This is a genomic window from Pseudomonas sp. T8 (assembly GCF_024610635.1).
Taxonomy (GTDB): Bacteria; Pseudomonadota; Gammaproteobacteria; order Pseudomonadales; family Pseudomonadaceae; genus Aquipseudomonas; species Aquipseudomonas chlororaphis_I.
In genome coordinates, this window is record NZ_CP102374.1 from 1820327 (window position 1) to 1877997 (window position 57671).

Below are 57671 nucleotides of genomic sequence, written 5' to 3' on the forward strand. Positions count from 1 at the left end.
GCCGAGGCACGATCCAGGTTGATGACCTGGTCATTGAGCACGTCAGCGCCCGAGCCTTCGGCGCCGGTGTAGCTCTCCAGGGCCCTGGCGACACCCCGCTGGTTGGGGGTGGCCGCCACTTCGACGAAGGTGGTCTGGTTGCGGCTGACCGCCAGGCCGACCTGGTTGGGGCCATACACCAGCGCGGTGTCGAGGAAGGCCAGGGACGGCAGGCGGGTGCTGCTGAAAGTACCGTTGACCCCGCCGCCGGCGGTGATCAGCGAGTAGGTGGTGTTGCCGGTGTAAGGCGCCAGCGAGCGCACTTGCAGACCGCCGCCGAGGGTAGCGGTCCCGCCCACGGCAAGCACGGTGCCGGTAGGCGACGTCACGGTCAGGTCCAGCACACCGTCCGCGGCGTTGCTGAGGTTGCCCGCCACGCTCAGGGTCCCGGCGGCGCCACCGGACTGGGTCAGGCCGTGGTTGTCCAGCGAACCGACGCTGCCGTTGCCACTCAGGGCGGCGCCATTGGCCACCGTGACCTGCCCGGCGAACACGCTCGGCGTACTGCGATCACCGACCTGCAACTCGCCCTGCTCCACCGCGACGGTGCCGCTGAACGGCTGGGCGCCGGTGAGCAGCAACAGGCCGCTGCCCTGCTTGACCAGGCTGCCGGTGCCACTGAGCACGCCATTGAAACGACCGTTTCTGTTCTGCACGAACAGCAGGCGCGCGTTGTTGAGGATGCGTCCTTGCAGGCTGGTGGTAGTACCGGCCAGGGTGCCGCCACTGACGGTGGTACCGCCGGTGTAGGTATTGGCACCGGTCAGCAGCAAGGTGCCGGCGTCGAGCTTGTTGATCCCGCCACTGCCCACCAGCGGCGCATCGATCTGCGCCGTCACATCGGCGTTGACCCGCACCGCGGCCAGGGTGCCATCGGCGGCATTGGTCGGGCTCAGGCTGCCGCCCTCCCCGGCGACCAGGCTGTAGCCGGCGTCGAGGAATTGCAGGCCGGTGAAGCCCTGGTTGCCGACCACGGTGACCGTGCCGCCCTGCCCGCCGAAGACCGCGAACTGATTGTTGGAATCCAGGCTCTGGGTGCCGTTCGGGTCGGTCCAGTTGGTGCCCGGGCCCCAGGTACCGCTGCCGCCGGTGATGCTACCGTCGGCGGTGGTCTTGCCACCGTTCCAGAACTGCACTTCACCCGGTGTGCCCTGCACCAGCAGGTTGACCTGGTTGGCCAGCGCGGTCTGTAACGTCAGGCTCTCAGGCAGCACGCCCGTTGGCAGCACGCCGTAGACCAGGCCGTTGTCGGTCAGGCTGCCGCCGTAGCGGAACAACTGGTAGATACCAACGCCGAAGCCGCCGCCATTGGTGACATTGAGGGTGCCGTCGAGGGTCAGGTTGCCCGCCACATCGACCACCGTGGTCGAACTGCCGACTTGCCCCAGGGTGAAGTCCAGCGTCGTCCCGGAGGCCAGGTTCAAGGCGCCCACCGACAACGGCGTGGCGGCGCCGCCGGCGCTCAGGGTGGCGCCGCTGGCCAGTTGCAGCGTCCCGCCGATTTCCCCACTGCCACCAATGGCCGCGCCGGAGACGACATTCACCGTGGCGCTGCTCAAGGTGCCGTCGACCCGCAGCGAGCCGGCTTGCACGCTGGTGGTGCCGGTGAAGCCGTTGCTGCCGGTCAGCAACAATTCGCCCGTGCCGCTTTTGGTCAGGGTGCCGCTACCGCTGAGGTTGCCGCTGTAGGTGCCGTCGCTGTTCTGGGCGAAGGTCAGCGCTGCGTTATTGAGGATCGCGCCTTTGAGGCTGGAGGTATCGCCGGTGGTGCTGCCGCCATTGAGGGTGGTGCCGCCGGTGTAGCTATTGGCGCCACTGAGCAGCAAGGCGCCGCTGCCATTCTTGACCAGGCTGCCGCTACCGCCGATGGCGCCGCTGAGGGTAGTGTCCTGGGTGCCAGCCAGGGTCAGCTGGGCGCTCAGGTTGATGGCGTTGGCCAGCTGCAAGGCCCCGCTGCTGTCGAGCTGGGCATTGCCGCCGACGCTCAAGGCGCCGCTGCCGATGGCCGCGTTATTGCCCAGGGTCAGCTCGCCGCCGTTGAGCTGGGTGCCGCCCTGATAGCTGTTGCTGCCGTCGAGGGTCAGGTTCGCCGCGCCGTTCTTGATCAGGCTGCCGCTGCCGCTGCCGCTGACCACGCCCGCCAGGGTCAGGTCGTTGGAGCCGGCCACCTTCAACCCGCCATTCAGCACTACCGCGTTGCCCAGGCTGACCGCGCCGTTGCTGTCCAGGGTGGTGCCGTTGGCCGCGGTCAGCACGCCGCTGCCCAGGGCGCTGTTGCTGCCCACCACCAGGGTGCCGCCGTTGAGGGCGGTGCCGCCGGTGTAGCCATTGCTGCCATTGAGCACCAGGGTGCCGCTGTCGAGCTTGGCCAGGGTACCGGCGCCGTTGATGGCCACACCGAGGGTGGCGGTGACGTTCGGGTCGACGCGGATCGCCGTATTGCCGGTGGCGCCATTGACCGCGTTCAGCGTGCCGGATGTGCCATCGATCAGGCTGTAGCCGTCGGTGACGAACTGCATGCCGGTGATGCTTTGCGTGCCGTTGAGCGTGACGTTGCCGGCCGCGCCCTGGAACACGGCGAAGCTGTTACCCCAGGCCTGATTGAGGGTGCCATCGACATTGGTCCAGTTACTGGTGCCGCTGGCCCAGGTGCCGCTGCCGCCGTCGATGGCGCCGTTGCCGGTCAGCTGGCCACCGTCCCAGAACTGCACGAGGGTGTTGGGCGCGGTCACCAGCAGGTTGACCTGGCTGCCCACCGCGGTCTGCAACTGCAGGTCGCCCGGCACCACGCTGCCCGGCACGCTGCCGACCACCAGGCCGTTGTCGGTCAGGCTGCCGGTGTAGTTGATCAGGCGATACACGCCGCTGCCGAAGCCACCGATATCGCTGACGTTGAGCGTGCCGTCGAGGGTCAGGTTGCCGCCGACGTTGAGCAACGAAGTCCCGCCCCCCGCCACCGGCGTGCCCAGGCCGACATCCAGGTTGGCATTCGGCGCCAGCACCAGCGAGCCCAGCGTCAGGCTGTTGCCGCTGCCTAGGCTCAGATGGCCGCCGTCGGCCACCGTCACCGCGCCGCTCAGGCTGCCGGTGCCGGTCAGGGTGCCGCTGTTGTTGACCACCACATTGGCGCTGGCCAGGGAGCCGCTGACGTTCAGGGTGCCGGCATTGACGCTGGTGTCGCCGGTCAGGGCGTTGCTGCCGCCCAGGGTCAGGGTGCCGCTGCCAAGTTTGCTCAACAGGCCGCTGCCACTCAGGCTACCGTCGAAGGTGCTGCTCAGGTTAGTGCCGCCGATGCTCAGGGTGCTGCCCGCGCCCACCAGCGCCGTGCCGCTGCCGGTCAGGCTGGCGAGGCTGGCCGAACCACCGAGGTTGAGCTGGGTGCCGCTGGCCAGGTTGACCCCGGCATTGTTGCCCAGCGCCGAACCGCCCAGGGTGCTCAGGCTGCCGGCTGCCACATTGAACTGGCCGCCAAAGGTGTTGCTGCCGCTGAGGGTCAGGTCGGCCGCGCCGTTCTTGGTCAGGGTGCCGCTGCCGGCCAGGGTGCCGGCCAGGGTCAGGTCGGCGCTGCCCGCCAGCGTCAGCCCGGCATTCAGGTTGAGATCGTTGCCCAGGATCAGTGGCGCGCTGTTGTCCAGGGTCGCGCTGCCCGCCACCGTCAAGGCCCCGCTGCCCAGGGCCGCCGCATTGCCCAGGGTCAGGCCGCCAGCGTTCAGGGTGGTGCCGCCCTGGTAGGTGTTGACGCCGTTGAGGGTCAGGTTGGCCGTGCCGTCCTTGACCAGTTCCCCGCTGCCACTGACCAGCCCGCCCAGGGTCAGGGCCTGGCTGCCGCCGAGGGTCAGGTCGGCGTTCAATGCCAGGTTGTTGCCCAGGGTCAGGCCGGTATTGCTGTCCAGGGTGGAGGCGCCGGCCACCGTCAGGTTGCCCAGGCCCAAGGCCGCGGCATTGCCCAGGGTCAGGGTCCCGGCATTGAGGGTGGTGCCGCCGAGGAAACCGTTGGCGCCGTTGAGGGTCAGGTTGGCGCTGCCGTCCTTGCTCAGGCTGCCGGTGCCGTTGATCGACCCGGCGAGGGTCAGGTCGGCGCTGCCGCCGATGCCCAGGTTGCCGGCCAGGTTCACCGCGTTACTCACGCTGACTGGGCTGCTGGCATCCAGGGTGGTGCCGGCAGCGGCGTTCAGCGCGCCACTGCCCAGCGCCGTGTTGGACGCCAGGATCAGGCCGCCGGCGTTCAACGCGGTCGGGCCCAGGTAGCTGTTGTTGCCGCCCAGGGTCAGGTCGGCAGTACCGCTCTTGATCAGGCCACCGGTGCCGCCGATGGCGCCGTTCAGGGCCAGGTCGTTGCTGCCGGCCACCGTCAGGTTACCGTTGAGGGTGACCGCGTTGGCCAGGCTGACCGCGGCGTTGCTGTCCAGGGTCGTGCCGGCGGCAGCGGTCAACTGGCCGCTGCCCAGTGCCGAGTTGTTGCCGACCACCAGGGTCCCGCCATTCAGCGAGGTGCCACCGCTGTAGGTGTTGGCGCCATTGAGCACCAGGGTGCCGGCGTCGAGCTTGGCCAGGGTGCCGCTGCCGTTGATATCCACGCCAATAGTCGCGGTGACGCCCGGGTCGACCCGCAGCGCGGTGTTGCCACCGGTGCCGTTGACCGCGGTCAGCGCGCCGGCGGTGCCCGCCACCAGGTTGTAGCCACTGGTGGTGAATTGCAGGCCGGTGAAGGTCTGGGCGCCATCGACGGTGACGGTACCCGCGGTGCCCTGGAAGATCCCGAAATCGCCAGCCCAGGCCTGGTTGAGCAAGCCGTTGGCCGACGTCCAGTTGCTGCCGGCGCTGGTCCAGGTACCGCTGCCGCCATCGACGCTGCCGTTGGCGACGGTCTGGCTGCCGTCCCAGAAGCGGATATTGACGTTCGGCGCGGCCACCAGCACGTTGACCTGGTTGCCCACCGAGGTCTGCACCTGCAGGTCGCCGAGGCTGAACCCGACCGGCACGCTGTTGATGTCCAGCCCGAGGTCGACCAGGCTGCCGGTGTAGTTGATCAAGCGGTACACGCCCACGCCGAAGCCACCGGCGTCGGTGACATTCAGCTTGCCGTCGAGGATCAGGTTGCCGCCGACATCGAGCAGCGAGGTGGTGGACGGTGCGCCGAGGCTGGCGTCGAGGTTGGCGTTGCCACCGAGGACCAGCCCGCCCGTCGCAAGGGTGGTGCCCGAGCTCAAGGCCAGGTGACCGCCATCGGCGACGTTCAGCGTGCCCAGCAACGAGCCGCTGCCGGTCAGGGTCGCGCCGCTGGCGACGCCAACGTTGGCGCTGCCCAGGGAGCCGCTGACACTCAGGGTGCCGCCGTTGACCTGGGTATTGCCGGTGATGCCGTTGATCCCGGTGAGGTCGAGGGTGCCGCTGCCGACCTTGGTCAGGCCGCCGCTGCCGCTCAGGCTGCCGTCGAAGGCGCTGCTGGAACTGACGCCGCCGACGCTCAGGGTGGCGCCCGCGCCGATCTGCACCCCGCCGCTGCCGGTCAGGCTCGCCAGGCTGCTGTCGGCCCCCAGGTTGAGGCTGGCCCCGGCGCTGACGTTGGCCCCCGAGGTGTTGCCCAGGGCGCCGCTGCTCAGGGTGCTGACGCTACCGGCATTGATGTCCAGGGCGCCGGTAAAGCTGTTGTTGCCCGACAGGGCGAGGTCGCCCAGGCCGTTCTTGATCAGGGCCCCACCGCCGCTGACCACGCCGCCCAGGGTCAGGTTGTTGTTGCCGGCGATGCTCAGGTCGGCGTTGAGCGCAATGTCGTTGCCCAGGGTCAAGGCCGCGCTGTTGTCCAGGGTGGCCGCGCCGCCCACGGTCAGGGCGCCGCTGCCCAATGCCGCGGCATTGCCCAGGGTCAGGGTGCCGGCATTCAGGCTGGTGCCACCGGCGAAGAGGTTGACCCCGTTGAGCGCAAGCTCACCTGCGCCGTTCTTGATCAGCGCGCCGGTGCCGCTGACCACGCCGTCCAGGGTCAGGCCGTTGCTGCCGCCGAGGGTCAGGTTGGCATTCAGCGTCACGCCATTGTTCAAGGTCACCGAGGCATTGCTGTCCAGGGTCGCCGCGCCGCCGACGGTCAAGCCGCCGAGGCCCAGCGCCGCGTCGGCGCCGACCGTCAGGGTGCCGGCATTCAACGTGGTGCCGCCAAGGAAGCCATTGCTGCCATTGAGCACCAGGTTGGCGCTGCCGTCCTTGACCAGGCTGCCCGCGCCGTTGACTGCGCCGGACAGCGTCAGGTCGGCGCTGCCACCAATATTCAAGGCACCGGCCAGGTTCACCTGGTTGCCCAGGGTGACGGCGGTATTGGCATCCAGCGTGGTGCCCGCGGCCGCGTTCAGTGCGCCAGCGCCAAGGGCGCCGTTGGCCCCGACGATCAGCGTGCCGGCATTGAGCGCGGTGTTGCCCAGATAACCGTTGGCGCCATTGAGGGTCAGGTCGGCCGCGCCGTTCTTGATCAGCCCGCCGACGCCGTTGATCACCCCGCCCAGGGTCAGGTCCTGAGTGCCGCCGAGGGTCAGGTTGCCGCCCAGGTTCAGGTTATTGCCGAGGCTGACCGCGGCACTGGCATCGAGGGTGGTGCCGGCGGCGGCATTCAGCGCTCCGCTGCCCAGGGCGGTATTGGAACCGACGATCAGCGAGCCTGCATTCAGTGCGGTGGTGCCCTGGTAGCTGTTGCCGCCGCTCAGGGTCAGGCTTGAGGTGCCGTTCTTGATCAGGCCGCTGGTACCGTCGATGACCCCGCCCAGCACCAGGGCGTTGCTGGCGTCCAGCGTCAGGTTGGCGTTGAGGTGCACAGCATTGTTCAGGGTCAGCGCGCCGCTGCCGCTCAAGGTACTGGCGCCGCCTACGGTCAGGGCACCGCTGCCCAGCGCCGTGCCGCTGCCCAGGATCAGCCCCCCGGCATTGAGGGTGGTACCACCCTGGAAGGTGTTGGCGCCGTTGAGCGTGAGGTCGGCCGTACCGTTCTTGATCAGCCCGCTGGTGCCGCTGACCAGACCGTCCAGGGTCAGGGCATTGCTGCCGGCCAGGGTCAGGTCGGCATTGAGCGTGACGTCGTTGGCCAGGCTGATGCCGGCCGTATTGTCCAGGGTCGCCGCGCCGCCCACGGTCAGGGCGCCGCTACCCAGCGCGCCGGCGTTGCCCAGGGTCAGGGTGCCGCCATTGAGGGTGGTGCCGGCGAGGAAGGTGTTGGCGCCGTTGAGAATCAGGCTGGCCGTGCCGTTCTTGGTCAGGCCGCCGCTGCCGCCGACCACGCCGTTCAGGGTCAGGTCAGCGCTGCCGCCGAGGTTCAGGTTGCCGGCCAGGTTCAGGCTGTTACCCAGGGTCACCGCGGTATTGGCATCCAGGGTGGTGCCGGCGGCGGCGTTCAGGGCGCCGAGGCCCAGCGCGGTGTTCGAGCCGAGAATCAGCGAGCCGCTGTTGAGGGCGGTATCGCCCAGGTAGCCGTTGACACCGTTCAGGGTCAGGGCCGCGGCCCCGTCCTTGATCAGCCCGCCGGCGCCGTTGATCACCCCGCCCAGGGTCAGGGCCTGGGTGCCGCCCAGGGTCAGGTTGCCGATGAGGTTGATGGCGTTGTCCAGGCTCAGCGCCGTGGTGGCATCCAGGGTGGTGCCCGCGCCGGCGTTGAGGGCGCCGCTGCCCAGGGCGGTGCCGGAGCCCACCAGCAGCTTGCCGCCATTGAGCGAGGTGCCGCCCGAGTAGGTGTTGGCGCTGCTCAGGGTCAGGTCCGCGCTACCGTTCTTGATCAACCCGCCGGTGCCGGACAGCCCCCCGCCCAGGGTCAGGGCATTGCTGCCGAGGGTGGTCAGGTTGGCGTTCAGGGTCACCGCGTTGCTCAGGTTCACCGCGGCGCTGCTGTCCAGGCTGGCGCTGCCACTCACGGTCAGTCCGCCGCTGCCCAGGGCATTGTCGTTGCTCACGCTGAGGGTACCGGCGCTCAGGGTGGTGGTGCCGGAATAACCGCTGTTGATGCCGTTGAGGGCCAGGCTGCCAGTGCCGCTCTTGGTGAGCCCGCCGCTGCCGCTGATCAGCCCCGCCAGGGTCAGGCTGCCGGCGCCGGTGGCGATCATGCTGTTGTTGAGGCTGACCAGGTTGTTCAGGGTGATGGTGCCGGGCGTCGACAGCGTGGCCGCGCCATCGATGCTCAGCGTGCCGCTGCCGAAGGCCAGGTTGTTGCCCAGTTGCACGGAGCCGGCGCTGATGCTGGTGTTGCCGCTGTAGGTGTTGGCCCCGTCGAGGCTCAACTGGCCGGCTCCGCTCTTGGTCAGGCCGCCAGTGCCGGATATCACCCCGGCCAGGCTCAGGTCGTTGCCGCCCTGCACGGTCAGGCCGCCGGCGCCCAGGGTCACCAGGTTGCTCAGGGTCAGGCCGCCGGTACTGGCCTGCAGAATCCCGCCATTGCTGGTCAGCACCCCGCTGCCGAAGGTGCCGCTGTTATCGAACTGGGCGATGCCGCCGTTGAGGGTGGTGCTGCCGCTGACCAGCGCCCCCTGCAGGGTCCAGGTACCGCTGTTGAGCGTGAGGTTGTTGAAGTTGATGTAGTTGTCGCTCGACAGCGTACCGCTGCCGCTGGTGCCGCCGCCCGGGCCGAGGGTGTTCTGCAGGATCAGGGTGTTGGTGCCGCCCGCGCCGCCGTCGACCTTGCCGGTGGGGGCGAATGTCAGGTCGATCCCCGGCAGGCCACCGAGGCCGAGGCTGATGTTGATCCCATCGCCGACGCTGACGCTGGAACCGGTGACCGCGGTGAAGGTGTTGGTGCTGTTCACCCCCATCGACACCCCGCCCTGGATGGTGCCGGTGTTGAGGAAGGTGTTGCCGCCGCTGGAACTCTCGAAGGCGACCCGGCCTTGCAGCGTGCCGTTGTTGGTCATGTTCACCTGGGAACCGCCATACACCGCCACCACCGGCGTGTCCGCCAGGGTCACGCTGAGCAGCGACAGGCCGGTCGAGGTGATGGTGCCGTCGTTGACGATGGTGGTGGTGCCGCCGGCACCGTTGTTGATGTTCAGCGCGGCGCCGTCCAGGCTGCTCAGGTTCAGGCCGAGCAATTGCCCGGTACCGCGCATGATCCCGGTGACGGTGTTGGTGACGTTGACCACACCCGCCGCGCCGTTGCCAATAAAGGCCCCGCCGCTCAACACCGAGACCAGCCCCAGCAGCGCCGGGTCGATGGTCCCGGCGTTGTTCAGGGTGATGGTGCTGCCGGTCAGGTTCAGCACCTTGCCGCCCAGGGTCGCGTTCATCTGCGCGCCGCTGTTGACGTTGACCGTCAGGCCGTCGGTGGCGCTGGAAAAGTCGTTGAGAAACAGCGGCAGGCCCGGCACCCCGGTACAGGTCACCACGCTGCCGACGGTGGAACAGGTGGCCATGGCCGAGGGGCTGACCAGGCTGAGCAACAACCCGGTAAGACCCAGGCGAACTGCCAAAGAGAGGGGGGAAAGATGATTGACGGCGTCCCTGACCTGAACTTTGTCCACGCTCAACTCCTTGCTAAGGGGCCAAGCCGTTCATCCATGAATGCGTGTACTGCTCGCTCAGCAACGTCCTGAATCGATACGCACTGACTTCGAATACCTGACCGTGGCGAAAATTGCTCCGTGCCAGAAACGTAGACGAGCTTCGCGGGGGCAGAGACGAAACCGCGGGATTAAATAGCATTAATACTATGGTAAGAATTGACCGATAAAACTTCGGAAAAACTTATCAAATCCTTATTTATCAATTAGTTAAAAAACAGCTTTTTTGTCAGATCAGATACGTTCCCTCACAAATGCCCCGCCTTCCGCTCCACCCTCCTTACCACCCAGCGATTTCAGAAGTATCGATTTAATTTTCCGGATATTTCCTAACAAGACAGTCAGTTTCTGCACCGATTCTTCATTTGTTTCAAACACCTGATCGAAGTTGGTACAGCATATGCAAACGTTTGCGCGAACCCGTTAAACCGATAATGAGTACAGGTTCGCTTCAACCCGGCCAGCCATGGCTTTCCTACCGCATGAACAGGGATTTTCAATGCATCGACCTCTTACACCTTCGGCCTCCTGTCGCACCCTGGCTGTTTCCCTGCTACTGACTGCCGTTACGGGAGTACTCAGTAGTGCCGCCCAGGCCCAGGAAAAAACCGTCGACGTCCAACAAAGCGCTGATGACTCGGCCCAGGGCGAAACCCTCAGCCCGGACGCCAATCCGCCCAAAAAAGGTGCATACCTGTCGGACTGGTACAACCAGGACCTGACCCTGATCGGCAGCAAGGACATCAGTTTCGGCCCGCAGCCGGCCGACGATATCTACCTGGAATACGAGTACTTCGGCCGCAAGGGGCCGTTCGAGCTGTACGGCTACATCGACATCCCGAAGATCTTCAACATCGGCAACAGCCATGACAAAGGCGTGTGGGACCACGGCTCGCCGGTGTTCATGGAGCACGAGCCGCGGATCTCCATCGACTACCTGGCCGGACGCAGCCTGGCCATCGGCCCGTTCAAGGAGTGGTACGTGGCCTTCGACTGGATCTACGACCACGGCAGCAACAGCGCCAACCGCGCCAATACCCTGTACAGCGGCCTGGGCACCGACATCGACACCCATTCGCGGGTCAACCTGTCGGCCAACTTCTATGGGCGCTACCAGTGGGAAAACTACGGCGCCAGCAATGAATACTCGTGGGACGGCTACCGGGCCCAGCTCAAGTACATCGTGCCCATCGACAAGTTCAGCAACGGCGCCTCGCTGACCTATATAGGCTTCACCAACTTCGATTTCGGCTCGGACCTGCACAAGGACAACCCGGCCCGCACGGCCAACGCCACGGTGTCCACCAACGTGCTGCTGTATTCCTTCACCCACCTGCGGTTCACCCTGGTCGGCCGTTACTTCCACAACGGCGGCAACTGGCAGGATGGCAGCGAGCTGAATTTCGGCGATGGCGATTTCCGCGCCCGGTCCAATGGCTGGGGTTACTACGCCGGCATCGGTTACCAGTTTTAAGAACAGCGGCGAGCCTTGAGCGGCAAGCTGCAAGTCAAGAGCCATGGAGGTTTTATGAATGTGATGACCCGTCTTTCCCTGTCGGTTGGTCTGGCTGCCGGCACTCTGCTGTCCTGCGGCGCCTGGGCGAGCGAAACGGCTGCGGCACCGATCAAACCCAAGGTGATGCTGATCACCATGTTCGCCCCCGAGGCCCAGCACTGGATCGAGCGCCTGGAACTGAAACAGGAAGTGCGCGTCCCGGGGCTATCGGCGGAGTACCCGGCGATACGTTGCAATACCAAGGACGTCTGCCTGCTGGTCACCGGCATGGGCCAGACCAACGCCGCGGCCTCGACCCTGGCCCTGGCGCTGTCGCCGAAATTCGACCTGCGCAAAAGCTATTTCCTGGTCGCCGGGATCGCCGGCATCAGCCCCAAATACGGCACCATCGGCACCACAGCCTGGGCCCATTACCTGGTGGAATTCGGCACCCAGTGGGAACTGGATTCGCGGGACGCGCCCAAGGACTGGCCGACCGGCTACCTGGGCATCAACACCAAGGGCCCGAACGAGAAACCGCCGCTGGACTACAAGACCGAAGTCTTCGAACTCAACCCGAAACTGCAGGCCAAGGCCTTCGCCCTGTCGCGTCGGGTAAGCCTGAGCGAAAGCAAGGAATCGGCAGCCTGGCGCCTCAAGTACCCGGCGGCCCCGGCCAACCAGCCGCCGGTGGTGACCCAGTGCGACACCCTGGCGGGCAACACCTGGTTCTCCGGCACCCGCCTGAGCGAGCGGGCCGAGGTCTGGACCCGCCTGCTGACCGACAACAAGGGCGAGTACTGCACCACGCAGCAGGAAGACAACTCGACCTACGAAGCCCTGCTGCGCGCCAGCCGCGAAGGCCGGGTGGACGTGCAGCGGCTGGCGGTGGTCCGCGCCGGCTCCGATTTCGACCGCCCCGAGCCGGGCGGCAGCGAAGTCGACAACCTGCTCAAGTACGCCGACCAGGGCGGTTTTGTCCCGGCCCTGGAAAACCTCTATCGCACCGGTAATCCGCTGGTGCAGGACATCCTGAAGAACTGGTCGGCGTGGGAGAAAGGTGTGCCGGGAGTGTGATCGAAAAAGCGCTGCAACCTTTGTTGCCAGGTTGTCTGGGCTGACGTCATCGCGAGCAAGGCCCCAGGCACGACACAGGCCCCAACCTGTAGCCGCTGCCGCAGGCTGCGATAGGTCCGAAGGAGCTCAATATAAGCTCCGAATGGGCGTGGCGAACGCAAGATCGCCGCGCCCCTTCGGGGCGATCGCAGCCTTCGGCAGCGGCTACACAAAGCCGGGCCAGCCTGCCGATTCAGGCGGGTTGGCCACCCTTACGGCAACAGGATCACCTTCTCGCCGCTGCCCCGATTGACCTCGTGGTAGCGCTCGACGCCCTGCTCCAGCGGCGATTCGAACAGCCCCTGCGGCAATGGCAACAGCCCTTCATCGAAGAACCGGCCGAACTGCTCGAGCATGGCCGCGCAGGCCTGCACGCCGTACAGCAGCGAGTTGATCCCGACCACCGAGCCGCCCTTGCGGTACAGGCCCAGGGCCGGCAACTGCACATGGCCGTCCACCGGCGCGGCGATGATGGCGATGCGGCCGAACGGCGCCAGGGCCGCGACCGAGGCCGGCAGCCAGAAGCCGGTGGTGTCGAAGATCACCTCGGCGCCGCCGGCGAACACGGCGTTGACCTGGGCCCCGAGGTTTTCCGGCTGGTCCAGCTGCACGGTCTCGAACCCTTGCGCCTGCAACGCCTTGACCTGCTCCGGGCGCCGTGCGGCGGCCAGCAGCCGGGCTCCGCGAATCTTCGCCAGGGCCAGGGCGGCGCTGCCCACCGCCCCGCCGCCAATCACCAGCAAGGTGGTGCCGGCGCCCACTCCGCTGCGCTCCAGGGCATCCCAGGCGGTGGTGTAAGGCACGCCCAGGCTGGCGGCCTGGGCAAAGCTCAGGTGCGCCGGCTTGTGCGCCACGCCCTTGGCCGACAGCGCCACGTACTGGGCATGGGAGCCGTCCGCGTAGAACCCCAGCTCTTTGCCGGTGCCCCAGACCTCCTGCCCCACCAGCTCCCGGGGCCCGTCCACCACCACCCCGGCGAAATCCCGCCCGGGAATGCGCGGCACGGTGGTGTAGGGAAAACGCCCGAGCACGTTCTTCACATCGCTGGGGTTGAGGCCGGCGGCCTTGATCTGCACCAGTACCTGATCGGCGGCCGGCACCGGGGTCGGCACCTCGACGTAGTGCAGCGACGACAGATCGCCGGTCTTGGAAAATTGCAGGGCGTGCATAAGCGCCTCCATGAACAGGAATAAATAAAAGGATCGAAAAGCCTCAGGACAACCAGTTGCTCACCAGCTGCCGACCCATGGGCCACAGCTGTTCGCCGGCGAGCATGCCGAGCAGCCCGACCAGGGCGATGGCCGGCGGCGCCGGCGAGCGAAAGTTCAGGGCGCCATAAAGCAGGCCGACGCCGAGGCCAATAGCGAGAGAGATGAGGTAATGCATGACGAACTCCGGGCAGTGCGCCGCGCCTGGGCGGCGGCGATTGGGCATGCCGGGAGTGTAGGGAGCGAAAACCTGCGCAACCGGCCAAGCACTTCAGGATTTCGGCCAATCTGTGGGTATGAACGTGTAAGAGCGAGGCTTGGCTGCGATGGCCCCGACGCGGAATGTCTGGCGGACCGCGTTACCGTTCATCGCGAGCAAGCTTCGCTCCTACGGGTATTGCGGCGCCCACACAATGGATGCCTGTGCGCAAAGCCCCGTAGCCGCTGCCAAGCCGCGCGAGGCTGCGGAGGCTTGCCCGCAATAGCCCCGGCGCGGAATGTCTGGCGGACCGCGTTACCGTTCATCGCGAGCAAGCTTCGCTCCTACGGGATTGCAGCGCCCACACAATGGATGCCTGTGCGCAAAGTCCCGTAGCCGCTGCCGAGCCCCGCGAGGCTGCGGAGGCTTGCCCGCAATAGCCCCGGCGCGGAATGTCTGGCGGACCGCGTTACCGTTCATCGCGAGCAAGCTTCGCTCCTACGGGATTGCAGCGCCCACACAATGGATGCCTGTGCGCAAAGCCCCGTAGCCGCTGCCAAGCCGCGTGAGGCTGCGGAGGCTTGCCCGCAATAGCCCCGACGCGGAATGTCTGGCGGACCGCGTTATCGTTCATCGCGAGCAAGCTTCGCTCCTACGGGATTGCAGCGCCCACACAATGGATGCCTGTGCGCAAAACCCCGTAGCCGCTGCCGAGCCGCGCGAGGCTGCGATCGACTGCGCAGCAGGCGCAAAGCCTGAGAATGCAGTGGGTCTGGATAAACGCGGTGGCCCGGTCGCAGCCTCGCGCGGCTCGGCAGCGGCTACAGGGATGGCAGGCACTCAGGCGCGGGCTTCTCCGGCCGCGTATTGCGACGGCGCCAGCCCCAGCTCGCGGCGGAACATATCGCTGAAGCTGCCGGGGGAATACCCCAGCTCGCGGGCGATGGTGCTGACCGGCACGCCCTGGATCAGCTCGGCCGCGGCCGTGGCCAGTTGCACCTGGCGGCGCCACTCGGCGAAGCCCATGCCCAGGCCGTCCTTGAACAGCCGCGCCAGGGTGCGCACGCTGGCGCCCGCCGCCTCGGCGTGGCGCTCGAAGGGAATGTCCAGGGAAGGCGCGGCCATCACCGCCTGGCAGAGATTGATCAGGCGCCGGTCGGAACTGTCCGGCAGTACGATCTTCAACCGCGAGCGCCGGGCGCGCTTGAGTTCCAGCAGGGCCAGGTTCACCAGCGCATCGTAGTACTCAGGCTGCGGCGCTCCCTCATGCTCCACCAGACGCACGATCAGCTCGCGCAGCAGGTTGTCCACCTGCAGCACCTGCACCTGGCTGTCGAGGGTGGCCGCCAGGCTCGGGCGCAGATAGATGTTGCGCATCTGCAGGTCGGTGACCACGCGGATCCCATGGGGCACGCCCGGCGGCAGCCACACCGCCCGTTGCGGCGGCACCACCAGCGCCTCGTTCGGCGTCTCGACCCACATCACCCCGCTCATGGCATACAGCAGCTGCCCCCAGGCATGTTCGTGGGGCTCGATGAACAGGCCACGCGGATAGGTACGCGCCAGGGGTTGCACCGGCACATCGGTGTCGCTGAGGTCAGGAGGTGCGGCAAGGGCCATGGCCGGGCATCGTCGTCAAGCAGGGGGGCCCATGGTAACCCCGCCGATCCGCCTGGAAAACCGCGAAGAAGCATCCGGACGGACGCCACAGGGCCAGGCAATAACCCGTTCGGATGCCTGCCCGACCGCTGCCCGACCGCTGAGCCCCTTGCTCGACAATCCGAGTGAATTTTTCCCTGCCCGCGCGGGTCACTAAACCATCACAGGGAGGATTGATAGCTTTATGAACAACGCAAAACTTTTCGTCATCGAATACACCCTGCACGGCGCCCCCAAGTCCTTCATCATCCGCTCGGAGAAGATGGACAACGCCGAGGCGTGGCATTGGGCAAGCTGCGACGCCGGTGTCGGCCGCATCGGCCGCTTCGGCCTGGAACGGGTGAAAAAGACCAGCAAACCCCTGGCGGAAAAATTCGGTATCGAGAACGTCACCTGGCGACCGTCGACCTGATCCAACCGAGGCCTTGGGCGTAGGGCGTGATACGCCACGGCGTTGGATGATCGAGCCATGCCGAGCGCGGCCACCTGCAACTGGATCGACGCTCGCAAACAGGACGCTCGCAACTGGAAAGTGGAGCCCTGAGCGGCTCCACTGCTTTTCCACCCGACAACTTCAACCCGTCAGTGGTGCGCACCCTTGGCGCAATCGCAGCCTTCGGTAGAGGTGCAGGGTTCGCCGTTGGCGTGGTGGCTGGCGCAGGCCTGGCAACAGTAGTGCTTGCCGTGACGGACGATGGCATGGGCGCCGACCTTGCAGGTGCAGCCCGGGCAGGCACAAGTCTGGTTGGACATGGGGTGACTCCTCTGTGGTGGTCGTCGACGACGCGAATGTTGCCGCGTCTCTAGCAGTGTAGTGGCTGCCCGTCGCCGCCATTGGCCCTGGTCGCGGCGGATTCAGTTCCAGCCTTCCAGGCGCAAGGTTGCCCGCACCAGGCGCTGCTCCTCGTTTTCGATCTCCCGCAGGTTGTCGCAGAGGCCCTGGATATGCGCGATGGCGGCCTTGCGCGCCTGCTCCGGCAGGCGCCCGGTGACGGCGTTGTAGAGCCGCGCGTGCTGGCGGTCGATCTGGCGTTTCTGCGCCTGGCGGTGGTAGAGGTTGTTGACCGAGGCGAACACCGAGTTGAGCAGCAGGTCGGTCAGCGAGCGCAGGGTCTGCACCAGCACCGGGTTGTGCGAGGCCTCGCAGATCGCCAGGTGGAAGGCGTGGTCCAGCCGTGCGTGGGCCGAGGCCTCCAGTTCCTGGCCATGGGCGTCCAGCAGCGCCTGATAGGCGCAGCCGATCAGCACGAAATCGGCATCGGTGCCGCGCAACGCCGCCAGCCGCGCCGACTCGCCTTCCAGCAGGCTGCGCACTTCGAACAGGTCGTAGAGGGTGCGCGGCTGGGAGCTGAACAGATGCATCAGCGCCGAGGTCGCACCCTGCCCCGACAACTGGGCGACAAACGAGCCCTTGCCCTGCTTGGTTTCGATGATGCCCCGCGCCCGCAGCAGTTTCAGGCCCTCGCGCAAGGCCGTGCGCGACACCCCAAGTTTTTCCGTAAGGCGCCGCTCCGAGGGCAGCAGCTGGCCGGTCTTCAGTACACCGTCGACGATCAGGCGCTCGATACGTTCACAGACCACATCCGCCACCTGGTGCCGCCCCGAATCGCTTCTGTCCATGCGCCCTCCACTGGTATGACCAGCTGCGAAGAAAAAACCCGATCAAACGGACCGCCAGGCCATCCCGCTGAAATACTTCAGTTTTTATAAAAAACCCGGCATCGCTGGCGAAACAAACTGGTTCGACCAGTCCCCGGCCCCGTGGACAGTAAGGCCAGCCGGGCCAATGATGCAACTGAGCGGCCTGTCCGCCGAGCGCCCATAAAAACAACTCAGGGTCGTTAGCCACCCATGAATATCCTCTACGACGAACGCGTCGACGGCGCGCTGCCCACAGTCGATAAAACGGCACTGCTCCAGGTACTGCGCCAACGCCTGCCCGACCTGGACCTCCTGCACCAGAGCGAAGACCTCAAACCCTACGAATGCGACGGCCTTTCGGCCTACCGCACCACACCGATGCTCGTAGCCCTGCCACGGCATATCGAGCAGGTGCAGGAACTGCTGCGGATCTGCCATGAACGCCGCGTGCCGGTGGTCGCCCGGGGTGCCGGCACCGGTCTGTCCGGCGGCGCCCTGCCCCTGGAACAGGGCGTGCTGCTGGTGATGGCGCGCTTCAACCAGATCCTGCATATCGACCCCGCCGCCCGCACCGCGCGGGTCCAGCCCGGGGTGCGCAACCTGGCGATCTCCCAGGCCGCCGCGCCGTTCGGCCTGTATTACGCCCCCGATCCGTCTTCGCAGATCGCCTGTTCCATCGGCGGCAATGTCGCGGAAAACGCCGGCGGCGTGCACTGCCTGAAATACGGCCTGACCGTGCACAACCTGCTCAAGGTGGAGATCCTCAGCGTCGAAGGCGAACGCCTGACCCTGGGCAGCGACGCCCTGGATGCGCCCGGTTTCGACCTGCTGGCGCTGTTCACCGGTTCCGAAGGCCTGCTCGGGATCATCACCGAGGTCACGGTCAAGCTGCTGCCCAAGCCGCAGCTGGCCAAGGTGCTGCTGGCGGCCTTCGACTCGGTGGAAAAAGCCGGCCGCGCGGTGGCCGATATCATCGCCGCCGGCATCATCCCCGGCGGCCTGGAGATGATGGACAACCTGGCGATCCGCGCCGCCGAAGACTTCATCCACGCCGGCTACCCGGTGGACGCCGAGGCCATCCTGCTGTGCGAACTGGACGGTGTCGAAGCCGATGTCCACGACGACTGCGACCGGGTCCGCGCGGTGCTCGAACGGGCCGGCGCCACCGAGGTCCGCCAGGCCCGGGACGAAGCCGAGCGGGTGCGTTTCTGGGCCGGGCGCAAGAACGCTTTCCCGGCGGTGGGCCGGCTGTCGCCGGACTACTACTGCATGGATGGCACCATCCCGCGCCGTGCACTGCCGGGGGTGCTCAAGGCCATCGCCGCGCTGGCCGCCGAATACCAGCTGCGGGTGGCCAACGTGTTCCATGCCGGCGACGGCAATATGCACCCGCTGATCCTGTTCGACGCCAACCAGCCCGGCGAACTGGACCGCGCCGAAGCCCTGGGCGGCAAGATCCTCGAGCTGTGCGTCGCGGTCGGCGGCAGCATCACCGGCGAACACGGGGTCGGCCGGGAGAAAATCAACCAGATGTGCGCCCAGTTCAACAGCGACGAGCTGACCCTGTTCCACGCGGTCAAGGCGGCCTTCGATCCTGGCGGCCTGCTCAACCCCGGCAAGAACATCCCGACCCTGCACCGCTGCGCCGAATTCGGCGCCATGCACGTGCACGCCGGGCAACTGCCCTTCCCCGAGCTGGAGCGTTTCTGATGACGGCACACGCGGATAACGACGCCAGCGGCGCACTGCTGGAACAGGTCGGGCAGGCGCTGGCCGACGGCACGCCGCTGTTGATCCAGGGCGGCAACAGCAAGGCCTTTCTCGGCCGCATGACCGCCGGCGAGGTGCTCGACACCCGCGCCCATCGCGGCATCGTCAGCTACGACCCCACCGAGCTGGTGGTGACGGTCCGCGCCGGCACGCCATTGCAGGAACTGCTGACAACGCTGGATGCCGCCGGGCAGATGCTGGCCTGCGAGCCGCCGGCCTTCGGCGACAGCGCCACCGTCGGCGGCATGGTCGCCGCCGGCTTGTCCGGCCCGCGGCGGCCCTGGGCCGGTTCGGTGCGCGACTTCGTGCTTGGCAGCCGGGTGATCACCGGCACCGGCAAGCTCCTGCGCTTTGGCGGCGAGGTGATGAAAAACGTCGCCGGCTACGACCTCTCGCGCTTGCTGGTGGGCAGCTACGGGTGCCTCGGGGTGCTTACCGAAGTGTCGCTCAAGGTCCTGCCCAAACCCCGCCAGTGCCTCAGCCTGAGCCTGGAAATGGACAGCGCCAAGGCCCTGGCCCGGCTCGCCGACTGGGGCCAGCAACCGCTGCCCATCAGCGCCGCCAGCCATGACGGCCAGCGCCTGCACCTGCGCCTGGAAGGCGGCGAGGGTTCGGTGGCCGCGGCCCGCGATCGCCTGGGTGGCGAGCCCTTGGCCGCCGATTACTGGGCCGACCTCAACGAGCAACGCCTGGCGTTCTTCGACGAAGGCCTGCCGCTGTGGCGCCTGTCGCTGCCCAATAACACGGGACTCCTGGAGCTGCCCGGCCAGCAGTTAATAGATTGGGCCGGCGCCCAGCGCTGGCTGAAATCCGCGGCGCCCGCGAAGCGCATCCGCAGCCTGGCGGAGCGCGTCGGTGGCCACGCCACCTGCTACAGCCATGGCCTGGTGGACAGCCCGTTCCAGCCATTGCCGGCGGTGCTGCTGCGCTACCACCGCCAGCTCAAGGCGCAACTGGACCCGCAAGGGATCTTCAACCCCGGCCGGCTCTACGCCGAGCTCTGAACGGAGACCCGCAGCATGCAAACCACCTTGAGCGAACAGGCGCGCCAGCTACCCCGCGCCGCGGAAGCCGAAAGCATCCTGCGCACCTGTGTGCATTGCGGTTTCTGCAACGCCACCTGCCCCACCTACCAGCTGCTGGGCGACGAACTGGACGGGCCGCGGGGGCGCATCTACCTGATCAAGCAGGTGCTGGAAGGCCACGAGGCCACGGCCAAGACCCAGCTGCACCTGGACCGCTGCCTGTCGTGCCGCAACTGCGAAACCACCTGCCCGTCCGGGGTGGACTACCACAACCTGCTGGACATCGGCCGCGCCGTGGTCGATGCCGCCGTCCCCCGGCCCCTCGGCCAGCGCCTGCTGCGCCAGGGCCTGCGCGCCCTGGCGCCGAACCCGGCGCTGTTCAAGGCACTGATCGGCACCGGCGCCACCTTGCGCCCGTGGCTGCCCGAGGCCGTGCAAGGCAAGCTGCCGCGCCAGGTACAGCCGGCCAAGGCGCGTCCGGCCACCGCCCACGCGCGGCGGGTCTTGCTGCTGGAAGGTTGCGTGCAGGCGAGCCTGTCGCCCAACACCAACGCGGCGACGGCGCGGGTCCTCGACCGCCTGGGCATCGCCGTGGAGCCGGTGGCCGAGGCCGGCTGCTGTGGCGCCGTGGATTATCACCTGGACGCCCAGGACGCCGGCCTGGAGCGGGCCCGGCGTAATATCGACGCCTGGTGGCCGCACCTGGAAAACGGCGCCGAAGCCCTGGTGCAGACCGCCAGTGGCTGCGGCGCCTTTATCAAGGATTACGGCCACCTGCTGGCTCACGACCCGCGTTATGCCGCCCGCGCCGAGCGGGTCAGCGCCCTGGCCCGGGACCTGGTGGAAGTGCTGCGCGACGAGCCGTTGGAACAGTTGCACGCCCACAGCGACCAGCGCCTGGCCTTCCACTGTCCGTGCAGCCTGCAGCACGCGCAGAAACTCGGCGGCGCGGTGGAGGCGGTGCTCAAGCGCCTGGGTTTCGAACTCACCGAGGTGCCCGACAGCCACCTGTGCTGCGGCTCGGCGGGCACCTACTCGCTGACCCAGCCCGAGCTGGCGCGACAACTGCGGGACAACAAGCTCAATGCCCTGGAAAGCGGCCGGCCCGAGGTCATAGTCACCGCCAATATCGGCTGCCAGACTCACCTCGACGGTGCCGGACGCGCCCCGGTGCGGCACTGGATCGAACGGGTCGAGGCCGCCCTGCCGCCCCTGAACGCTTCCCCTCAACCCGTTACCCCTTGAAAGGAGCACGCCATGCACAGCAAAGCCATCCTGGGTCATCGCGAAGTCCAGCGCATTCTTATCGCCGCGCGGGACGAGGCCGAGCGCAACCAGTGGCCGGTGAGCATCGCCATCGTCGACGACGGCGGCCACCCGCTGGCCCTCGAACGCCTGGACGGCGCCTCGCCGATCAGCGCCTATATCGCCGTGGAAAAGGCCCGCACCGCGGCCCTCGGCCGGCGCGAGTCCAAGGGTTATGAAGAAATGATCAACGGCGGACGCACGGCGTTTCTCTCGGCGCCGCTGCTGACCTCGCTGGAAGGTGGCGTGCCCGTGGTGTTCGACGGCCAGGTGATCGGCGCCGTCGGTGTGTCCGGGGTCAAGTCCGGGGAAGATGCCCAGGTCGCGCTGTTCGCTGCCCAGGCGTTGGATTGAGCTGCGAAGGCTGATCCAGCAAGAGGGGTTGCAAGAAAAATATCAGGCAGACAATTACCGCCAGCCTTTCAGATTCCCCCGATTTTTTTGCCTGAAAGGCGTTGCTACGTTCCCGAGGAAAACCTCATGTACAGGACGTTGCAACATGGCTTTCGTAGCACGACAAGGCGACCCCACCACTACTGGAGGTGTGGTCATATCGGGATCCGATACATCATTCATCGAGGGCCAAAGAGTCGCCCGTGTCACTGATACCGTCTGGTGCCCCATGTGCCAGACGGTCGGTTTCATCATCGAAGGACATGACACCTGGCTGGATACCCGACAACCCACGGCGGTCGACGGCAGCCTGGTGCAATGCGGCTGTCCCACAGGGACCCACCGCCTTGTCGCCACTCAGAAATCGACTCTCTCGGAAGACCAGCCGCCCATCCCCATCCACCCCGAATGGCTGCCACTGGGAGTCGCGAACTCGCAGCGCTGGGCCGAGGCGATACAGGAGGGATGGCCACAGAATGAATTCGCGGACTCTGTACCCGGCGAGCAGGCCCGCGGGATGCGTTTCAAGGGTGCAGAAATCGTCCCGGAACTGCGCCCCATGCTCACCGACCACCAAAGCGTGGAGCCGGGCTTTCATATCGTCCAGTCGCCGATAAGCCGTGCCGCCCTTGAAACGCTTCTTTTCGGCCAACCCGATCCGGCGGTCCTGGAGAAATTTCGCCAGCTCAATTCCCAGCTACCGGAGCGACTAAGACCAGGACACCTCGTAGTGTTGAGCCATCCCGACAATAACCTGTGTACCCGGGAAGAGTCGTTGTTGATGGAGGCTGCCGAAAAGGTCAGCATCGAACTGGAATCTCTTACGGATGAAGAGACGACATTCATGCTTCAGTACAGGTCTCAGGTGGCCTCGATCCTTGCATACAGCGGAACAGCTACTGGCGTGGGAACAGCGGCGATTGGTAGCCATGTCAACGAATTGAAAGGCACCTTGCAGGATATCGAGAGGCTCCACCAGACGTTCTTCCAACGAGATGGGCACCTGCGTAGCGCCGAGTTCTTTAGCGAGAGACGAAAGCTGTTTACACGCCTGGATAGCCAGTTGATCGGTATCACCAAAATGAGCGTTGCCTTTCCCGAGCATCCAAAGCTCAAAAGCGCCCTGGGAATTTCCAACAGCCGCCTGGTCCACCGTTGGACCCAAGCGGGCGCAGCGGGCCAGATACCGGGTTACGCCACACACATGGAGGGCATTTCAAGGGCTTCCAGAGTGCTTAAATATGGCGGCTGGCTCGGTATGGCGCTCAGTGGAGAGGCGTCATACATGAAGGTTCAGGATGTTTGTACAGCAGGCAACAAAGACGCCTGCGAGAAGGTGAAACTCACCGAGGCCGGAAGCCTGACCGGTGGGATAGCTGGCGGAGTCATCACAGGTCCGCTACTGGGGACAGGCGTCGCAGGGGGTATTTGCGTAGCGATCGGGGTTCCGACCATGGGTGTCGGGGCTGTGACGTGCGGTCTGGTGGTAGCTGGTGGGATTGCTTACGGGCTTGGAACAGGTGGAGAGTCGGCCGGGGCGTTTTTGGGGGAGCTTATCTATGAAGCAGGGAAGTGAATGATCATTACCACCGCACACATCGTGCTGGGTGCCTGTATCGGGACCACCTTTCTAGGCATGTTCGGCTTGGGTGGGTATTACCTGTACCTGGGTTGTCGGCACATGGGTATCTTGCTGAGCAGCTCCAGGCACTGCTTATTGGTCAACAGGTACAAGTTCCATCTCCAGAGTGGACCCTGGGGAAAAATGGCGCTGGCGGGCGTGGTGGGGAGCGGCTTGTTGCTCGCCCCCTATCTCACCCGACACGGTTTGATGGACAAGGAAGATGTCGCCAACTTTCCTGAGCCGCTTAAAAGCAGATTGATTGTATCGCAGTGCGTTGGCTGGTTTCTGGTGCTGACTCTCTTGCTGGAAGTCGTCGCAGTCAAAGCGACCCACTATCAATCCTGACAAAAGGCCTCTGCTGAAAGCCGTTCAAGGGCCCTTCTCATGATCTAGCCTGTCCCAGTCATCGCCACATGCAGTTGCGTGCTTACACCACCAACTGCGCAATCAGCCAGGCATTGGCCCCGCTGATGATCGCGAACAGGCTCCAGGCGAGGATGCGGGTCGGCCAGCGGTTGACGAACACGCCCATCAACTGCGGGTCGCTGGTCATGCGGATCAACGGGTAGAGGGCGAACGGCAGTTGCAGGCTGAGCACCACCTGGCTCAGTACCAGCAGCTGGCCGACCGCGCCGTCGCCCATCAGCCACACGCCGACGAAGGCCGGCACCAGTGCCAGGCCACGGGTGATCAGGCGCCGTTGCCAGCACGGCAGGCGCAGGTTGAGGTAGCCCTCCATGATCACCTGGCCGGCGATGGTGCCGGTGAAGGTCGAGCTCTGCCCCGAGGCCAGCAAGGCCACGCCGAACAGCACGCTGGCCAGCGCCCCGCCCACCAGCGGATCGAGCAGGTGATAGGCGTCCTGCAGCTCCACCACCTCGGTGTGCCCGGTACCGTGGAAGGCCGCGGCGGCGAGGATCAGGATCGCCGCGTTGACCAGCAGCGCCAAGGCCAGGGAGCCGATGGTGTCGATGCGCGCCAGCTTGATCGCATCCCGCCGGCTGGCCTCGTCCTGGCCCACCAGGCGGGTCTGCACGATGGAGGTGTGCAGGTACAGGTTATGCGGCATCACGGTGGCGCCGAGGATGCCGATCGCCAGGTACAGCGGCGCCGCCTCGCCGATCGCCGCCAGCGATGGCGTGAAGCCTCGCGCCACGTCCGGCCAGTAGGGTTTGATCAACAGCAGCTCGACGAAAAAGCACAGGCCGATGGTGCCCACCAGCACCAGCATGATCGCCTCCAGCCGGCGGAAACCGCGGTTCTGCAAGGCGAGAATCAACAGGGTGTCGAAGGCGGTGATGACTATCCCGGTGGTCAGCGAAACCCCGAGCAACAGGTGGAACGCCAGGGCGCAGCCCAGGACCTCGGCAAGGTCGGTGGCGATGATCGACACCTCCGCCAGCAGCCACTGGGTGCGTGCCGTGCGGGTGCTGTAGCGCTGCCGGCAAAGCTGCGCCAGGTCGCGCCCGGTGGCGATGCCCAGGCGCGAGCACAGGCACTGCACGGCCATGCCCGCGAGGCTCGCCAGCAGCACCACGAACAGCAGGTTGTAGCCATAACGCGAGCCGGCCTCGATGGCGGTGGCCCAGTTGCCCGGGTCCATGTAGCCGATGGAAATCAGCAGGCCGGGGCCGGCGAAGCGCAGGATCCGTTTGAACAGTGGCGCCTTGGGATCGACAACGATGGTGCCGGCGACTTCCGGCGGGCAGAAGGGTGCGGTACCGACTTTGGGGAGAGTGAATTTCACGCGGGCATCCGGAAGGCTGGAACGGTGGCCCAGCTTAGACGTTTCAGCGGACCGGCCCAAGCCTTGATAGCGCCCTGCCCCGGCCTTTTGCCGCCTTGCTTCTGTAGGAGCGAAGCTTGCTCGCGATAGCGGCCTATCAGTCACCACAACAGCTGAGCCGCCCCCCTTTTCCCAAACCACCCCGCACCGACCGGCCGCTCCTACAGCCCCAGCATTTTCAGGCATGATGCGGGGCAGCCATCCGCGGAGCCGCGCCATGAACACTCCAGCCCAACCCTCTGTCGCCCTGGCGATGCGTTCGTATTCCGGGCAGGTCGAGCTGCACGACCACGATTTTCCGCAGATCGTGCTGCCGCAGTCGGGGGCAATGGAGATCGAGGTGGACGGCCGCGGCGGCAAGGTCGATGCCAGCCAGGGCGTGCTGATCGCGCCGGGCGCCCGGCATAGCTTCCTGGCCGAGCGCCGTAACACCTTTCTGGTGCTCGACCTGGATAGCCCCGGCAGCGAGCCGTCCCTGGCCGATAGCCGCTTCTTCGCCATCGACCCGCAGATCCGCCACCTGCTCGGCTATGCCAGCCACAGCGGCGCCTTGCTCAGTTCCTCCAGCCCGGTCGCCAGCGCCTGGAGCGCCCTGCTGCTGGCCTGCCTGGCCCGCCCGACGCCAAGCGCGCCGCAACGCCAGGCACTGGCGCGGGCCCTGGCCTATATCGAACAGCACCTGGGCAGCCCGCTGAGCGCCCGCGCCATCGCCCAGGCCGCGGGGGTCAGCGAGCGCAGCCTGTACCTGCTGTTCGAGCGGGACATGCACAGCACGCCTTTCGCCTACATTTCGACCCTGCGCCTGGACCGCGCCATCGACCTGCTCGGCCGTACCCTGCTGCCCATCAGCGAGATCGCCCAGCGGGTCGGCTACGCCGATCAGAGCGCCCTGACCCACGCCTTGAAGAAGGCGCGCAACCAGACCCCGGCCGCCCTGCGCAAGGCCGCTCGCGACGCCCAGGCGCAGGCTGCGACAAGAGTTCGGCAGGCCTGATCAATACCGCCGTCGCGGCGGCTTCTATGCTGGCCACACCGCCCTTGCCTCGGTGTGCCTATGACCGCCATCCACTCAACCCGCCTCGCCCCCTCCCGCAGCGGCGCCGCCACCGCCATCGGCGTGATCGCGGTGTTTCTCTGGTCATGCCTGGCGCTGCTGACCACCCTCACCGCCGGCATTCCCCCCTTCCAGTTGCTGGCCCTGAGCTTTGCCGTGGCCTGCGGCGCCAGCCTGGTGCTGCTCGGTTTGCGGGGACGCGCCGGTTTTCGTGGCTGGCGCCAGCCCTGGCCGGTGTGGGCCCTGGGGTTCGGCGGGATCTTTGCCTACCACGCGCTGTATTTCTTCGCCCTGAAAGCCGCGCCGGCCGCCGAGGCCAGCCTGATCGCCTACCTCTGGCCGTTGCTGATCGTCCTGCTGGCGGCCCGGGCCGGCGGCGAACCGCTGCGCGGCCGGCAACTGACCGGCGCCTTGCTGGGGCTGGCCGGCACCGCGTTCATCATGCAGCAGCGCGCTGCCAGCCAGGTCGGCGCGATGCCGGTGGCGGGCTACCTGGCGGCGTTCGGCTGCGCCCTGGTGTGGTCCGGCTACTCGGTGCTCAACCGCCGTTTCAGCAGCGTGCCCAGCAGCCTGATCGGCGGCATCTGCGGGCTGGTGGCGCTGGCCGGGGCGCTCTGCCACCTGATGTTCGAAAGCCCGGTGCAACCGGACCTCAAGCAATGGCTGGCGATCCTCGGCCTGGGGCTGGGCCCGGTCGGCCTGGCCTTCTTCGCCTGGGACCACGCCACCAAACACGGCAACCTGGCCACGCTCGGCGCGCTGTCGTACCTGGCGCCCTTGATCTCCACCCTGCTGCTGATCGTCATCGGGCAAAGCCCGGCCAGTGGGTGGCTGCTGGTGCCGGCGTTGCTGATCATCGCCGGGGCGGTGCTGGCGACCTCGGGCGCGCGCTCTACCCAGGGTTGAGGAGCGTCCGACAAGCGCCACGAAGGCCGCTCCCGCTCCCTTTTATCCGAAATTTCGTGCCACCGCATATCCCGCTGGAGTGCCCCGCGACAGCCATGGGAAGATGCGCGCCCCAACGCGTTCACTCTGGAGAATCTGCATGCCCCTGTTCGGTAAACACGCCGCGGTCCTGGTCCTGGCGGCGCTGGCCGGTTTCAGCGCCCTGGACGTGTCCGCGGCCCAGCCGACGAACAAGAAGGCCAAGGTCGAGACCGTCTCGATGCTCGGCGGCAAGTTCAAGTTCAGCCTGCCCAAGGGTTTCATCGCCAACCCGCTGCCGGCCGGCGACGAAGCCAGCGGCACCGCCGGCGCCACCGGCACCATGTACACCAACGCCAGCACCAAGACCGTGGTCATCGCCGCACAAAACCTGATCCCCGATGCGGTGCAGGCCAAGGACAACGACGCGCAGTTCCTCGACAGCGCGGTCTCGGGCTTCCTCTCGCAACAGGCGGCGGCCCTGCCGGATTTCAGCAAGCAAAGCGAAAAAAGCATGACCCGCGGCGGCCTCGGCCTGCGCCAGATCGACAGCACCGCGACCCAGGGCGGCGGCATGACCCAGAGCTCCACCCTGCTCGCCGGCTCCGGCAACCGCATGGCGGTGGTGCAGGTGATTTCGCGGATCAACGACAAGGCCAATCACGACAAGCTGGTCAGCCAGATCGTCGGCCAGTAAGCCCTCAGGAACTCGCAGCGACAGCGGCCGCTACGGGCTCACCCGCTTCAAGGGTTGAGGCTGAGCAACCAGCGGTTCAGGTCCTGGAGCTCGGTGTCGCTGATGGTATGGCCGACGCCCGGGTAGGCATGGAATTGCGGCGCCAGGCCCAGCCCGCGCAACAGGCTGTCGGCCTCGGAACCGTCGCTGTAAGGCAGGCGCATGTCCGCGGTGCCATGGGCGATGAAGATCGCCAACCGCTCCAGGCCCTCGCCGCTCTTGAGCTGCGAGCGCAGCACCGGCAGGATCTTCCCGCTCAGCGCGGCGATCCCGCGGACCGCCTGGGGATGGCGCAGGCCCAGCTCGTAGGACATGATCGCGCCCTGGCTGAAGCCCACCAGGAACACCCGGTCGGTGCGGGTGTGGTACTTGGCGACCGCCTGCCGCACGAACGCGTCGATCAGCTTGGCACTGTCGGCCAACTCGGCGGTCACCCCGTCATAAGCGCCTTCGCCCTGCTTGTGAAACCACTGGTAACTGCCCTCTTCCACAGTCTGCGGCGCCCGGACCGAAAGGTAGGTGTAGTCCGCCGGCAACCCGTCCTTGAGGCCGAACAGGTCCTCTTCGTTGCTGCCGTAGCCGTGGAGAAAAATCACCAGGGGCCGGTCGCGCGCGTCGGCCGGGGCCTGTTCCAGATAGAGCAGCGGCAGGTCGTCGTGCAGTGCGCCTTGGGCCTGGACGGAGGCAGACACGCACAGCAGCAACAGGGCCAGGAACTTGAACATGGGATGTCCTTCTGATGACACCGGGGGAAAGCGCCCGTTGCCTGGTTGTTTTGGCCGCGTAGCGGCCATCGCGAGCAAGCTCGCTCCTACAGGGAACCACCTGAATATCAAGGCCGGCTTCAATCGTTGGTCAGCTTGCCGCTGCGGATCGGTTCGCGGCCGGCGACCTTGGCCTGCCAGATACCCGGCTCGGTGTAGCGGCTGCGGTCCAGGGCGAACAGCACGCCGCTGGTGGCGGCACGCACCACGGTGACGATGTCGTTCAGCGGGTCGACCACCTCGAAGATCGCGTCGCCCCGTTCCACCCACTCGCCGGCCTCGCGCAGGAAGCTGACCACCCCATGGTGCGGGGCGAACAAGTATTGGGTGCCTTCGAACGGCATGCCCTCGCAACAGGCGTCCGGAGTGGCCGGCCAGTGGCCATCAATCAACCCTTGCTCGGCGAGAAAACCGAGGATCGCTTCGCAGTTGGCCTGGGCCTGTTCGACCCGGGTGTCGCCCATGCTGCCCAGCTCCAGGGTGGTGGCGAGGTTGGCCGCTGGAATCGCTGCCCGCGGGAAGTCGCGGGCCAGGCGCAGCCAGGGCGTGGAGCAGGATTCGTCGAACGAACTGCCGCCGGAGTCCTCGCAGAGCAGCGCCACGCCGGCCTTCAGCCGCGCGGCCAGGGACTGCCACTGCGGCCAGTGCTGGGGCAACGCGTACAGATGGATCGCCGCCTCGAAATCGCAGTGCAGGTCGAGGGTGATGTCGGCGTCGCAGGCGTGGCGCAGCAGCAGGCGCTGCAGGGCTTGCAGTTGCGAAGCCGGGGCCGGCAGGCGGTCGAGGACTTCGCCCATGGTCTGGCGGATCAAGGCGACGTTGGCCGCCGCATCGCTGCCCAGGCGGTCACCGATCAGGTCGCCCACCGGACCGCTGAGCTCGACGAAGGCGCGGTTGAAATTCTTCCCGCTGCCGCTTTCGAAACGCCCCAGGTGGCTGCTTTGCAAGTGCTGGTCGAGGCCGATGGGGTTGGCCACCGGCACCAGTTCGATCACGCCCTTGAGCTGCCCCTGGGCTTCCAGTTCGCTCAGGCGTTTTTTCAGTTCCCAGGCGGTGCGCATGCCCGGCAGTTCGTCGGCGTGCAGGCTGGCCTGGATATAGACCTTGCGGCTGCCGCTGCCAAAACGGAACACGCTGAGCTGGCGCTGGGTGCCCAGGTGGCTCCAGGGCAAGGAATGGTCGATGCGTTGCATGAAGGGCTCCGGAAGAAAAATGGAGTTCGGCGGGGGCCGTAGCCTGAGGCATTTGCGCGGCCGTGAAAAGGTCGTCGTCCGCTGCCAGGCGGCGCGAGCTTCCTGTAGCCGCTGCCGCAGGCTGCGTTCGGCTGGCACGGCCGTGACGCCCTCAAGATCGCTGAAGGTCCTGCGGACCTTGGCGCAGCCTGCGGCAGCGGCTACAGGGGATCGCCCTGCTCCTGTTCGGGCCGGCAAATCGCACCCACAAAAAAGGCGGCGCCGTCTTCACGGTAGCCGCCTTTTTCAGTGCAGCGAATTACTCGCCGTAGACGTCGAACTTGAAGTACTTGTCCTGCACGGCCTTGTACTTGCCGTTGGCGCGGATCTCAGTGATGGCGGTGTTGAATTTCTCGGCCAGGGCGGTATCGCCCTTGCGCACGGCGATGCCGGCGCCGCCACCGAAGTATTTCGGATCGTTGTACTCGGGACCGACGAAGGCGAAGCCCTTGCCGGCGTCGGTTTTCAGGAAACCGTCGTCGAGGTTGACCGAGTCGGCCAGCAGCGCGTCGATGCGACCGGACACCATGTCCAGGTTGGCTTCCTGCTGGGAGCCGTAACGCACCAGGTTGATCCCGGCCGGCACCAGCACTTCGGTGGCGAAACGGTCATGGGTGCTGGCGCGCAGCACCCCGACTTTCTTGCCCTTGAGTTCGGTCAGCGGGTCCTTGACCTCGGTGCCTTCCTTCATCACGAAGCGCGCCGGGGTGTGGTAGTACTTGATGGTGAAGTCGACGTTTTTCTTGCGATCGTCGGTGATGGTCATGGACGACAGGATGGCGTCGATCTTGCGCACTTTCAGCGCCGGGATCAGGCCGTCGAATTCCTGCTCGACCCAGGTGCATTTGACTTTCATCTGCTCGCACAGCGCATCGCCGATATCCACGTCGAAGCCGGTGAGCTTGCCGTCGGGGGTTTTCATCGAGAATGGCGGGTAGCCGGCTTCGATACCGATGCGGATCGGCTTGGCATCGTCAGCCACGGCGGTCAGGGACAGCATGGACAGTGCCAGGGCACCGAACATCACAAGCTTCTTCATTTATAACTCCCGTAGACGGAGGCTCTTATTGGCAGAAAGGTTCGATTGGGGGAAATCGAAGTGGCCAGCAGTCTAGAGCGGCGCCCGGGCGGCAAATTGTGTTTATGCGACAAATACTTACAGAAAAACCACTTCCCGATCAGGACGACGCCGAGCCCGCCCTGTGCTGGTGCAATGACCGCGGAAAACCCCGCCGATCCCTGCATGTTTTCGGGTTTTCGTGCCTGGATTGCGACCTGCAAGTCGTGTGGAGAACGTCTTGGGCAGAGAGCGTCGAACCTGTACCTCGCCGACCGAATACCCTATCGCGGGCAAGCCTCGCACCTATAGAAGCCCCCTCAATCCTCGGGCTTACGCAACAGATAGGTGTCCATGATCCAGCCATTGGCCTGCCGCGCCGCCTTGCGCACTTGCTGGATCTGCCCGGCGACCTCCTTGAGCCGGCCGGCGATCAGGATTTCCTCCGGCGTGCCGAGGTAAGCCCCCCAGTAAATCTGCAGGTCCTGGTCCGCCACCTGGCGATAGGCATCCTCGGCGTCGAGCATCACCACCAGGCTGTCGGCATCGCTCACCTGCCCCGCCGCCAGCCGCCGGCCGGTGGTGATCTCGACCGAGCGGCCGATGCGGTTCAACGGCACCTTGTGCTGCGCCGCCAGGGCCTGGACGCTGGTGATGCCGGGGATCACCTCGAACTCGAACGCGAAGCGGCCGCTGGCCAGGATCGCCTGCAGGATGCGAATGGTGCTGTCGTACAGCGCCGGATCGCCCCAGGCCAGGAAGGCCCCGGTTTCGCCGTCCGCCAGTTCCTCGTCGATCAGGCGCTCGAAGGTGCGCTGCTTGTCGCGGTTCAGCTCGGCGACGCTGGCCTGGTAATCCACCTCGGCGCCGCGCAGTCGCTCCGGGCTTTGCGCTTCGACAAACCGGTAGCCGGGCTGCTCGATGTAGCGCTCGCAGATTTCCCGGCGCAGGTCGATCAGCGCGTCCTTGCTCTGGCCCTTGTCCATCAGGAAGAACACATCGGTGCGATTGAGCGCCTTGACCGCCTGCATCGTGATGTAGTCGGGGTTGCCGGCGCCGATGCCGATGATCAGGAGGGTTTTCATGGGAGCGGGTCTCGGGTGCTGCTCGGGGGATGGAGTATGGCTGGGTTGTGACGGCGCGTCACAGGGCGGCCGCTCTGCGGCCTATCGCGAGCAAGCTCGCTCCTACCATGATTTGCGCCAACCCGGTAGGAGCGAGCTTGCTCGCGAAAAAATCCCCAGGCCACGCCGAGCCAAGCCCGCTAATCGCGCTGATCCAGGCGCAATCTCCAGCGGCCATTGAAGCGCAGTTCGACCTGGGCCAGCGGCTCGACATCGATGGCATTGAAACTGGCCAGCGGGCATTGCATGACGTGCAGCAGCGCCGCGCGGATGACCCGCGGATGGGTCACCGCCAGCACATGCCCGGGCTGCTCGCTCAGCGTCGCCAGCCACGCCGCGACCCGCTCGCACAGCTGCGCCACCGACTCGCCGCCGTGGGGCGCCGAGTGGCTGTCGGCCAGCCAGGTTTGCAGGGCCTCGGGCTGCTCACGCTGCAGATCGTCAAGGGCCAGGCCCTGCCAGCGGCCCATGTCACAGTCGCGCAACGCCGGCACCGTCTCCACGCTGGCGCCATACAAGGCAGCGGTCTGCCGCGCCCGTTGCTCAGGAGCGCTGAGCAGGCGCGGCGCACGCTTGAACGCCGCGGCCCGCGAGCCCGCCAGCGCCTGCCAGTCCATCTCCAGCGGCTCGTCCAGCGGAAAACGCGCCAGCTTCTGGGCGACGGTTCGGGCATGGCAGATCAGGGTCAAGCGGGTGGCCGGCACGGGGAATCTCTCGACGTTGAATGGACGCAGGGGGCAATGTGGCTGCGTTTGTATCATGTGTCGCCGGGGGATTCCCAACTTGTCGCCGCCAGACTTAAGCGCTGGCGAGCCCTGGCCGGGCCAGGTACAGCACCTCGTAGCGCTCGGCGCCGCGTGTGCGGTCGGGCGTGCTGGCCGAAAGGGTGAAGCGCACCAGCTCCCAGGCCTGCAGGTCGAGGGCGACGAACACGGCGAAGGTGTCCGGGTCATCGGCCAGCCGTTGATTGTGTTCGACCTGCTCGGCCAGCAACCTGGCGCGGTCCGCCAGCGGATCGATCGCCAGGTGTTCGCGATAGAGGGTCCGCGCCTGGTTGCTGGAACCGCGGCGCCAGTCCAGGGGCAACCAGGACTCGATGTGCGGACGGCCGAACGAGTCGATCACGCTGTCGAAACCGCTGCCCATGAGAAACCGCGCGGCGCCCGCCGGATCGGCCCAGAGGTAGATCGAGGCGTACAGGTTATGCCGCGCGCCGTGCACGCCCCGCTCCTGGCCGGCGAAGACCTTGAACAGCAAACCGTCGACCTCGTCCCACAAGGGCCCGCGATCCGCGGCGCGATGGCGGATCACGCCCATGTCGTAATCGGCGGGCAGGCGGTGTGAATACTGTTTGGCCAACATGGCGATGCTCCTGTGCGTGAAGGTGTTGCCAGCTTGCGCAGGACCAGCCATTACAACAAGATATCGGCAAATATATCTGCGATAAGTATCCGATATGAGCGAACCCCTCAGGCCGCTGGACATCGACACCGTGCACGCCTTCGTGCTGATCGCCGACTTCGGCAGCTTCACCCGCGCCGCCCAGGCGCTGGACACCTCCCAGGCCGCCATCAGCCTCAAGCTCAAGCGCCTGGAGGAACGCCTCGGCTATCGCCTGCTGGAGCGCACGCCGCGGCATGTGCGCCTGACCCCGGTCGGCGAGCAGTTCATGCAGGCCGCCCGCGAACTGCTGCGCGCCCATGAGCGGGCCCTGGGCGACATGCAGGCGGCGCCGGCGCGACGGCTGGTCATCGGCATCAGCGACCACGTCGCCGGCGCGGAATTGCCGCAACTGCTGAGCCGCATCGCCGCCTACGATCCGTTGCTGATCATCGAGGTGCGCATCGCCTCCTCCCGGGACCTGACGGCGGCCTTCGACCGCGAGGAACTGGACGCGGTCATCGTGCGCAACGAAGGCGCGCGCCAGGACGGCGAAGTGCTGGTGGTCGAGCGCTTCGGCTGGTTCGCCGCGCCGGCCTGGCAACAGGCACCAGGCACTCCGCTGCGGCTGGCGACCATGGCCGCGCCCTGTGGCGTGCGGCATATCGCCGTGCGCGTGCTGGACGACGCCGGCATTCCCTGGACCGAAGTGTTTATCGGCGGTGGCGTGATGGCCGTCTGCGCCGCGGTCAGCGCCGGGCTCGGAGTGGCGGCGCTGGCCCATCGGGTGGCGCCGGCCGGTGCGGTGGAGGTTGGCGAATGCCTCGGCCTGCCGCTGCTGCCGGTCAGCGAAATCGTCCTGCTTGCGCGGCCCACCGACGCCCGCTCCGAGGAAACCCTGCGCGCCCTGAGCGCGGCCTTTCGCGGCACCCTGCCGCGCTGATGGCGTGCCCCAAAAAACCTCGAACAGCCAATAAACCTGGGCTTTTTCGCCCTCTTTTAGGGCGTTCGCGGGCGCTTCCATTTTTCACTAGACATGTAGCGTAAATTACATAAATACTGTTTTCACTTTCAGTGAAACAAAAACGACATTCCACTCGCGAAGGCGTTTTATGCCGTCTCTCAGAGACCAGATCACCGACCCGGCCCTCGACCTCACGCCTTCGGAGCGCAAGGTCATCCGTGCCCTGCTCGACCATTACCCGCGCAACGGCCTGGGGCCCATGTCGCGGCTGGCCGAACACGCCGGCGTCAGCGACCCGACCATCGTGCGGCTGGTGAAAAAACTCGGCTTCGGCGGTTATGCGCAGTTCCAGGAAGCGTTGCTCAGCGACATGGACGATCGCCTGCGTTCGCCCAGCACCCTGTTGCAACCGCGGGCCCAGGTCCCTCGGGACGATGCCTGGAGCCATTACCTGCAAGGCAGCCTGCGCAGCCTGGAACAGACCCAGGCCCTGACCCAGCCCGAAGACGTGCGCATCCTGGTCGACTGGCTGCTGGACAGCCGGCACGCGCTGTACTGCTACGGCGGGCGCTTCAGCAACTTTCTCGCCAGCTACCTGCTCAATCACCTGCGCCTGATGCGCCCCGGCTGCATGGCCCTGGACGACAACGCGCAACTGCCCGACCGCCTGTATGACGTGCAGCGCCAGGACATCGTCCTGCTGTTCGACTACCGCCGCTACCAGAGCCAGGCCCTGCGCGTGGCCAGCGCGGCCAAGGCGCGGCATGCGCGGGTGGTGCTGTTCACCGACATCTACGCCTCGCCCCTGCGGGAGCTGGCGGACCTGATCATCAGCGCCCCGGTGGAGTCGGCCTCGGCCTTCGACACCCTGGTGCCGGCCCTGGCCCAGGTCGAGGCGCTGGTCGCCAGCCTGAGCCTGCGCAGCACCGACCTGGACCGACGCCTGGAAGGCATCGACGCCCTGCGCAACGAATTCGCCACTCACCTGCTGGAGGACAAATAAGGATGGTCTGCCTTCCCCACCACTCGCCCCGCGACCTGCCATTCACCCTCGATCACACCGCCCTGCTGCTGGTGGACATGCAACGGGCCTGGCTCGACCCGCAGCTCGACCCGCATTTGCAGGTGCCGGACGCCGAGTACTTCATCAAGCGCACCCGTGAGCAGGTGATTCCCAACCAGCAGAAGCTCCTGGCGGCCATGCGCGGCGCCCGGCAGAACGTGCTGCACACCATTATCGAAAGCCTGACCGCCGATGGCCGCGACCGCTCGCTGGACCACAAGCTGTCGGACATGCACCTGCCCAAGGGCAGCCCGCAGGCGGCGATCATCGAGCCACTCGCGGCGCAGGAGAACGAAATCGTCCTGCCCAAGACCTCCTCCGGGGTCTTCAACTCGACCAACATCGACTACGTGCTGCGCAACCTGCAGACCCGTCACCTGATCGTCGCCGGCATCGTCACCGACCAGTGCGTCGACATGGCGGTGCGCGACGCCGCCGACCGCGGTTACCTGGTGACCCTGGTGGAAGACGCCTGCGCCACCTACACCGACGCCCGGCACCAGGCCTGCCTGAATGCGATCAAGGGCTACTGCTGGATCACCGATACCCGGACCGTGCTCGGCCGCCTGCGGGAGATGCAGGCATGAGCCGGAACAACGAGCCGTTGCAGCCGGTGGCCATGACCACCCTGCTCACCACCGACCTGATCGGCGTCAGCCGTGGCCGCTCGTTCCCCAGCGACGAACTGGACAGCTACACCAGCGCCGGCTGCGGCTGGGTCCCGGCCAACAGCGCGTTGACCCCGCAGGACATCATTGCCGAGCCCAACCCCTGGGGCGCCCGTGGCGACCTGCGGCTGATCCCCGACCTGGCCAGCCGGGTCCAGGTCGGCAACGGCCCGGACGCCAGCGCCTCGCCGCTGGACTTTATCCACGCCGACATCTGCGAGACCGACGGCCAGCCCTGGGCCGCCTGCCCGCGCACCCTGCTGCGCAACGAAGTGCAGCGCTACGCCAGCGAGCTGGGGCTGCAGATCACCGCCGCCTTCGAGCACGAATTCAACCTGCACAGTGCCACCGCGCAACCGGAACGCCTGGCCTTCTCCCTGCAGGCCCAGCGCCAGGGCGCGGACTTCGGTGGCTGGCTGCTCAGCGCCTTGCGCGCCGCGGGCGTCGAGCCGGAAATGTTCCTGCCCGAATACGGCAAGCACCAGTACGAAATCACCTGCCGCCCGACCCAGGGCGTGGCCGCCGCCGACCGCGCGGTGAACGTGCGCGAGATCACCCGCGAGATCGCCCGGCAACTCGGCCACGGCCTGAGCTTCGCACCCAAGACCGCGGAACACGCAGTGTGCAATGGCGTGCACCTGCACCTGAGCCTGCAGAAATTGGATGGCACGCCGGTGCTGTATGAGGAAGGACGGGCCAACAGCCTGTCGTCCCTCGGCCAATTCTGGGCGGCCGGGGTGCTCAAGTTCCTGCCCGCGCTCTGCGCCTTTACCGCGCCAACGCCGATTTCCTACGCACGCTTGCAGCCCCATCACTGGAGCGCTTCCTACGCCTGCCTGGGCCAGCGCAACCGCGAAGCCTCGCTGCGCATCTGCCCCACCGTGAGCATCGGCGGCAAGCCCGTGGCGCCGCAGTACAACCTGGAATTCCGCGCGCTGGACGCCACCGCCTCGCCGCACCTGGCCATGGCCGCGGTGCTGATCGCCGGGCGCCTGGGCATCGAACAGAAGCTGCCCCTGCGCGCCGTGACCGACGAAGTGCCGGACGAACTGAGCGCAGAACAGCGCCAGGAGCGCGGCATCGTCGCCCTTCCGGCCTCGTTGCCGCAGGCGCTGGACTGCCTGCGCAACTGCCCGGAACTGCTGCAAGCCCTGCCAGCCCCGCTGCTGGAAACCTATTTCGCCGTCAAACACCAGGAAGTGAAACTGACCGAGCACCTGACCCCTGCCCAACTCTGTGAGCACTATGCACACCTGTACTGAAACCGCTGAACTGGGGCTGTACACCCGACCGGCCTACCGGCTGCTGCGAGAAGACTCCGCGCACCCGCTGATCCTGGTCTGCGAGCACGCCAGCCGTTATATCCCGGCGGCGCTCAACGACCTCGGCCTGGACCCGGAAGCGGCGCGCGAGCACATCGCCTGGGACCCCGGTGCCCTGGAGCTGGCGGAAAACCTCTCGCAGACCCTCGGCGCCACCCTGCTGACGGCCAACTATTCGCGGCTGCTGATCGACCTCAACCGCCCGTGCCAGGCCCACGACAGCATTCCGTTGCAGAGCGAGATCTACCAGATCCCGGGCAACCAGCACCTCGACGAAGCCACCCGCGAGTATCGCCGCAAGCAGCTGTTCAGGCCCTTTCATGCGCGCCTGAGCGGGCTGATCGATGCGCGCCTGGCCGCGGGCCGGCCGGTGCGGGTGGTGGGCATCCACAGTTTCACCCCGCTGTACTACGGCCAGCGCCGCACGCTGGAGATGGGCGTGCTGTTCGATCGCGCCGAGGGTTACGCCCGGCGCCTGCTGGAAGGCATGTCGGTCCACGACGTGAAGATCGCCGGCAACGAGCCGTACAAGATCGACGCCCTGGGCGACATGACCGTGCCGGCCCACGGCGATGCCCGCGGGCTGGATTCGGTATTGATCGAGGTGCGCAACGACCTGCTGCGCACCCCGCAAGCCATACAGTGCTGGACGGATTATCTGGCGCCGCTGTTGTAGAAAAGGCTGTGAATCAGGATGGAGCTGTGGTTGTAAAAAAGCTGTTTGCTGTACCGGTACAACAACTATAAAAACCGCCGTGGCGTGTCTTTAAACCTGCCAGGTTCAAATACATTGCCTGCCGCTCCAGGTCGTCCATCGACATCAGCGTCAGGCATCCGCCCCCCCTTTGGCTGACAAGGAGAACCTCTTCATGGAGATTGAAGAATTCGGCTACAAACAGGAACTCAAGCGCGGCCTGACGCTGCGCGACCTGGTGGTCTACGGGATGATTTTCATGATCCCGATCGCCCCGTTCGGGGTCTATGGCTACGTGAACCAGGAAGCACCGGGCATGGTGCCGCTGGCCTACATCATCGGCATGCTGGCGATGCTCTTCACCGCCCTCAGCTACGGCAGCATGGCCCGCGCCTTTCCCATCGCCGGCTCGGTCTACTCCTACGCCCAGCGCGGGCTCAACCCCCATGTCGGGTTCATCGCCGGCTGGCTGATGCTGCTCGACTACCTGCTGATCCCGCCGCTGCTGTACGTCTATGCGGCCATGGCGCTGAACCACCTGTACCCGGACATTCCCAAGGTCGGCTTCATCCTCGCGTTCCTGGTCAGCGCCACCTTCGTCAACCTGCGCGGCATCACCTTCACCGCACGGATGAACATCGTGTTTCTCCTGGCGCAGCTGGTGGTGCTGGGGATCTTCCTGTTCTACGCCTGGAACGCCCTGCACGGTGGCACCGGTAACGGCCAGCTGACCCTGGCGCCGCTGTACAGCCCGGAGCATTTCCACTTCGGCATGCTGATGCAGGGCGTGTCGATCGCCGTGCTGTCGTTCCTCGGTTTCGATGCCATTTCCACCCTGGCCGAAGAGATCAAGAGCGAGCCGGGCAAGAGCGTCGGCCGCGCCGCGCTGATTACCTTGCTGGTGATGGGCGCGATCTTCGTGGTGCAGACCTGGATCGCCACCGACCTGGCCGCCGGCATGGGCTTCAAGTCGGCCGACACCGCCTTCTACGAGATCGCCGAAATCGCCGGCGGCAGCTGGCTGGCGACCCTGACCGCGGTGGCCACCGCACTGGCCTGGGGCGTGGCGGTCGCCATCACCTCGCAAGCGGCGGTGTCGCGCCTGCTGTTCGGCATGGCCCGCGACGGCAAGCTGCCGAAGATCCTGGCCAAGGTCCACCCCAGGCACAACACGCCGCACGTCAGCATCTACCTAGTGGCGGTGCTGTCGCTGCTGATCTGCTACCTGTTCATCAACTCGGTGGACACCCTCACCTCCCTGGTGAACTTCGGCGCCCTGAGCGGTTTCATGCTGCTGCACCTGACCGTGATCAATCACTACTGGCGCCGCAACAAGTCGGCCCAAGTGGTGCGTCACCTGATTTGTCCGGTGATCGGCTTCCTAATTGTCTGCGCGATCATGTACAACATGGGGGTCGATGCGCAGAAACTCGGTTGCATCTGGATTGCCATCGGCCTGGTCTACCTGTTTTTCCTCAACAAGCTGGGCGCCAATACGGCGCTGGTCGATCCACTTTAATCAACACCCCCGGCCGCCGCGGCACCATGAAGGTGCCCCGGCGAATCCGAGCGGGCGCCGACAGGTGCCTGCGTGCCACCGCCCGCCCTCGCGGGCCGTGGCAGTAATGCGTGGAAACCGACAGTGATTGTCAGGTTCGGCGCCCCGGGTCTCGCGACCAGGCGTCGATCATTTTGATACAGGAGTACATCCATGCTGGTCTTACGCCCAGTTGCGCCAGACGATTTGCCGGAGTTGCAACGGCTGGCCCGTGAAAGCCTGGTGGGGGTGACGTCCCTGCCGGACGATCGACAGCACCTGCTGGACAAGATTCTCGACTCTTGCGCCTCCTTCGCCGCCAACGTGCAGGCGCCGGGGCCGGAGAACTACTTTTTTGTCCTGCACGACCCGGCCCGCGGCCAGCTGCGCGGCTGCTCGGAAATCCTCGCCATGGCCGGGTTTTCCGCGCCGTTCTACAGCCTGCGCAACCGGCCTTTCGTCAGCAGCTCGCGGGAGCTGAACGTGCAGCACGGCGTGCCGACCCTGTCGCTGTGCCAGGACCTGAGCAACCACAGCCTGCTGCGCGGCTTTCATATCGACCCGGACCTGGTCGGCACGCCCATGGCGGAGTTGCTCTCCAGGGCCCGCCTGCTGTTTATCGCCGCCCATGGCGCGCGCTTCGCCGACACCAGCATCACCGAGATCGTCGGCTACAGCAGCGACGATGGCCACTCGCCGTTCTGGGATGCCCTGGGCAAGCACTTCTTCGACCTGCCCTATGTCGAGGCCGAGCGCCTGTGCGGCCTGCAAAGCCGCAGCTTCCTCGCCGACCTGATGCCGCAATACCCGATCTACATCCCGATGCTGCCCAAGGCGGCCCAGGACTGCATCGGCCAGGTCCACCCGCAGGGTCGCGAGGCCTACGAGATCCTGCTGCGCGAGGGGTTCGAAGCCAACCACTATGTCGACCTGTTCGACGGCGGCCCGACGCTGTACGCCCGCCACAACGGCGTTCGCTCCATCCGCCACAGCCTGATCGCCAACGCCTGCCCGGGCCCGCAGAGCGGCAGCGGCCGGGCCTGGCTGGCGAGCAACGAGCGGCTGGGGCAATACCGGGCCGCCCTGGTGCACCTGGACGAAGCGCCGGGGGACCTGGTCAACCTGGACCCGGAAAGCTTCCAGGCCCTGCAACTGCAAACCGGCGACCCGGTACGGCTGGTCGCCCTATGAAGAATCCCGGACACGTTTGCATTCGCCGCCACAACAGGCGCGCAGAAGGAGCTGCATCATGATCGTTCGCCCGGTACGCATGACTGACTTGCCCGCGCTGATGGCCCTGGCCCAGCGCGCGGGCCTGGGGCTGACCACTCTGCCGGCCAACCAGGATCGCCTGACCCATCGGATCCGCTGGGCCCAGCGGACCTTTGCCGAGCAGGTGGAACGGGCCGACGCCGACTACCTGTTCGTGCTCGAAGACGACGACCAGCAAGTGGTCGGCATCAGCGCCCTGACCGGCGCCGTGGGCCTGCGCGAACCCTGGTACAGCTACCGGGTCGGCATGACCGTCAATTCGGCGCCGAACCTGGGGATCCGGCGGCAGATCCCGACCCTGTTCCTGAACAATGAAATGACCGGCCAATCGGAGCTCTGCTCGCTGTTCCTGCGCCCCGACCAGCGCCGTGACAGCAACGGCCGCCTGCTGTCCCTGGCGCGCCTGCTGTTCGTCGCCGAGTTCCCGCACCTGTTCGGCGACAAGCTGATCGCCGAGCTGCGCGGCAAGGGCGACGAGAACGGCTGCTCACCGTTCTGGAACAGCCTGGGCCGGCACTTTCTGCAGATGGATTTCGTCCAGGCCGACCACCTCTCCAGCCTCGGCCACAAACCCTTTATCGCCGAACTGCTGCCGCGCCAGCCGCTGTACACCTGCCTGCTCAGCGAACCGGCCCAGGCCGCGATCGGCCAGGCTCACGAAAACGCCGAGGCGGCGCTGGCCATCCTGCGCCACGAAGGGTTTGCCCATCAGGGCCATATCGACATCTTCGACGGCGGGCCGGTGATCGAGGCCGAGCTGAGCAAAGTCCGCGCGGTGCGCGAAAGCCAGGTGCTGCCGCTGTTGGTGGGCACCCCGGACGACGACGCGCCGACCTGGCTGATCCACAACCGCCGCCTGGAAAGCTGCCGCGTCACCAGCGCCCGCGGCCGCCTGGTGTCCGGCTGCCTGCTGGTGGACCGCCTCAGCGCCAAGCGCCTGCAACTGCAACCCGGCGACCTGGTGCGCGCCGTGCCGCTGCTCGCCACCCAGGCCAAGGCAGCGGCGGCCTGAAAACCTGATGACGGCGCTGGCCGATACGAGCAGCGCCGAGGGCCGCAGCCCTGCGGGTCACAGGCTCATTCAAGCTTGAACGCATCATCCAGCGGCACCCGGTAGCCGTTGGCCAGGCGATTGGTTTCGTTGGCCATGCCGACCACCGCCTGCAACTCGCCGAACATCGCCTCTGTCATCCCTGCCTTGCGCGCCGCGGCGGTGTGCGAAGCGATGCAATACGGGCAGTTGTTGGTGACGCTGACCGCCACGTAGATCAGCTCCTTGGTCAACGGATCGAGCGCCCCCGGCGCCATGATCTCCTTGAGACTGTCCCAGGTACGCCGCAGGGTCGGCGGATGGGCCGCCAGGCATTTCCAGAAGTTGTTCACCTGGTCGACCTGGCGGGTACGCATGATGTCATCGAACACCGCCCGCACTTCGGGGCTGGCGTCAGAGTATTCGGTGAGGTGGTTGCTGCTCATTGAAAGCTCCGCTGTGGGGGACGAGGCTTTCGAGTATAGGCAGAGGGATCGGGGGCGCCTGTCGCCACCCCTGTAGCCGCTGCCGAGCCTGCGAGGCTGCGACAGGACCGCAGGTCCTCCAGCGGTCTTGAGATCCTTGCGCCTGCTGCGCAGTCGATCGCAGCCTCGCGGGCTCGGCAGCGGCTACAGGGCTACAGGGCTACAGGGCTACAGGGCTACAGGGTCCGGCCATGCAGAGAATGCCGTGCGTCTGTTCCTGCAATCACTGCTTGGCCGACAGCTCCATGATCATCCGCGCCAGCAGGTAGATGCGCGGCGCCACGCTCTCGACTTCGGCGTATTCCTCGGGGGTGTGGATATTGCCGCCGACGATGCCGAAGCCATCCAGGGTCGGCGTACCGACGCCGGCCGACAGGCTGGAGTCCGCCGCCCCGCCGCTGCCCTCGATGGTCAGCTTGCGCCCCAGCTCGCCGTAGATGCCCTGGGCCATGGCCACCAGCGCATCGGACTGCTCGGTCTGCGGCATCGGCGGCAAGCCGCGTTGCAGGGTGGTCTTGACTTCGGTGTCGGCGATCAGCTTGTTGGCCGACACCCGCGCCAGGTCCTTCTCGATGCGGTCGAACTCCTCCGGCACCGCCGCCCGCACATCCGCCTTGGCGGTGGCCTGGTCGGGAATCACGTTGGTGCGGTCGCCGGCCTTGAGCACGGTGAAGTTGATGGTGGTTTTCTTCGCTTCATCCCCCAGCTTGCCCAGTTGCAGGATCTGGTGTGCCGCTTCCATCGCCGCGTTGCGCCCCAGCTCCGGCGCGACCCCGGCGTGAGCCGCCTTGCCCTTGACCTCGACCAGCGCCGTGGCGCTGCCCTTGCGCCACACCACCAGGCCATCGGCCGGGCGCCCCGGTTCCAGGTTCAAGGTCACGTCGTGGGCCTTGGCAGTTTTCTTGATCAAGTCGGTAGCGATCTCGGAACCGGTTTCCTCGCTGGCGTCGAGCAGGAAGGTGATCTGGGCGTAGTCCTTGAACTTGAGGTTATCCAGGACCTTCAGCGCATAGATCCCGGCGACGATGCCGCCCTTGTCGTCCATCACCCCGGGGCCGTAGGCGCGACCGTCCTGGATGCGGAACGGCCGCTCGGCCGCGGTGCCTTCCTTGAACACCGTATCCATGTGCGCCATCAGCAGGATCCTGGCCTTGCCGGTGCCCTTGAGGGTGGCCAGCACATGGTTGCCGCCGGCAGCGCCGTTGGGGACTTTTTCGATGCTGGCGCCAAGCTTCTTCAGTTCGGCGATGGCGATGTCGCTCACCTGGTTCAGCCCCGCCTCGTAGCCGGAGCCCGAGTCGATGTTCACCAGGCGCTCCAGCAGTTTCAGGGCATCGCCCTGGTATTGCTGCGCATCGTTCTGTACTTGGGGGTGGGGGGCGGCGCTGGCGTGGGTGGCCAGCAGGCCAAGGGCGAGGGTCAGGCCGATACGGGCGGCCAGCAATGAGCGAGGGGAAGTCTGCGTCATGAATCGGTCCTTGTTTCGTGTCGGAAGGTGCCCGCCCACCCTACCTGACAAATTCGCCACCCTCCATGCTGGCGCAATGCTCTGCGAGCGGCCTCACAAGGAGTTCAGCAGGGCCTTTGGCGAGTGGTCGCCGCGGCGGCAGCTGACCTTGTTGCGGCCGGTGGTTTTCGCCTCGTACAAAGCCTGGTCGGCATCGTTCAACCAGTCCAGGGCATCGCTGTGGTCCGGGGAATAGGCGGCCAGGCCGATGCTCAGGCTGACCTGCAGGGCCGGATTCTGCTCATAGCCCAAACCGCCGAAACGGCAACGCAAGGCCTCCATCAGTTCGGCGGCATGCTCCAGCGGCACGTCCGGCAGGATCACGCAGAACTCGTCGCCACCGTAGCGCCCGGCCTGGTCGCTGATCCGCAGGTTCTGCTTGAGCAGCTTGCTCAGCTGGCGCAACACGATGTCGCCGGCGACATGGCCGTAGGTGTCGTTGATGGCCTTGAAATGGTCGATGTCGATCAGCGCGATGGCGCCGCCCTGGTTCAGGGTCGAGGCCTGGCGCCGGCAACGCTGGAACTCGATTTCCAGCTGGTCCTTCCAGGCCCCGTGATTGAGCAGGCCCGACAGGCTGTCGGTGCGGCTCAGGGCCAACAATTCGCGTTTGTGCCGGGACAGGACATTGGCCTGCTGGTAGCAGATAAACCCCAGGGCCAGCGGATACAGGGTCAGCATCGGCAGGCAGGCATAGAGTTGCAGCGCACTGCTCTGGGCCACGAACCCGACGCCGAACAGCAGCAGCCCGACAGCGATCCCCAGCGCTTGCGCCAGGCAACCGGCAAGGAAAAACGGCACGCCGCCCAGGGCGATATTGTTCATCGCCATCAGCGACAGGGTGGTGGTGGTCGGCAGCGGGTTGAAGTGCATGGCCGCCACCCAGAACCCGCCGAGGAAGGCATCCATCAACAGGTTGCGATGCTCGCCGCGAAACGGCACTGCCGAGCGGCACGCCCACTGGTATGCCAGGTGCGGCCAGATGAAGGCATTGAACAGCATGAACGCCCAGACCCAGGGCGGCGGGCGCAGCGGGTACATGCCCGCGGACACGCAAAGGAAACCGAGGGCCAGCCCCAGAATTCGCGTCTTGTATAGCCTCCTGGCCAGTGAAAGTCCCTTTCCTCCATTGTGCGGCGTCAAGGCCAAGTCGCCTCCGTTGAACGGTACGCAAGCCATGGGATGCGGTCGTGTTCAGAAGTCTATCAGCGCAACGGCAAATAGCCATCACCGCTCAGCCCCCCGGAAACCGCTACGGCTCGCCTGGCCGCGAGGGCCCATGCCCGCCCAGGGCAAACCGTGCAGCCGCCCTGCCCGCCTGCATTCATTTGCAGAATGAAGTCCGGAAGAAACTTCGTTTGTCAGCACACCCCGCGCCGACCAGAATCAGGCCCAGCCAACACCGCTACCCTCTTTGTCTCACTACGCCGGGAATCCTTGTTTATGAGCCTGCAGAGCTTCGTCAGCCCAGACCTGATCCGCCAACGTTTTTCACGGGCGATGTCGGACATGTACCGCGAGGAAGTGCCGCTGTACGGCGCCCTGATGGAGCTGGTGGCCCAGGTCAACGCCGGGGTCCTGGGCAGCGACGAGAGGATCGCCCGCCAGCTGCGCAGCACCGGCGAAATCCAGCGCCTGGACCTGGAACGCCACGGCGCCATTCGCGTCGGTACCGCCACGGAACTGGCGACCCTGGGCCGGCTGTTCGCGGTGATGGGCATGCAGCCGGTGGGTTACTACGACCTCACCCCGGCCGGGGTGCCGGTGCATTCCACGGCCTTTCGCGCGGTGCATGAGAGCGCCCTGCAGGTCAGCCCGTTCCGGGTCTTCACCTCGCTGCTGCGCCTGGAGCTGATCGACAATCCGCAGCTGCGCGACTTCGCCGAATCGGTGCTGGCGCGCCGGAGCATTTTCACCCCGCGCGCCCTGGCCCTGATCGATCAGGCCGAAACCCAGGGCGGCCTCGATGACCGCGCCGCCGAGGAATTCGTCGAGCAGGCCCTGGAAACCTTCCGCTGGCATCACAGCGCCACGGTCACGGCCGGGCAGTACCAGCAACTGAGTGCCCAGCACCGGCTGATCGCCGACGTGGTGGCGTTCAAGGGGCCGCACATCAACCACCTGACACCGCGCACCCTGGACATCGACCAGGTGCAAGCACTGATGCCCGCCCACGGCATCACGCCCAAGGCGGTGATCGAAGGCCCGCCACGCCGGGAATGCCCGATCCTGCTGCGTCAGACCAGCTTCAAGGCGCTGGAGGAAGCCGTATCCTTCACCGACCAGCCCGACAGCCGCGGCAGCCACAGTGCGCGCTTCGGCGAGATCGAACAGCGCGGCGCCGCCCTCACCCCCAAAGGCCGGGCGCTGTACGACCAACTGTTGAACGCTGCACGCGACGCCCTGGGTGACTTCCCCAACGAAGCCAACGCCCAGCGTTACAACACACTGATGGCCGAGCACTTCCGCGCCTTTCCCGACAACCATGAAGCCATGCGTGAACAGGGCCTGGCGTACTTCCGCTACTTCGTCAGCAACCAGGGCCTGGCCGCGCGCCAGCAGGCGGATCGGCCGACGAGCCTGGAGGCGCTGATCCGCGCCGGGCATGTGCGGGCCGAGCCGCTGGTGTACGAGGACTTCCTGCCGGTCAGCGCCGCCGGAATCTTCCAGTCCAACCTGGGCGACGATGCGCAAAGCCACTACGCCGGCCACTCCAACCGGCAGGCTTTCGAGCGGGCCCTGGGGCGCCCGACCATCGATGAACTGCAGCTGTACGCCGACACCCAACAACGCTCGCTCCAGGAATGCGCCGCGGCGCTGGGCCTGCCCACTCTCTGATTTTGCGTCCCACAGCATCAGCCAGAACGGCTGATGCTGGCCCTTTCCAGCAGCCACCGCAGGGCAATGGCTACAGGGTGTTTCGCCAGCCCTGATCGACAACATGCCGATACGAAACAGCCCGCCTCGCCCACTCCCCTCCTGCTTACCTTCCCATGACGTCTTCAGGTGCACCGTCAGTCGCCTGGGGGTCATTACCTCTTTTTATTTTGTCTCTATATGGATACAGTTCTCATGGATTACGAGATCCTGCAGACGACCGTCTTTGCCCAATGGCACACCACACTACGGGACCTGCGCGCCAGGATAGCCATCGCTCGGCGTATCGAGCGGGCTTCGGCGGGCAACCTGGGCGATGTGAAAAACCTCGGCGGCGGTCTCTCGGAAATGCGCGTGAACACAGGCGCCGGCTACCGCCTCTATTTCACGGTTCGCGGCAATACCCTCATCGTCCTGCTGCTGGGTGGCGACAAGTCCAGCCAGCCTGCCGATATCTGCCAGGCCCGTTCCCTGGCCAAGGAGTTCTGATATGTCCGACACACTGGTTCCCTTCGACATCGCCACCCTGCTCGACAGCGACCAGGCGATCAGCGAATACCTGTCCCAGGTCCTGGCCGATGGCGATACCGACGAACTGATCCGCGCCCTGGGCCACGTCGCCAGGGCCCGGGGCATGACGCAGATTGCCAAGACCACCGGCCAGGGCCGGGCCAGCCTCTACAAGGCTTTTGCCCCGGGGGCCAAGCCGCGCTTCGATACCGTGGTCAAGGTCATGCGCGCGCTGGGCCTGCAGCTGTGCACCACCGTGTCCCGAGGCTGAAACTGGCCAAGGCGACAGGCGATGCAGCAGGCGGCTGTGTCGCTAAGGCGTCTTGCTGGAGGGGGAGCCGATCGCTCCTGGCAACCGCTGGCAACAGGCGTCGAAGCTGTGCGGGCTGCATGAGCGGCGTTACGGAAATCGCGGGGCGGGAACCCCGAAGAGGGTGTTCGCCCAGTGCTCTGGCCTGGCAATCCATGCACCGGTAAAGAGCCCTTGCACCGGGCGAACGAGAACTATTTTAATCGAACAGGAAAAGAAAGTCCGTGCACATATTCTGAAGAATTCTGAACACAAAGCTGACGGAAAATTTGTCATTCCGCTCACCTTCGTTCAACTCCCCGCACGGACCTCCCGAGATCCGGCGCGCCGGCCGCCACAGCGACCAGCGCCCGGTCTCAGTCAACCTTCGTGCTGTGTCGTGACTTGCAACACATCGGTGTAGGTCACCACCACACTCTGGCCGACCTTGAGGTCTTTCAGGCGGGCCTGGACTTCCGGTTTCTCCACGTCCAGGACCTTCTTGTTGCCCGCCGGCCCCTGGAAGGTCAGCTGGTTGTTCTTCAGGTCGATGTCGGTGATCTTCAGTTGCACCTGCACCTGGCGATAGGCTTCACCGCCCGGGTTGGGGTTGTCCTTGGTGGCGCGAACCACCCCGGCACGCTCAGCGGAATTCGGCAGGCCTTTTTCCACATCGGTGTCCAGCACCGCCACTACCGCGTGGGTGACCCGCACATTGACCTGATCGCCCACCTTCAAATTGCCCAGGTCCTTGGCCTGGTCGCTGAGTTGCACATGCACCGGCTGGCCCTGGGCGCCTTCCAGCACCACGCGATGCTTGGCGGCATCCACGGAGAGCACCTTGGTCACCAGTTCATCGGCCTCCACGGTACCGGCCAACGGAATGTCGGCGGCGTAAGCATGCAGGCTGGCAGCGGACAACAGAGTGGCCAAGGCAACGGCTTTGGCCAGAGAGTGAAGCGGCTTCATAGACATTCATCCTTGTAATTGAAGACAAGACCCGCGCCTTTCAGGTGCGCGGTGCCGCTTGAGCATAGACGCTGTAAATGCCCATGCCGCCGCGAACCACAGATTCGTTGCTCCCTGTTCAACCACCGAGCGCCCGCACCAGCACAGCCTGGTTCTGCAACTGCGCGGTCTTGATCCGCGACAGCGCGTTCTGAGCGGTGAGTTCGACCCGCTGGGCCTGCAACACATCGAGAAACGGCGCCTCGCCGGCGGCCCAGGAGCGCTGGATCTGCTGCGCCGCCGAACTGGCCTGCGCCGCGGCACTGGCCAGATGCTGCTGGCTCTCGGCATTGCGCCGGGCCGCGGCGAGGGCCGACTCGACTTCCGCCACCGCGCCGAGCACGGTACGGCGATAGCCGAGCAAGGCCTGGCGCCCCTCGGCATCGCGCAGTTCCACCACCGCGCGCCGGCGTCCGCCGTCCAGCAGCGGCACGCTGGCATTGATACCGGCCAGCCAGAAAGTCGAGCTGGCCAGGTTCGCGGCACTGACACCATCGACCAGCGAGCCCAGGGCCGCCGACAGGCTCAGGCGCGGCAGCAGGTCGGCCTTGGCCACCCCGACCCGCGCGTAGGCAGCGATCAGCCGGGCCTCGGCGGCACGGATGTCGGGACGCCGACGCAGCAGGTCGGCCGGGGTGCCGGCAGCCACTAGATCCACCTCGCTCAGTTGCGCCGGGCTGGCGGCGAACTGTTGGTACAGCGCCTCGCTCGGCTGCGCCAGCAACACTGCCAGGCGGTGCAACGAGCGCTGCCACTCCAGTTGCAGGGCCGGCACCTGGGCCGCAGTGGATTCCGACTGGGAACGCGCCCGCAGCAGATCGGCCTGCGGGCTGCTGCCCGCCGCATACAGCTGCTCGGTCAGTTGCAGGGTGCGGCTCTGGCTCTCGGCGTTCTGCCGCACAATGCTCAGGCGCTCTTCCAGCCCCCGCGCCTGGGCATAGGCCTGCACCACCTCAGTGACCAGCGCCACCTTGACCCCACGCGCCTCTTCCGCGCTGGCCTGCAGCTCGGCATCGGCGGCCCGCACGCCTTCGCGAATCCGCCCGAACAGGTCGATCTCCCAGGAGGCATCGAGACCCAGGCTCAGCGGCTCGGTAATCAAGGGGTCGCTGAACCCGGCCTGGTCCGCCGAGATCCGTTGCCGGGTGGCGCTGGCCCCCAGGTTCAGCTCGGGGCTCGCGCCGGCGGCCGCGACGCCGCGCAAGGCACGACTGGCATCGATCCGCGCCAGGGCGATCTGCAGGTCGAGGTTTTCCTCCAGCGCCCGCGCCACCAGGCGGTCGAGCAAGGGGTCGTGGTACAGCGTCCACCATTGCTCGGCAATGCCCGCCGCCGGTATTTGCGGCGCATTGACGAAACGCCCGGCGGGCGCCTCGACAGCCGGTGGCAAGGTCGGCGCGGCGCAGGCCGCAAGCAGCGCCGCGGTAAAGGCCAGGACGGGAAAACGCAGCAGGTTATTCATGGACCACTCCCGAAGCAGAGACGCTGGATGGGGCCTGCAACCGCCGCTCGCCCCCGGCGAGACGGCGGATCAGGACATAGAAGATCGGGGTGAACAGCAGGCCGAACAGGGTCACGCCGATCATGCCGAAGAACACCGCCGAACCGACCGCCTGGCGCATTTCCGAACCGGCGCCCTCGGACAGCACCAGCGGCAGCACACCGAGGATGAAGGCCAGGGAGGTCATCAGGATCGGTCGCAGGCGCAGGCGACACGCCTCCACCACGGCATCGACGATGCCCTGCCCGTCCTGCTCCTGCTGCCGTGCCACCTCGACGATCAGGATGGCGTTTTTCGCCGCCAGTCCCACCAGCACGATGAAACCGATCTGGGTCAGTATGTTGATGTCCAGGCCCATCAGGCGCACGCCACCGGCGGCGGCCAGCAGACACATGGGCACGATCAGCAGGATCGCCAGCGGCAGGCTCCAGCTGCCGTACTGCGCGGCCAGCACCAGGTAGACGAAGATCACACAGAGCGGGAATACCAGCAGGCCCATGTTGCCGGCGGTGGTCTGCTGATAGCTCAGGTCGGTCCACTGGTAGGTGATGCCCGGTGGCAGGGTTTGCTCGGCCAGGCGCTCCATGGTTTGCAGGGCGAAGTCGGAGCCCAGCCCGGGTAAGGTGTCGCCGTTGATTTCCGCGGTCGGGAACAGGTTGTAGCGTGGGAAACGCTCGACCCCCAGCGACTCGTGCAACCGCGTGACGCTGGCGATCGGCACCATGTCACCGGCCTCGTTGCGCACCTTGACCCGCGCCAGGTCCTCTGGCGTGACCCGGTACGGCAAGTCTGCCTGGGCCGTCACCCGATAGGTGCGGCCCACCAGGTTGAAGTCGTTGATGTAGGTCGAGCCGAAATAGGTCTCGATGGCCTGGTTGATCTGGCTGCTGGGCACCCCGAGCATCTCGGCGCGCTCACGGTCCAGCTCGACGAACACCTGCGGCGTACGGGCCGAGAACGGCGAGTAGACACCGGTCATGCCCTGGGTCGCATTGGCCGCGGCGATCAGTTGCTCGGTGGCCTTGGCCAGGGCCTGGCTGCCCAGGCCGGCACGGTCCTGCAGGCGCATGGAGAAGCCGCCGGTGCTGCCCAGGCCCTGGACTGGAGGCGGCGTGGCGACAATCACCGACGCGCCGCTGACCACTTTCAGGCGCTCACGCAGGTCGGCGGCGATCTTGTCCGAGGTCAGGCCGCGCAGCTTGCGCTTGGACCAGGGCTCGAACACCGGCGCCAGGCCGGACGAGTTGGAAGAGCTGGTACCGGTGACCATGGAGAATCCGGAGAACGTCGGCACCCGATCGACACCCGGCACCTGCAGGGCGATGGCTTCGATCTGCCGGGAAATCTCGTTGGTGCGTTCCAGCGCAGCGCCTTCCGGCAGTTGCACGATCACCACCAGGTAACCGCGGTCCTGGGCCGGAATGAAGCCCTTGGGCGTGGACACCAGCAGGTAAGCCGTGGCCGCGATCAATACCGCGTAGATCGCCAGCATCAATGGAGTCCGCGCCACCAGCCCCCGCACGCTGCCGGCATACCCCACCGAAAGCTTGAGGAAGCCGCGGTTGAAACCTTCCGCTGCGCGCGTGAGCAGGCCGGCCACACCGCGCCGTGGCGCCTGATGCGCCTTGGGGTCGTGGCGACGCAGAATCATTGCCGCCAGCGCCGGCGACAGGGTCACCGAGTTGAACAGCGAGATCGCCGTGGCCACCGCGATGGTGATGCCGAACTGACGGAAGAACTCACCGGAGATCCCCGGAATGAACGCCGTGGGAATGAACACCGCGCAGAGCACCAGGGTGATCGCCACCAGCGCGCCACCCATTTCCTGCATGGTGATCAGCGTGGCCTGCAACGGGCTCTTGCCTTCGGCCAGATGGCGCTCGACGTTTTCCACCACGACGATGGCGTTGTCGACCACGATGCCCACCGCCAGCACCAGGCCGAACAGGGTCAGGTTGTTGATCGAGTAACCGAGCATGGCCATGACCGCGAAGGTCCCCACCAGCGACACCGGAATCGCCAGGATCGGGATGATCGACGGACGCCAGCCTTGCAGGAATACCAGGATCACCAGCACTACCAGGATCACCGCCTCGTAGATGGTCTTGCCCAGCTCGCCGATGCTGTCGGCGATGAACGCGGTGGGGTTGTAGCCAATGCTGTATTCGATGCCTTCGGGGAATTCCTTGCTCAGGTCCTGCATGGTCTGCTCGACCACCTTCATGGTGGCCAGGGCATTGGCGCCGGGACGTTGCAGCACCTGCAAGCCGATGGCCGGATGGCGCAGGTAATAGGTGTTGTTGACGTAGGCCAGGCCGGCGATTTCGGTGCGCGCCACATCCTTCAGGCGCACCAGGCGCCCGGCGCTGCCGGACTTGATGACAATGTTGTCGAAGTCCGCTGGCTCTTTCAGGCGGCCTTCGAAAATCAGGTTGGGCTGGAAGGCCTGGGACGCCACCGGCGGTTGCGCGATCACCCCGCCCGCCACCTGGGTGTTCTGCGCGCGCACCGCGGCAATGATGTCCGCCGGTGTCAGATTGAAGGACGCCACGCGCTCCGGGTCGAGCCAGATGCGCATGGAGTATTCACGGGCGCCCAGCGGATTGATGTCACCCACACCGTCGATGCGCTTGAGGGTATCGGCGACGGTACGGATAGCGAAGTTGGAAACGTAGAGCTGGTCGTAGGTGCCCTTGGGCGAGGAAATGAAGATGGTCGACAGCTGGGTCGGCGACGACTTGCGCACCGACACGCCGCTGCGCTGCACCGGCTCCGGCAGGCGTGGCGTGGCCAGGGCCACGCGGTTCTGCACCAGCACCTGGGCCTTGTCGACATCGGTGCCGCTCTTGAACGTCACGGTCAGGTTGAGGCTGCCATCGGAGGTCGCCTGGCTGTACATGTAGAGCATGTCCTCGACGCCGTTGACCTCCTGTTCGAGGGGGATCGCCAGGGTCTCGGCCACGGTCTGCGCCGACGCGCCCGGGTAGGTCGCCTGCACCACCACGGTGGGCGGCGCGATGTCCGGGTACTCGGACGTTGGCAGGATCAGGTAGGCCAGGCCGCCGACGATCATCAGCACGATGGACAGCACGATCGCCAGCACCGGCTGTTCGACGGAGATTTTCCCCAGGTTCATAGCGGCGCTCCTTCGCTGGCCGAGGCCTTCGGCGCCAGCGCCAGGGCCTGCTCGCTGGCGGTCGCGGTCTCGCCGACGCGCACCCGCTGGATGCCGTCGACGATTACCCGGTCCTCGGGCAGCAGGCCGCTGGCGACTTCGCGCAGGCCGTCATGCAGCTTGCCCAGTTGCACCGGACGCAGTTCCACCTGGTTCTGCGCATTGAGCACATAGACCACCTTGCGCGTGGCATCGACGCTGATCGCCGTGTCCGGCAGCAACAGCGCCTGATAACTCGGGCGCCCGGAGAACTGCACACGCCCGAACTGCCCCGGGCTCAGGCGCAAATCCGGGTTGGCCACCCGGGCGCGCTGGCGCAGGGTGCCGGTGGACGGGTCGAGGCGGTTGTCGATGAAGTCCATGCGCCCGCTCAGGGTCGGCTCGCTCTGCCCCGGCAAAGCGATGCGCACCGGGTTCTGGCCCGCGGCGCCCTGCTCCTGGCGGCGGTACTTGAGGTAGCTCTGCTCATCGATATCGAAGTAGATGTCGATGGGGTCCAGGGACACGATGGTGGTCAGCAGGGTCGCATTGTTGTTGCCGCCGTTGACCAGGTTGCCTTCGCTGATCAGCTTGCGGCTGATCCGCCCGCTCATGGGCGCGGTGATGCGCGTGAACTCCAGGTCAAGCCGGGCATTGCTCAAGGCGCCTTCGGCGCTCAGGACTTCGGCCTGGGCCGCCTGCCGCGCCTGCAAGCGTTGGTCATACAGGCTGCGGGCAATGGTCTTCGATTCGATCAGCACCTTGGCCCGGGCATACTCCTGCTCGGCCAGGGCCAGCTGCGAACGTACCTGGGCCAGCTTGCCCTGGGCCTGGACCACCGCGGCCTGGAAGGAGCGCGAATCGATGACGAACAGCAGGTCGCCCTTCTTGACGATGGCGCCGTCGGTGAAGGCGACCTTTTCCAGGTAGCCGCTGACCCGCGAACGCACTTCCACCGAATCGGTCGCCTCGAAACGTCCGGTGAAACTGTCCCAATCGATGATCTGCCGGTTCACCGGCTGGCTCACCGAAACCGTCGGCGGCGCAGGCGGGGCCAGTACCTGATCCGGACCGCAGCCGGACAACGCCGACAGCAGCGCCAGGCTGACGGCCGACAATGCGGCAAACTTCATGGGTTTGGATTTCATCGCAGATAATCCTGGTTTCATAACTTTCTCCGGGGTTGGCGAACAACTTTTCAACCCAGTTTTCAGCCACACAAAAGAGTCGGCCGCCTACTTTCCAGCAGCGGCCGCTTGAACTTGAAACTTCAGTTTTGCGTCGAGCCCGCGCTCAGTGCGCGGTTTCTTTCGACAAAGGCGCCGGACTCCTCGGCCTGCACGCCGACCACGGAAGACAAGGCCAGCAAGGTAAGGAACAGGGCTGCGGATTTTTTCAGGCTGAACATGACGGAGAACCTCAGTGATATTTAAGTTGAGCGAATTCTCCGTCTTTGAGAAAAAAGATAAATGCTGCGCAGGGGAAAAGAATATTGAGTCGAAATCATGAATCGACACTTTATTAGTTCAACAAAAAACCACTCACAGTTTGACGCGAGAGATAAATGAATATTGGGTAAATAACTAATGACTGGTACTCACGAATACCTCGTTAATAACCGGTCATCTCCAGGTAACCGCTGCCGGAATGGCTGCCGCTCAACTGCACCGGGCCTTCCCAATAAGGAATGCGCAGGTTCATCCAGGCCTTGGGGTTGAGTGCCTCGGCATTGATATCCAGGCCGTGGCCGGGAATGCGCAGGCGCCAGCGGGTGGGCAGCGTGCGCCCAGCCACCTTGGAGTCCGCCAGCGGGGTGAGCTGGATATCATCCTTGTGCAGGGTCCGGGTGCGGCCGTTGGGCTCGATCCAGGTGCCGGTGATATAGGGCGGCTTGTGGTTTTCCCGCACGCGAAACAGCATCAGCCGCTCGCCGCTGTCCAGGTGCAGGGAAAACCAGTCCCACCCGCTCTGCCCGGCCGCCAGGGGCTGGCTGCTCCATTCGCGGTCGAGCCAGGCCGGGCCGCTGACCTGATAGGTCTGGCCGTCGATCTGCAGGCTGCCGCTCGCCTGGAAAAACGGCTGGCTGTAGTAATAGGACGCCTGGCCCTGCTCGGATTTGCGGCTGTAGCCGCCCTCGCCCTGGAGCACCAGGGGCTTATCGCTGCGCAGCTGCAAGCGGTAGGCGAAACCCGGGCCGCTGGCCTGCAATTGCATGTGGGCCAGCGGGTCAGGATCGGCATCGGCGCCGGCGGACTGGCTGGTAAAACTCCAGTCGTCGATCCAGGCCTTGAACGGCTGCACCGTCACCCCGGCCTGCCCCACTCCGCCGCGGGCATAACGTTCGGCGGCGTGATGGCTGTTGGCCGAGGTGGCGGCGGCGTGACCGAGCCAGACATTGGGTGCCTGCCAGCCGGGCTGGTCGGGCTCGGCGCGCAAGGCACTGCGAAACAGCGTCCACTGCACGCCGAAGCGCTGGCCGTCGCTGGCCTTGAGGTCGGCGGTGAGGTACCACCACTCGATGCGAAAACCGTCATGCACGCCATGGTCCGCCGGGAAGCTGAACACCCGCCCCGGCACCACCTGGGTGAACGCCGCGGCGTCCTCGCCCAGGCCGGCGAAACCTTGCGCCGGCTCGTCGCCTTTATCGCAACCGCACAGGGCTGCCATCAGCAACAGGCCAAGCAGCCGTTCAATCTTCATGGGCGAAAGTCCTGAGCAGATCCGCCGGCTGGCTGCGATACAACCGCAGCAACGGCCAGGCCGACGCGAGCAAGGTAGCCAATACCGCCAGGGCCAGCAGCTGCACCAGTTGCAGCGGGAACACCCGCAACGGCAGGCGCCAACCGAAGGCCTGGACGTTGATCACCGTGTCCAGGCACCAGGCCAGGGCGATGCCCAGCGGCAGTGCCAGGAGCAAGGTCAGCAGCGCCAGCAACCAGGTCTGCCCGAGGTTGAGCAGCATCAGCTGGCGCCGGCTCACCCCCAGCGCCCACAGCGGCGCGAGCTGGCCGAGGCGGCTCTGGCTCTGGGTCAGCAGGCTGATAAACAGCGCCACGCCGGCCACCCCCAGGGTCAGGCTGTTGAGCGCGGCGGTGGCGGCGAAGGTGCGTTCGAATATCTGGCTGGACCAACCCTTGAGCTGTGCCTGCTCGACGATGCGGCTGTCATCGAGGCCAAAGCGCTGCTGCAAGGCGCTTACCAGCGGCGCCACGGCGGACGGTTCGAGGCGCAGATTAAAGCGGTTGGGCGTCAGTTGCGGCCAGTGCGCCAGCAGGTGCTCGGCATTCACCAGCAGATGGCCCCTGGGGTTGCCGTAGTCGGCGTAGATCGCCACCACTTGCGGCGCCCACTGCCCCACCGGCACGGGAATCTCCAGCCAATCGCCCAGGCGCACCTTGAGCCGGCGCGCGGTCTGTTCGCTGAGCATCAGCGTGTCGGCGCTGGCCAGTTGGGTCCAGGGCTGCTCGCCCAGGGCTTCGAGCAAGGGCCAGTGCTGGCGGTAGCTGGCATGGTCGATCACCCCGTACAGGTCCGCCGGCCAGCCTTGCAGTTGCAGCGCCACCTGCCGGACGGGCAGCACCGCGGCAATGGCAGGTTGTTCCGGCAACCAGCCTTGCAGTTCCTGTGCCTGCGCCGGGGTCTGCGGATTGATGTACAGCTCGGCGCTCAGGCGTTGCTCGAGCCAGTCGGCGAAGGTCTGGCGAAAACCGGCGGTCATGCTGCCGGCGCCGATATTGGCAGCCAGGGCCAGCAGCAGCGCCATCAACGCCAGGCTCAGGGCCGGCAACTGCTGCCGGCAATCGGCGAGAAACCACTGCCCGAGCACCGAACGGCTGCGCCCGAGCAGCGCGCTGAGCAACCCGTTGAGCAACACCGGCAGCCCCAGGGCCGCCCCCAGCAGCAAGCCCGCCATCAGGACAAAACCGCTGCCCAGGCTGTCGCCCCAGATCCAGGCCGCGCCCGCCAGCGCCGCCAGGGCCGTCGCCACCCAGGCCTGACGCCGCAGCCAGCGCGCATACGCCTGGTGCCAGGCCTGGGGATCGGCCAGCGCCAGCAACGGCAAACGCGCGGCCCGCAGCAAACTGTTGGCCCCCGCCAGCAAGGCGCCGAGCAAGCTCAGGCCGATCCCGCCCCACCACCACCAGGGGCTCAGGCTCAACTGCCCCGCCACTTCGGCGCCATACAGGCCGCGCAGGCTGGCGGCGACATCCGGCAACAGCACGCTGGCCAGCAGGTAGCCGCTGAGCACCCCGGCCAGGCCGCCGAGCAAGGCCAGGCCACCCAGTTCGACACAGAGGCAGACCATCAGCATCCGCGCGCTGACCCCGCAGGCGCGCAGGGTGCGCAGCAGGCCGCGCCGCTGCTCCAGGGCCAGGCCGATGGCCGCATGCACGATAAACAGGCCGACCAGGAAGGACAGGAAACCCAGGGCATCGAGGTTCAGGTGAAAGCTCTCGGTCAGGCGCGCCAGATCGTTTTCCTCACTGCCGCGCTTGAGCACCAGCAGGCCCTTGAACGCATCGGGCAAGGCCGGCGCGCTGGCGGCGAAATCCGCCGGCAACAGCAGCCGTGAGAGCTGCTGCGGCAAGCCCAGCAGCGGCTGGGCAAAACCGATATCCACCAGCAGCAGCCCCGGGGCCATGTCCGCCTGGCTGTGCAGCGGCGGCAGTGGCTGGCCGCTCGCGGTGGTCGGTCGATCGCCTTCGCGGTAGCCCAGGGCTTGCAGGGTTTGCGG

Annotated in this window: 46 protein-coding genes (2 of these 46 running past the window's edge); 23 read left to right on the forward strand and 23 right to left on the reverse strand. The window is 66.2% G+C overall.

The annotated features are described in order from the left end of the window. Positions 1-9524: the 5' portion of an autotransporter-associated beta strand repeat-containing protein gene (locus tag NRG23_RS07955; protein WP_257374324.1), read on the reverse strand. It extends 1024 nt beyond the left edge of the window; 9524 of the gene's 10548 nt are visible here — the first part of the coding sequence; it begins with the start codon at positions 9522-9524; the stop codon falls past the left edge of the window. Positions 9525-10062: 538 nt separating this feature from the next. Between NRG23_RS07955 and NRG23_RS07960 the strand changes: the two genes are divergently transcribed. Further along, a complete protein-coding gene (locus NRG23_RS07960; protein ID WP_016703297.1) occupies positions 10063-11037 on the forward strand; it encodes a nucleoside-specific channel-forming protein Tsx in 975 nt (324 codons plus the stop codon). 54 nt (positions 11038-11091) lie between these two features. Further along, the gene (locus NRG23_RS07965) at positions 11092-12135 is read left to right on the forward strand and encodes a purine nucleoside permease (protein WP_257374325.1); all 1044 of its coding nucleotides are present in this window, start codon (positions 11092-11094) and stop codon (positions 12133-12135) included. A 251-nt stretch (positions 12136-12386) separates the two neighbouring features. Here the strand turns inward: NRG23_RS07965 and NRG23_RS07970 are convergent, their stop codons facing one another. The 3 genes from NRG23_RS07970 to NRG23_RS07980 form a co-directional block, all read right to left on the reverse strand. After that, a complete protein-coding gene (locus tag NRG23_RS07970) occupies positions 12387-13343 on the reverse strand; it encodes a zinc-binding alcohol dehydrogenase family protein (protein ID WP_009048211.1) in 957 nt (318 codons plus the stop codon). A 43-nt stretch (positions 13344-13386) separates the two neighbouring features. Next, a complete protein-coding gene (locus NRG23_RS07975) occupies positions 13387-13560 on the reverse strand; it encodes a DUF1427 family protein (RefSeq protein WP_007930748.1) in 174 nt (57 codons plus the stop codon). A gap of 861 nt (positions 13561-14421) precedes the next feature. Beyond that, the gene (locus tag NRG23_RS07980) at positions 14422-15201 is read right to left on the reverse strand and encodes a helix-turn-helix transcriptional regulator (RefSeq protein WP_028682931.1); all 780 of its coding nucleotides are present in this window, start codon (positions 15199-15201) and stop codon (positions 14422-14424) included. Positions 15202-15424: 223 nt separating this feature from the next. On the opposite strand from NRG23_RS07980, the gene NRG23_RS07985 reads away from it, so the two are divergent. Continuing rightward, positions 15425-15652, forward strand: coding sequence for a DUF6555 family protein (locus NRG23_RS07985; RefSeq protein ID WP_009048208.1), 228 nt, complete (start codon positions 15425-15427; stop codon positions 15650-15652). 170 nt (positions 15653-15822) lie between these two features. On the opposite strand, the gene NRG23_RS07990 is transcribed toward NRG23_RS07985, so the two are convergent. Continuing rightward, positions 15823-15993 (reverse strand): metallothionein, encoded by a 171-nt coding sequence (locus NRG23_RS07990; protein WP_009048207.1) that lies wholly within the window; start codon positions 15991-15993, stop codon positions 15823-15825. Positions 15994-16095: 102 nt separating this feature from the next. Continuing rightward, a complete protein-coding gene (gene glcC / locus NRG23_RS07995) occupies positions 16096-16860 on the reverse strand; it encodes a transcriptional regulator GlcC (RefSeq protein ID WP_257374326.1) in 765 nt (254 codons plus the stop codon). 231 nt (positions 16861-17091) lie between these two features. Here glcC and glcD point away from each other — a divergent pair, with 231 nt between their 5' ends. The 6 genes from glcD to NRG23_RS08025 all read left to right on the forward strand — a co-directional run bounded on the left by glcD (position 17092) and on the right by NRG23_RS08025 (position 23343). Further along, positions 17092-18591 (forward strand): glycolate oxidase subunit GlcD, encoded by a 1500-nt coding sequence (gene glcD / locus NRG23_RS08000; RefSeq protein ID WP_009048205.1) that lies wholly within the window; start codon positions 17092-17094, stop codon positions 18589-18591. Next, entirely contained in the window at positions 18591-19655 is a 1065-nt protein-coding gene (glcE, locus tag NRG23_RS08005; protein WP_257374327.1) for a glycolate oxidase subunit GlcE, read from the forward strand. The genes glcD and glcE overlap by 1 nt, the downstream gene beginning before the upstream one ends. Before the next feature lie 15 nt (positions 19656-19670). After that, complete coding sequence (gene glcF / locus NRG23_RS08010) at positions 19671-20921, forward strand: glycolate oxidase subunit GlcF (protein ID WP_257374328.1); 1251 nt, start codon at positions 19671-19673, stop codon at positions 20919-20921. Between the two features lie 12 nt (positions 20922-20933). Next, on the forward strand, positions 20934-21335 hold the full coding sequence (locus tag NRG23_RS08015) for a heme-binding protein (protein WP_150085201.1): 402 nt from the start codon (positions 20934-20936) through the stop codon (positions 21333-21335). Between the two features lie 145 nt (positions 21336-21480). Beyond that, complete coding sequence (locus tag NRG23_RS08020; RefSeq protein WP_039967954.1) at positions 21481-22950, forward strand: PAAR domain-containing protein; 1470 nt, start codon at positions 21481-21483, stop codon at positions 22948-22950. Beyond that, positions 22951-23343, forward strand: coding sequence for a hypothetical protein (locus NRG23_RS08025; protein WP_110175415.1), 393 nt, complete (start codon positions 22951-22953; stop codon positions 23341-23343). A gap of 82 nt (positions 23344-23425) precedes the next feature. Here the strand turns inward: NRG23_RS08025 and NRG23_RS08030 are convergent, their stop codons facing one another. Beyond that, positions 23426-24745: an Nramp family divalent metal transporter gene (locus NRG23_RS08030; protein WP_009048200.1), complete on the reverse strand. Its 1320-nt coding sequence runs from the start codon at positions 24743-24745 to the stop codon at positions 23426-23428. Positions 24746-25001: 256 nt separating this feature from the next. Between NRG23_RS08030 and NRG23_RS08035 the strand changes: the two genes are divergently transcribed. The 3 genes from NRG23_RS08035 to NRG23_RS08045 all read left to right on the forward strand — a co-directional run bounded on the left by NRG23_RS08035 (position 25002) and on the right by NRG23_RS08045 (position 27459). After that, positions 25002-25778, forward strand: coding sequence for an AraC family transcriptional regulator (locus tag NRG23_RS08035; protein WP_028682925.1), 777 nt, complete (start codon positions 25002-25004; stop codon positions 25776-25778). Between the two features lie 60 nt (positions 25779-25838). Further along, positions 25839-26744, forward strand: a complete 906-nt coding sequence (locus tag NRG23_RS08040; RefSeq protein ID WP_028682924.1) for a DMT family transporter — start codon at positions 25839-25841, stop codon at positions 26742-26744. A gap of 139 nt (positions 26745-26883) precedes the next feature. Beyond that, positions 26884-27459, forward strand: a complete 576-nt coding sequence (locus tag NRG23_RS08045) for a hypothetical protein (protein WP_053268645.1) — start codon at positions 26884-26886, stop codon at positions 27457-27459. Between the two features lie 47 nt (positions 27460-27506). On the opposite strand, the gene NRG23_RS08050 is transcribed toward NRG23_RS08045, so the two are convergent. From NRG23_RS08050 to NRG23_RS08075, 6 genes are all read right to left on the reverse strand, one after another. After that, positions 27507-28223 carry an alpha/beta hydrolase gene (locus NRG23_RS08050; protein WP_257374329.1) on the reverse strand — a complete coding sequence of 239 codons (717 nt, stop codon included), beginning with the start codon at positions 28221-28223 and terminating at the stop codon, positions 27507-27509. 119 nt (positions 28224-28342) lie between these two features. Continuing rightward, a complete protein-coding gene (locus tag NRG23_RS08055) occupies positions 28343-29455 on the reverse strand; it encodes a succinylglutamate desuccinylase/aspartoacylase family protein (RefSeq protein WP_009048195.1) in 1113 nt (370 codons plus the stop codon). 298 nt (positions 29456-29753) lie between these two features. Then, positions 29754-30533: an ABC transporter substrate-binding protein gene (locus NRG23_RS08060; protein WP_009048194.1), complete on the reverse strand. Its 780-nt coding sequence runs from the start codon at positions 30531-30533 to the stop codon at positions 29754-29756. A 338-nt stretch (positions 30534-30871) separates the two neighbouring features. Continuing rightward, on the reverse strand, positions 30872-31636 hold the full coding sequence (gene cobF / locus NRG23_RS08065) for a precorrin-6A synthase (deacetylating) (protein WP_257374330.1): 765 nt from the start codon (positions 31634-31636) through the stop codon (positions 30872-30874). 179 nt (positions 31637-31815) lie between these two features. Continuing rightward, complete coding sequence (locus NRG23_RS08070) at positions 31816-32379, reverse strand: histidine phosphatase family protein (RefSeq protein ID WP_257374331.1); 564 nt, start codon at positions 32377-32379, stop codon at positions 31816-31818. Positions 32380-32473: 94 nt separating this feature from the next. Next, entirely contained in the window at positions 32474-33037 is a 564-nt protein-coding gene (locus NRG23_RS08075) for a DUF4865 family protein (protein WP_216311565.1), read from the reverse strand. A 94-nt stretch (positions 33038-33131) separates the two neighbouring features. Here NRG23_RS08075 and NRG23_RS08080 point away from each other — a divergent pair, with 94 nt between their 5' ends. The 8 genes from NRG23_RS08080 (at position 33132) to astA (ending at position 41587) form a co-directional block, all read left to right on the forward strand. Next, complete coding sequence (locus NRG23_RS08080; protein WP_257374332.1) at positions 33132-33998, forward strand: LysR family transcriptional regulator; 867 nt, start codon at positions 33132-33134, stop codon at positions 33996-33998. 169 nt (positions 33999-34167) lie between these two features. Next, positions 34168-35022 carry a MurR/RpiR family transcriptional regulator gene (locus tag NRG23_RS08085; protein WP_009048189.1) on the forward strand — a complete coding sequence of 285 codons (855 nt, stop codon included), beginning with the start codon at positions 34168-34170 and terminating at the stop codon, positions 35020-35022. A gap of 2 nt (positions 35023-35024) precedes the next feature. Further along, on the forward strand, positions 35025-35669 hold the full coding sequence (locus NRG23_RS08090) for an isochorismatase family cysteine hydrolase (protein ID WP_081362122.1): 645 nt from the start codon (positions 35025-35027) through the stop codon (positions 35667-35669). Next, on the forward strand, positions 35666-37012 hold the full coding sequence (locus NRG23_RS08095) for a glutamine synthetase family protein (RefSeq protein ID WP_103330816.1): 1347 nt from the start codon (positions 35666-35668) through the stop codon (positions 37010-37012). The genes NRG23_RS08090 and NRG23_RS08095 overlap by 4 nt, the downstream gene beginning before the upstream one ends. Next, complete coding sequence (locus NRG23_RS08100; RefSeq protein WP_028682915.1) at positions 36996-37748, forward strand: N-formylglutamate amidohydrolase; 753 nt, start codon at positions 36996-36998, stop codon at positions 37746-37748. Before NRG23_RS08095 ends, NRG23_RS08100 begins: the two co-directional genes overlap by 17 nt. Positions 37749-37941: 193 nt before the next feature. Further along, positions 37942-39285, forward strand: a complete 1344-nt coding sequence (locus NRG23_RS08105; RefSeq protein ID WP_016702750.1) for an APC family permease — start codon at positions 37942-37944, stop codon at positions 39283-39285. A 192-nt stretch (positions 39286-39477) separates the two neighbouring features. Beyond that, positions 39478-40494, forward strand: coding sequence for an arginine N-succinyltransferase (locus NRG23_RS08110; protein WP_009048184.1), 1017 nt, complete (start codon positions 39478-39480; stop codon positions 40492-40494). A 58-nt stretch (positions 40495-40552) separates the two neighbouring features. Then, entirely contained in the window at positions 40553-41587 is a 1035-nt protein-coding gene (astA, locus tag NRG23_RS08115; protein WP_009048183.1) for an arginine N-succinyltransferase, read from the forward strand. 65 nt (positions 41588-41652) lie between these two features. On the opposite strand, the gene NRG23_RS08120 is transcribed toward astA, so the two are convergent. The 3 genes from NRG23_RS08120 to NRG23_RS08130 all read right to left on the reverse strand — a co-directional run bounded on the left by NRG23_RS08120 (position 41653) and on the right by NRG23_RS08130 (position 44776). After that, positions 41653-42051: a carboxymuconolactone decarboxylase family protein gene (locus NRG23_RS08120; protein WP_009048182.1), complete on the reverse strand. Its 399-nt coding sequence runs from the start codon at positions 42049-42051 to the stop codon at positions 41653-41655. 262 nt (positions 42052-42313) lie between these two features. Continuing rightward, the gene (locus tag NRG23_RS08125) at positions 42314-43558 is read right to left on the reverse strand and encodes a M20/M25/M40 family metallo-hydrolase (RefSeq protein ID WP_028682913.1); all 1245 of its coding nucleotides are present in this window, start codon (positions 43556-43558) and stop codon (positions 42314-42316) included. 93 nt (positions 43559-43651) lie between these two features. Continuing rightward, positions 43652-44776: a diguanylate cyclase gene (locus NRG23_RS08130; protein ID WP_257374333.1), complete on the reverse strand. Its 1125-nt coding sequence runs from the start codon at positions 44774-44776 to the stop codon at positions 43652-43654. Positions 44777-45040: 264 nt separating this feature from the next. Here NRG23_RS08130 and NRG23_RS08135 point away from each other — a divergent pair, with 264 nt between their 5' ends. The 3 genes from NRG23_RS08135 (at position 45041) to NRG23_RS08145 (ending at position 47255) form a co-directional block, all read left to right on the forward strand. Further along, a complete protein-coding gene (locus NRG23_RS08135; RefSeq protein WP_257374334.1) occupies positions 45041-46435 on the forward strand; it encodes a VOC family protein in 1395 nt (464 codons plus the stop codon). Positions 46436-46669: 234 nt separating this feature from the next. Further along, a complete protein-coding gene (locus tag NRG23_RS08140; RefSeq protein ID WP_016705075.1) occupies positions 46670-46963 on the forward strand; it encodes a type II toxin-antitoxin system RelE/ParE family toxin in 294 nt (97 codons plus the stop codon). 1 nt (position 46964) lies between these two features. Then, complete coding sequence (locus NRG23_RS08145; protein WP_150085183.1) at positions 46965-47255, forward strand: addiction module antidote protein; 291 nt, start codon at positions 46965-46967, stop codon at positions 47253-47255. A gap of 399 nt (positions 47256-47654) precedes the next feature. On the opposite strand, the gene NRG23_RS08150 is transcribed toward NRG23_RS08145, so the two are convergent. The 7 genes from NRG23_RS08150 to NRG23_RS08180 all read right to left on the reverse strand — a co-directional run. Beyond that, positions 47655-48242, reverse strand: coding sequence for a hypothetical protein (locus NRG23_RS08150; protein WP_009048176.1), 588 nt, complete (start codon positions 48240-48242; stop codon positions 47655-47657). 118 nt (positions 48243-48360) lie between these two features. After that, on the reverse strand, positions 48361-49743 hold the full coding sequence (locus NRG23_RS08155; protein ID WP_257374335.1) for an efflux transporter outer membrane subunit: 1383 nt from the start codon (positions 49741-49743) through the stop codon (positions 48361-48363). Next, the gene (locus NRG23_RS08160; protein WP_038631361.1) at positions 49736-52918 is read right to left on the reverse strand and encodes an efflux RND transporter permease subunit; all 3183 of its coding nucleotides are present in this window, start codon (positions 52916-52918) and stop codon (positions 49736-49738) included. The genes NRG23_RS08155 and NRG23_RS08160 overlap by 8 nt, the downstream gene beginning before the upstream one ends. Further along, a complete protein-coding gene (locus NRG23_RS08165; RefSeq protein ID WP_037005960.1) occupies positions 52915-54105 on the reverse strand; it encodes an efflux RND transporter periplasmic adaptor subunit in 1191 nt (396 codons plus the stop codon). The genes NRG23_RS08160 and NRG23_RS08165 overlap by 4 nt, the downstream gene beginning before the upstream one ends. A 101-nt stretch (positions 54106-54206) precedes the next feature. Beyond that, positions 54207-54344 (reverse strand): hypothetical protein, encoded by a 138-nt coding sequence (locus NRG23_RS08170; RefSeq protein WP_016705072.1) that lies wholly within the window; start codon positions 54342-54344, stop codon positions 54207-54209. A 203-nt stretch (positions 54345-54547) separates the two neighbouring features. Then, positions 54548-55636, reverse strand: coding sequence for a lipocalin-like domain-containing protein (locus NRG23_RS08175; RefSeq protein ID WP_257374336.1), 1089 nt, complete (start codon positions 55634-55636; stop codon positions 54548-54550). After that, a protein-coding gene (locus tag NRG23_RS08180; protein WP_257374337.1) for an FtsX-like permease family protein crosses the window boundary here: on the reverse strand, positions 55626-57671 show its 3' portion. 471 nt of this gene lie beyond the right edge of the window; only the last 2046 of its 2517 coding nucleotides appear in the window; its start codon lies beyond the right edge, outside the window; it ends in the stop codon at positions 55626-55628. Before NRG23_RS08180 ends, NRG23_RS08175 begins: the two co-directional genes overlap by 11 nt.

Bases quoted from the DNA above. Each gene is read 5' to 3' on its own strand.
- NRG23_RS08015 (WP_150085201.1), top strand. From the start codon at position 20,934: ATGCACAGCAAAGCCATCCTGGGTCATCGCGAAGTCCAGCGCATTCTT.
- NRG23_RS08075 (WP_216311565.1), bottom strand. From the start codon at position 33,037: ATGTTGGCCAAACAGTATTCACACCGCCTGCCCGCCGATTACGACATG.
- cobF (WP_257374330.1), bottom strand. From the start codon at position 31,636: ATGAAAACCCTCCTGATCATCGGCATCGGCGCCGGCAACCCCGACTAC.
- NRG23_RS08135 (WP_257374334.1), top strand. From the start codon at position 45,041: ATGAGCCTGCAGAGCTTCGTCAGCCCAGACCTGATCCGCCAACGTTTT.
- NRG23_RS08175 (WP_257374336.1), bottom strand. From the start codon at position 55,636: ATGAAGATTGAACGGCTGCTTGGCCTGTTGCTGATGGCAGCCCTGTGC.
- NRG23_RS08025 (WP_110175415.1), top strand. From the start codon at position 22,951: ATGATCATTACCACCGCACACATCGTGCTGGGTGCCTGTATCGGGACC.
- NRG23_RS08165 (WP_037005960.1), bottom strand. From the start codon at position 54,105: ATGAAACCAGGATTATCTGCGATGAAATCCAAACCCATGAAGTTTGCC.
- NRG23_RS07975 (WP_007930748.1), bottom strand. From the start codon at position 13,560: ATGCATTACCTCATCTCTCTCGCTATTGGCCTCGGCGTCGGCCTGCTT.
- NRG23_RS08120 (WP_009048182.1), bottom strand. From the start codon at position 42,051: ATGAGCAGCAACCACCTCACCGAATACTCTGACGCCAGCCCCGAAGTG.
- NRG23_RS07970 (WP_009048211.1), bottom strand. From the start codon at position 13,343: ATGCACGCCCTGCAATTTTCCAAGACCGGCGATCTGTCGTCGCTGCAC.
- NRG23_RS08125 (WP_028682913.1), bottom strand. From the start codon at position 43,558: ATGACGCAGACTTCCCCTCGCTCATTGCTGGCCGCCCGTATCGGCCTG.
- NRG23_RS08085 (WP_009048189.1), top strand. From the start codon at position 34,168: ATGCCGTCTCTCAGAGACCAGATCACCGACCCGGCCCTCGACCTCACG.
- NRG23_RS08035 (WP_028682925.1), top strand. From the start codon at position 25,002: ATGAACACTCCAGCCCAACCCTCTGTCGCCCTGGCGATGCGTTCGTAT.
- NRG23_RS08095 (WP_103330816.1), top strand. From the start codon at position 35,666: ATGAGCCGGAACAACGAGCCGTTGCAGCCGGTGGCCATGACCACCCTG.
- NRG23_RS08155 (WP_257374335.1), bottom strand. From the start codon at position 49,743: ATGAATAACCTGCTGCGTTTTCCCGTCCTGGCCTTTACCGCGGCGCTG.
- NRG23_RS08170 (WP_016705072.1), bottom strand. From the start codon at position 54,344: ATGTTCAGCCTGAAAAAATCCGCAGCCCTGTTCCTTACCTTGCTGGCC.
- astA (WP_009048183.1), top strand. From the start codon at position 40,553: ATGATCGTTCGCCCGGTACGCATGACTGACTTGCCCGCGCTGATGGCC.
- NRG23_RS08140 (WP_016705075.1), top strand. From the start codon at position 46,670: ATGGATTACGAGATCCTGCAGACGACCGTCTTTGCCCAATGGCACACC.
- NRG23_RS07980 (WP_028682931.1), bottom strand. From the start codon at position 15,201: ATGGCCCTTGCCGCACCTCCTGACCTCAGCGACACCGATGTGCCGGTG.
- NRG23_RS08150 (WP_009048176.1), bottom strand. From the start codon at position 48,242: ATGAAGCCGCTTCACTCTCTGGCCAAAGCCGTTGCCTTGGCCACTCTG.
- NRG23_RS08080 (WP_257374332.1), top strand. From the start codon at position 33,132: ATGAGCGAACCCCTCAGGCCGCTGGACATCGACACCGTGCACGCCTTC.
- NRG23_RS08020 (WP_039967954.1), top strand. From the start codon at position 21,481: ATGGCTTTCGTAGCACGACAAGGCGACCCCACCACTACTGGAGGTGTG.
- NRG23_RS07985 (WP_009048208.1), top strand. From the start codon at position 15,425: ATGAACAACGCAAAACTTTTCGTCATCGAATACACCCTGCACGGCGCC.
- glcF (WP_257374328.1), top strand. From the start codon at position 19,671: ATGCAAACCACCTTGAGCGAACAGGCGCGCCAGCTACCCCGCGCCGCG.
- NRG23_RS08050 (WP_257374329.1), bottom strand. From the start codon at position 28,223: ATGTTCAAGTTCCTGGCCCTGTTGCTGCTGTGCGTGTCTGCCTCCGTC.
- NRG23_RS07965 (WP_257374325.1), top strand. From the start codon at position 11,092: ATGAATGTGATGACCCGTCTTTCCCTGTCGGTTGGTCTGGCTGCCGGC.
- NRG23_RS08145 (WP_150085183.1), top strand. From the start codon at position 46,965: ATGTCCGACACACTGGTTCCCTTCGACATCGCCACCCTGCTCGACAGC.
- NRG23_RS08040 (WP_028682924.1), top strand. From the start codon at position 25,839: ATGACCGCCATCCACTCAACCCGCCTCGCCCCCTCCCGCAGCGGCGCC.
- NRG23_RS07990 (WP_009048207.1), bottom strand. From the start codon at position 15,993: ATGTCCAACCAGACTTGTGCCTGCCCGGGCTGCACCTGCAAGGTCGGC.
- NRG23_RS08100 (WP_028682915.1), top strand. From the start codon at position 36,996: ATGCACACCTGTACTGAAACCGCTGAACTGGGGCTGTACACCCGACCG.
- glcC (WP_257374326.1), bottom strand. From the start codon at position 16,860: ATGGACAGAAGCGATTCGGGGCGGCACCAGGTGGCGGATGTGGTCTGT.
- NRG23_RS08160 (WP_038631361.1), bottom strand. From the start codon at position 52,918: ATGAACCTGGGGAAAATCTCCGTCGAACAGCCGGTGCTGGCGATCGTG.
- NRG23_RS07960 (WP_016703297.1), top strand. From the start codon at position 10,063: ATGCATCGACCTCTTACACCTTCGGCCTCCTGTCGCACCCTGGCTGTT.
- glcE (WP_257374327.1), top strand. From the start codon at position 18,591: ATGACGGCACACGCGGATAACGACGCCAGCGGCGCACTGCTGGAACAG.
- NRG23_RS08060 (WP_009048194.1), bottom strand. From the start codon at position 30,533: ATGAAGAAGCTTGTGATGTTCGGTGCCCTGGCACTGTCCATGCTGTCC.
- NRG23_RS08090 (WP_081362122.1), top strand. From the start codon at position 35,025: ATGGTCTGCCTTCCCCACCACTCGCCCCGCGACCTGCCATTCACCCTC.
- glcD (WP_009048205.1), top strand. From the start codon at position 17,092: ATGAATATCCTCTACGACGAACGCGTCGACGGCGCGCTGCCCACAGTC.
- NRG23_RS08130 (WP_257374333.1), bottom strand. From the start codon at position 44,776: ATGGCTTGCGTACCGTTCAACGGAGGCGACTTGGCCTTGACGCCGCAC.
- NRG23_RS08055 (WP_009048195.1), bottom strand. From the start codon at position 29,455: ATGCAACGCATCGACCATTCCTTGCCCTGGAGCCACCTGGGCACCCAG.
- NRG23_RS08110 (WP_009048184.1), top strand. From the start codon at position 39,478: ATGCTGGTCTTACGCCCAGTTGCGCCAGACGATTTGCCGGAGTTGCAA.
- NRG23_RS08045 (WP_053268645.1), top strand. From the start codon at position 26,884: ATGCCCCTGTTCGGTAAACACGCCGCGGTCCTGGTCCTGGCGGCGCTG.
- NRG23_RS08105 (WP_016702750.1), top strand. From the start codon at position 37,942: ATGGAGATTGAAGAATTCGGCTACAAACAGGAACTCAAGCGCGGCCTG.